This is a genomic window from Ruegeria sp. BE10 (assembly GCF_056538905.1).
In genome coordinates this window covers 56,526-111,034 of the sequence record NZ_JBQFTX010000011.1, presented here as the reverse complement: position 1 = coordinate 111,034, position 54,509 = coordinate 56,526, and the positions used below count along the sequence as shown (strand labels likewise).

Below are 54,509 nucleotides of genomic sequence, written 5' to 3'. Positions count from 1 at the left end.
CCGGCCAGCTGCGAAATTTCGGCAACCATTTGATCTGAGTCGGCAAAATTCAGGTTCGTTTCCAAATCCTCCGGTGCGATTGAATCGAACGGCACAGGCATCTGCGACATCTCTGGTTGTGCGGGCATGTCCGGTTCCTGATGAGATGCCACAGGCGACCGGGCCTCCAGAAACTCCTCCGCTTCAGATTGGGTCAACGCCGTAAGCGGTGCGCATTCGTTCAGGCGCACGGCGCGCATCCCGCCACATTGCCCCAAACGGCCAACGGCAGCGGGCGCGCGGTCGATCGTCAAGACCTGCGCCCGATCCAGCCGTGATCCCGTCAACGGCAGCACATCCCCAACGGCAAGGTCAGACAGCGACGCCAGCGGCAAGGTCATTCGGCAGATCACCGCGTTTAACTCTGCCCGCAAAACACCCGAAGCCTGTTCAAGGTTTGGACCTGTGTCCTCTTCCCTGACCTCCCCCTCCTGCTCTGCCGGATAATCGGGCAGAAAGACAGAAATTTGGCCCTGCCGCAGGCCACCGCCAAGTTCCACGGTAAGGTCAAACACCCGATACGTATCTTCAACCATCGCCAGCGACAATGTGCGCAAATCTGCCAAACGCGTGGAAAATTCATACCCCAACAAACTGGATTGATCCAAGGGCGCATCCACCAGTTCCACAGACCGTGCCAAGACCTGCTCGACCAACGGGGCAACCATCGCACCATCCGTGTGCGTGAAGGCACGTGGCGCAGGATCATCCGCCATTACCTCACCAATCGTTTGCACTTGAACGATGGCTGAAACAGCGCCCAGATCCATGCAGACAGCGGCAGAGATTCCTTCGCTGTTCATAAACTGCAGCATCAACCAATCTTCCCCAACCGGCCCCGCCAGCATGTCCGGCGTACGGTTGGATTGTTTGGCCCCTATGACAACAAGCGGGAGTTGCAAATTGTCCCCGGCCGAGCGGGCAAAAGCCAGCCGCAGCGCCCGCAAGATCGAGCGTGGCTTATCGCCCTGCTCTTCCCGTCCCGCTGAAAGCTTGCGCGCCAATGCTGCGCTGACCGTTTGCGACATTCTCGAATCCGCTGTGTTTTTCCGCGCCTGACACCCTGTCTAAACCCATGCTGGTTACGAATGTCTTTACAAGCACATCACTGCGCGGCCTGCCGATAGGCCAGTGGCAACCGAACTCGGAAGGCCGCCCCGCCCTGACCGGGCAGATAGGTGATTTCACCCCCCAGGCGCTGCATAATCTCGCGGCAGATCGCCAAACCCAACCCGGCACCCCCGGCCTTGTCGACGCCAACACGGGCGAATTTTTCGAACACCATCGAGCGCGCCTCGGGCGGGATGCCACTGCCGTTATCGGCAAAATCAATCACAACTTGCCCACCAACATCATGCGCCGAGATTGTCAGTTCGGGCTCGTCAGCATCACAATATTTCTGAGCATTGGAAATCAAATTGATGAACACCTGCCCCAGCCGATCCAGATCGGTTAACAGCGGGATACGCTCGGACGCTTTCGCGCGTTTGACGGTCAGTGTTTGCCCGGTTCCGGCCAATGCACTGGACACCGCCCGATCCAGAACCGAGCGAAGCGTATCCCCGCCCACGTTCAGGCTGACCTGTCCGCTTTCCAGCACGCTAAGATCAAGTAGGTCATCCAACAATCGCGTCAGGCGCAAAGCTTCGTCATGAATGATCGCGGCGTAACGCGTCTGTTCCTCGGGGCTCAGCCCGTCGGTATCGCGCATGATCTCGGAAAACGCGCGGATCGAGGTCATGGGTGTGCGCAACTCATGGCTGACCTGGCTAAGGAAACTATCCTTCTGTTCCGAGATTTGCGTGAGCTTGGTGTTTGCCTCGCGCAATTGCCGCGCGGTGCGGGACAGCTCGGCGGATTTGACCTCCAGTTGGCTGGAATATTCCAGCAACTGCGCGGATTCGTCGGCCACCGCCAACAGGTCTTCGACCGAAACGGATGATCCCCCGACGATCTGGCCAATCATCGCATGCGCTGTGGCCGCACCGACAGAGCCGCTGAGTTCCCGTTCCAGACGTTCCAGAAAGGCGGGCGTGGGTTCCGGCAGGCTAGAGCGACCACCCTGCTGTTCTGCCTCGGCATGAAAGAAGTCTTGCGCCGGGCCCGCCCCCAATATCCGCTGGGTCATGATCATCAAATCTTCGCTCTGGGCCACCGATCCCGTCCAGCCGCGCGGCGCGACCGAATGGTCGAAAACGTTAACGAATTGCGCCCCTTGCAGGCGTTCCAACGGGCTGGGAACGCTTAGCAACGATGCAACACAGAACGCCACCGTATTCAGGGACAGTGACCACATTACGGTGTGTACCATCGGGTCCATACCTTCGATCCCAAACAGGGCCTGCGGGCGCAGCCAACCCCACCCGAAGGGCCCGTTTTGAACGACCGTTTCGGGTATCAACGCCCCACTCATCCCCGGCAACAGCAGTGTGTATATCCAAAGCAGGAAACCTACTGTCAGCCCCACCAGCGCGCCGGTCCGCGTAGCACCGCGCCAGAACAGACCGCCGACTAGTGCGGGCAGGATCTGAGAAATCCCGGCAAAGGCCACCAATCCGATTGACGCCAAAGCCGCGCCGCCACCGGACAGGCGGTAGTAAAAGAAACCCAGCGCCATGATGACAGCGATCGACACCCGCCGTGCCATCAGAACGACATTCCGAACGTCACCCGAAACCGAGCCGGACCCTTCCTGCGTGCTAAGCCAGATCGGCATGACCAAGTGGTTTGACACCATGGTCGACAGCGCCATTGCGGTAACGATGACCATCGATGTGGCCGAAGAGAAGCCGCCGATAAAGGACAACATCGCCAACCAATCATTGCCCTGAGACAAGGGTACAGTCAGGACAAACAGATCGGGATTTGACCCTTCGGGCATCAGGTCCAGACCAACGACCGCGATCGGCACCACAAAAAGGCTCATCAACAGCAGATACAGCGGAAAGGCCCAGGCGGCGGTCCTCAGGTGCCCTTCATCCGCGTTTTCAACCACCATCACCTGAAACATACGCGGCAGGCAGATAAAAGCCGCGGCAGAGAGGAAAATAAACGTTGTCCAGCGCCCCGCATCCACATTCCACTGACCGATCTCAGAGGCGTCGATCCGATCCATCATCGGCCCCACGCCCCCCGCAACGCCCCAGACCACAAAGGCACCAACCGCCAAAAGCGCGAACAGCTTGACCACGGATTCCAATGCGATGGCCGTCACTACTCCGTGGTGCCGTTCATTGGCATCCAGGTTCCGGGTACCAAACAGGATCGCAAAGATGGCCAACCCTGCAGCAACCCAGAAAACGCTGGCACCTTCGCGATACAGCCCCGAGGGGTCAGCCTCGGCAAAGATAGAAAATGACAGGGTAATGGATTGCAGTTGCAACGCGATGTAGGGGGTTCCGCCTAGCACAGCCAGAATGGTCACACAGATCGCCAGTGTATTGGATTTGCCATAGCGTGAAGAAATCAGGTCAGCGATCGAGGTCACCCGCTGACTGCGCCCGACCCGCACCAGTTTGCGCAGTCCCCACCACCAACCGACCATCACCAGCGTTGGCCCCAGGTAAATGGTCACGAATTCTAACCCCGACCGCGCGGCGTTGCCCACGGCGCCATAAAACGTCCAAGCCGTACAATAGATCGACAGCGACAGTGTGTAGATCAGCGGAGATCGCAGCCAAGCCCCCCGCCCGGCCGCCGCCATCCGATCCGCGGCAAAAGCGACCCCGAACAGCAGAACAACATAGGCAAGGCAAACCAGAATAAGGACGTTCAGCGTGGCCATCAATCCGTCTCGGGCTCGGAATCGTCCGGAATGGCCATACGCCGGGCAGCAAAGCCAAACACTAGGCTGGCAACAATCAGGCCCGCCCAGCAGGCAAAGATGTAAAAGATCGCTGAGGACAGAGGCACCCCTTCCGGCGCGCCCGGCTCATCTGGCCACAGTAACGGAATGGCCAGCAGCGCCGCCCCTAAAAACGGCAACAGGCGCGCGGCGTCTGACAGCCTGCGCCGGCGATAACTCTGTCGCTCAAGAAAAAGCGAAGGCCGAACCCCCGAGGGCGGCCGGTCTTCGCCTGTGCTCATGACTGTGTCGCCTGCGCATGCAGGTCGCGCACTGCCGTCAGCATCTCGGTATTGGAAAACGGCTTGGTCATGAAGCGGCTGACACCGGCGTTTTCGGCCATTTCGCGATCTCGGGACTGGCCGCGGGCTGTCAGCATCAAAACCGGAAGGCCCTGCATATCCTCAAGCTCACGCAAGTCGCGTAGAATCTCCATCCCACTTTTGCCCGGCAACATCACGTCCAGAATGACCAGATCCGGGCTTGCCCCCTGAATGACCTGCAACGCGTCCGCGCCTTCGGCATGGGTTTCCACCTGCCAACCCTCACGCGTCAGCAGAAACCGAATGGCCTCGGCGATGTTGGGCTCATCCTCAATTAACAGAACCTTACGGCTCATTATCTGTCCTCCCCGTGACGGGCTACAAACTGGCAGACCCGTCTCCGACAGCTTACGCGCAGTGTCAGGAAACTGTCAAAAACCTTCGCTCAGAATTGACGGTTCGCGCCGCGACTTGCAGTCGCTGTGCGGGCAGACCCTGCAACTGGGCCCAACCCGGGCCACGGCCTGTTCGTCATGCGCCACGTCTTCGACCGAGCGTACCAGCATCACCGAGCGATAAACTGGCCCCTCGTCGTACCCGGAAACGGATTGCGGCCAGGCATAGGCATAACAGTCGAAGACAGCGGCCGTCCGACCAAGCTGTACAATGCGTTGCCGAATGGGCACCAAGGGCCTGTTCAGGGCCTGAAACAACGGCCACAGGGGGCAGGCTTCGCCAAAACGCGGCATAGCAAAGCCGGGGACGGATTTGTTGAACAGAATGCTGCCGGATGCGTCACACACCACCAGACCCGTCGGGCGGCCCAGATACCCGTCCGGCAGGGCCGCCAACCGACGCAGCACCGTCGCAAGATCCACCGAAAACCGGGACGCCAATTGCAGCGGGTTCAACGCAGATTCTGCCAAAGCCGCTTGCACATCCTCTAGCGGCATGGCCCGGGCATCTGCAGCATAGATGTCAAGAAAGTCTCGTGTCAGGGATTTGGCTGTCGCCGAATCCAGATCGCTCAGATCAATTTCAGCGCCGGGCCCACCCTGTTCGATCTGCGGGAAATGATGCCCGTTGGCGTCGAAAAACGCCTCGACATCCTCCAGCGGAACGCCCCGATGATCCCCGGCGGAATCGCTTTCATCAAGGTAAGCCACAAGCGATTTCGAGCTATCCGCCAAGCGTTCCGCATCCTGATGCAGGTTGCTGTGAAACCGGTCCCGCCATTCTGGTTCGATTTCCTGCGTGTCTGCCAGAATAGCCGCGGTTGAACGAATCGCAGCAGCGGTTGACAAGACCTCGTGCATGGACGCCGCCAGATGGGGATCATGAGTCAACCTGTCGGATAAGGTTTCGACTGTGCGCTCCAACGACACCACACGCCGATGCATCTGGGCCAGTACACCCGCCCATCCAGGGAACCGGCCCGCGAATTCTTCTAACCCGTCCAGTTCAGCCTGTTGACCAACGGCATCAGCCGCCGCCTCGCGTAGCGCGGCAATCAATGTGGCTTCGATCCCCTGTGTCAGCACCGAAGGTTCCACCGCCAGCACCGTCGCTATATTGACCAGCAACTTGCCACCGATCCGGCGGCGGTTGTGTTCGATAAGATTAAGGTAAGATGCCGATATCCCGACCCGCCGCGCCAGCTCAGCCTGGCGCATCCCGGCGATCTGACGCCTTTCCCGAATGCGACTGCCTGTCAGCGTATCGCGCATACCCTTACCCCTATCTTATACGAACTTATTAAGTCATTTCTTGAGGATGTTTTCAAAACTTGTTGTTCTTTTCTATTAGTTATGCGCAAATTTTCAAAACCACTTTACAAATTTAACACACCTGCACGCCGCATCGTTCACCAGCTATGATCAGAATCTGCGTACAGCCCCTTCTCATTTCACCCAATTCCCGGCACGATAGCTGGATGAGCGACCCCGCCTTTGAATATGCACCAATCGGATTAGTCGAATTAGAAAACCGGATTATCCGGCGCTGCAACCTGCAGTTCGCCCGCACCTTTGGCGGCGAGGTTGCGGATTATCGGAACATGCCTCTGTTGCATCTGTACCCCTCGGTCGCCGATTGGGAGCGCATAGGCGCACGCAGCCTGCAGGTGATGCGCGACACCGGGTATTACACGGATGAGCGGGTCATGCGGAGGCGCAACAGCGATCTGTTCTGGTGCCGTGCCCGCGGGCGCTCGTTAACACCGGACGATCCGTTCCGACATGGCATCTGGAGCTTTTCCGACATCTCGGAAGAACGTCCCCTGGTCGAACTGACTGTTCGCGAGCGTGAGGTTGCCATCATGTCTTGCCGTGGCCTGTCCGCAAAGGAAATCGGGGGTGAATTGGGCCTTAGTTATCGGACGATCGAAGCCTATCGCGCGCGCCTGCTTGAGAAATTCGGGGCACGCAAACTACCCGAATTGGTGGCGAAACTTTCAGGAATGCCACTGTAGCCCCTTTCCCCCCGGGGAAACTTGGGTAAAACCCTTATCTGTCAGGCCGAGACTGCGCTTTTCATGGCCGGGCGCTTGGCTTATAACGCTGCGTAATTAGACCAAAGCCCGCAGGAACAGACGGGCCAAAGGGGAACCGTCGAGGACACTCATGACAGACACCAAACACGAAGCGGATGTGGCATTCATCAAGGCACTGGCTGAATTGCTGCGCGAAAACGATCTGACCGAATTGCAGGTCAAACGCGAATATGGCGAAGAAGACAGCCTGAACGTGCGCGTCAGCCGCATGAACCAGGTCGCCGCTGCTCCGGTTCAGGTTGCCGTTCCTGCCGCAGCCCCGGCCGCGCCCGTTGCTGCCCCTGCCGCCGCGCCTGCAGCAGCCGAAGCCCCCGCCGCACAGGAAGATCCGGCCAGCCACCCCGGCGCCGTAACCTCGCCCATGGTCGGCACCGTGTATATGCAAGCTGAACCGGGCGCACCTGCGTTCATTTCGGTCGGCGCGTCGGTGTCCGAAGGCGACACGCTGCTGATCGTCGAAGCGATGAAAACCATGAACCATATCCACGCGCCCAAAGCAGGCACCATCAAGCGTATTCTGGTTGGTGATGGTGACGCTGTAGAATTCGGCACCCCTCTGGTCATCGTTGAGTAAGGCGGGCCCATGTTCGATAAAATCCTGATTGCCAACCGAGGCGAGATCGCCCTGCGCGTCATCCGCGCAGCGCGCGAGATGGGGATTAAGACGGTCGCCGTGCATTCAACCGCTGACAGCGACGCGATGCATGTGCGCATGGCGGACGAATCCGTATGTATCGGCCCTCCGCCCAGCCCGCAGAGCTATCTTTCGATGCCCGCGATCATCTCGGCCTGTGAAATCACCGGCGCACAGGCGATCCACCCCGGTTACGGCTTCCTGTCCGAGAATGCCGAGTTCGTGCAGATCGTCGAAGATCACGGCATCACCTTTATTGGCCCCACCGCGGAACATATCCGCATCATGGGCGACAAGATCACCGCCAAAGACACGATGAAACAACTGGGTGTGCCCTGCGTTCCCGGTTCGGATGGTGGTGTGCCTGACCTGGCAACCGCTAAAAAGATCGGCGAAGATTTCGGCTATCCCGTTATCATCAAAGCCACCGCAGGTGGCGGTGGGCGCGGCATGAAGGTCGCGATGAACGCCGATGAGATGGAAAGCGCATTCATGACCGCACGGGCCGAGGGCAAAGCCGCCTTTGGCAATGACGAGGTCTATATTGAGAAATACCTGACCACGCCGCGCCACATCGAAATTCAAGTGTTTGGCGATGGCAAAGGCAAAGCGGTTCATCTGGGCGAACGCGACTGTTCGCTGCAGCGTCGCCACCAGAAGGTGTTTGAAGAGGCCCCTGGCCCCTGCATCACGCCAGAGGAACGCGCCAAGATCGGCAAGGTCTGTGCCGACGCCGTGGCCAAAATCAACTATATCGGCGCGGGTACCATCGAGTTCCTGTACGAAAACGGTGAGTTCTATTTCATCGAGATGAACACCCGTCTTCAGGTTGAACACCCGGTAACCGAAGGGATCTTTGGCGTCGACCTGGTGCGGGAACAGATCCTCGTGGCTGCCGGTGAAGACATGTCGTTCGGTCAGGACGATCTGGAAATCAATGGCCACGCCATCGAAGTTCGGATCAATGCTGAAAAACTGCCCAACTTCTCACCCTGCCCGGGCAAGATCACGGCCTATCATGCGCCCGGCGGATTGGGCGTGCGGATGGATTCAGCGCTTTATGATGGTTACTCAATCCCGCCCTATTACGACTCGCTGATTGCCAAACTGATCGTACAGGGCCGCGATCGGGCCGAGGCACTGGCGCGTCTGGAACGCGCATTGGGCGAACTGATCGTGGACGGCATTGATACCACTGTGCCGCTGTTTCACGACCTCCTGCAGGAACCCGATATTCACAGCGGCACCTACAACATCCACTGGTTGGAACGCTGGCTTGCTGAGAATATGCTTGACTAACCCACTGGGGGCGAAGGGCTGCAATCCTTCGCCCTTCGAGCATTCCGCATGAGCCTTTCCCCGGAACTCTTACTACACGGCTATTCCATCGGAATTTTTCCGATGGCTGAAAACCGCGACGCACCAGAATTGTTCTGGGTTGATCCCAAGTTCCGCGGAGTCTTTCCCTTGGATGGATTTCACGTCTCGCGCAGTCTGGCACGCCGCATCCGAAATTGCGGGTTCTCTGTCACCATAGATCAGGAATTTACCGGGGTGGTCGACGGCTGCGCAGATCGCGCCGACACCTGGATCAATGCCGAACTTCGCGAGCTGTACATACAAGTTCATCAGTCAGGCTATGCGCATTCTCTGGAAGTTTGGGAAAAGGATCAATTGGTTGGCGGTGTTTACGGCGTTACATTGGGGGCTGCATTCTTTGGGGAAAGCATGTTCTCACGCCGAACAGATGCGTCAAAAATCGCGCTGGCCTATCTGGTGGACCGACTGCGCCAAACCGGGTTTCGGCTGTTTGATACGCAGTTTCTGACAACTCATCTGGCGTCCTTGGGTGCAATCGAAATTCCGCGCTCGCAATACCGTCAGGAATTGGACGAGGCATTGAACGCCAACGCAGATTTTACCACGCCTTTGGTTCAGTCGCCCGAGGGTGTAATACAGCGGATCACCCAGACGTCATAGCGTGCATGATCCAGCGCGTTCAGGGCTGGAGACGTTGCAATCATCCAGCCGTCAAACAATTGATCCGACTTACCTTTTTCCCAGATCGTCAAATAGGCAAACGCATCACCTGTCGGGTTATCGACAGGATAGCGGCAATCCCCCAATGCAACATCCAGACCGAATACCTCTCCGGTCTGACCGTTTTGCATTTCGACATCGACGGTTTGGCCGCTGACTTTGTCCAGGCCCCGCAGGATTGCTCCGGGGGCGGATTGAACCTTTTCCTGAGCTGATGCGCCAGAGGCGACCAGCAGTGCAGCGATCAGGGCGAAACGCCTCATTCGCCGCCATCCCCGGCCACGAATTTGACCAGTAGTGAGATCAGGCTCACCGCGCCTTGGGTATCTTCGACCTGATCGCCCGGCTCGAAATAGAATGGCGAACCACCGGGCATCACCTCAACGAAATTGCCGCCCAGCAGCCCTTCGGAAGAGATCACGATGGCGCTGTCATCAGGCACCAGAATACCGTCCCGGATCGTGAATGTCGTGTCGGCACGATAGGTGTCTGCGTTTAGTGTAACACCGGTTACCGTGCCGATCTTGACCCCGGCCAGACGTACATCCGTGCCGACACCGACACCTTCCAGCGACCGGAAGGAAGCCCCCAGTTGATACCCTTCACCGCCTTGCGACAGACCGGTGGATTGGCTTGCATAGACGCCGAAGGCAACGGCACAGGCCAATACGGCCCCGCCGACAAGAACTTCGGTCACATTATAAGTAGACATTGCTCGCCTCGTTTATTCCGGGCTCCAGGCCTCATAATCTTTGCGCTCGATCGGGTCTTGCCGACGCAGAGATCCCGCGGGTGCATAAGCCAGTGCGGTACCCGTCAGGTTTTCTTGATGGGGCTTTTCCCAGGATTTGTGCTGTAACGGTTTGTCGGTTGGCGGCTCGTCCCAGGTACGGTGCAGCCAACCGTGCCAATCCGGATCGATCCGGCTCGCCTCGGCTTCGCCGTTGAAAATCACCCAGCGCTTACTGTCATCGGCGTTTTGGTAGAACACGTTGCCTTCGTTGTCCTCACCGACCTTGACGCCCTTGCGCGCGGTATAAATCTGCGTGTTCAGAGTGGCCCCGTTCCACCAGGTTACGGCCCGCAATAGCGTGTTCAGGATTCCCATCGGCTGCCTCCGGTATTTCTGTCCCCGCAGATATGGACCAAAGGCACGCCAAGGTCCAGTGTCACAAAGGCTGCACTCACTATTCCGGCAAATAAGCCGTTACTTCGATTTCGATCCGGAATTTCGGATCAATCAAACCGCATTCGATCATGGATGTGGCCGGAGGGTTTTCTCCGAAATACTCTCGCAAAATCGGCCAGCAGGGTTCAAATTCGGCACGGTCCGGTAGCATGTATGTTACGCGAACAACATCAGCAAAGCTGGCCCCAGCCTCGCTCAGGGCTTTTTCGATTGTCACCAGTGCTGCACGACATTGTTGGGTCACATCATCGCCCTGCCCGACCGTCCCAGCCACATGAACCCAGCCACCGGCTACCACCGCACGGCAGTAGCCTATTTTGGCTTCGAATTCTCCGCCCGAGGAGATACGTTTGATCGTCATGATGCCTCCAAAAGAAAACGGCGCGGTCCATGCCGCGCCGTGTTTGCTAATTCGTTTTGAACTTAACCGGCCGAGGCCGATTCCGCCGCGTCCGCGTAGATAATCAGCGGCTGCTTGTCGGACGACACAGCCTCTTCGTTGACCACAACCTCAGTCACGTTTTTCATGCCGGGCAGTTCGAACATCGTGTCCAGTAGGATATCTTCGAGGATCGAGCGCAGACCCCGCGCACCGGTTTTCCGTTCGATGGCCTTCTTGGCAATCGATTTCAGCGCATCGTCGGTAAACGCCAGTTCGGCATCTTCCAGTTCGAACAGGCGCTGATATTGCTTCACCAGAGCGTTCTTGGGCTTGGTCAGAATGGTAACCAGCGCGTCCTCATCCAGATCTTCCAGCGTTGCCAAAACCGGCAGACGACCGACAAATTCCGGGATCAGACCGAATTTCAGCAGATCTTCGGGCTCCAGATCTTTGAAAATCTCGCCCACACCGCGTTCATCATTGTCACGTACGTCAGCACCAAAGCCCATGGCCGAGCCCTTGCCACGTTGCGCGATGATCTTGTCCAGGCCCGCAAACGCACCACCGCAAATGAACAGGATATTCGTCGTATCCACCTGCAGGAATTCCTGCTGCGGATGCTTACGACCACCTTGCGGCGGAACACTGGCCACGGTGCCTTCCATCAGTTTCAGCAGCGCCTGCTGAACGCCTTCGCCCGACACATCGCGCGTGATCGAGGGGTTTTCGGACTTGCGTGTGATCTTGTCGACTTCATCGATATATACGATGCCGCGCTGCGCGCGTTCGACATTGTATTCGCTGGCTTGCAGCAGTTTGAGAATGATATTCTCGACATCCTCACCCACGTAACCGGCTTCGGTCAGCGTGGTGGCATCTGCCATGGTGAACGGCACGTCCAGAATCCGAGCCAATGTCTGCGCCAGCAAGGTCTTACCGCAACCGGTTGGGCCGATCAGAAGGATGTTGGATTTCGCCAACTCAATATCGCCACCCGCCTTTTGGGCGTGGTTCAGACGCTTGTAGTGGTTGTGAACCGCAACCGACAGAACCCGTTTGGCCGTCGCCTGACCGATCACATAGTCGTCCAGAACCTCGCAGATATCTTTCGGTGTCGGAACCCCGTCCGAGGACTTCAGACCGCTGGCCTTGGTTTCCTCGCGGATGATGTCCATGCACAGTTCGACGCATTCATCGCAGATAAACACGGTCGGTCCGGCAATCAGCTTGCGCACCTCATGCTGGCTCTTGCCGCAGAAGCTACAGTAGAGCGTGTTCTTGCCGTCACCGCCTGAATTCGTCGCCATGTTCTACCTTTCGGGCTTCGTCCCTGCGGCCCATCCTGAACCGCGCTTGCCACCTGTTGGTGCAGCTTAGGCCAGCACCGAGACGGCTACAATCTCAAAATGCGCCCCCGCACCACCGGCCCGGGGGCTTAAACTCAGGCCTCGTCGCCGTCCATTTTGGCGCGATTTTCAACGATTTCGTCGATGTGACCCCAATCTTTCGCCTCTTCCGGGCTCATGAAATTGTCACGATCAAGTGCTTTTTCAACTGCCTTTTTGGTCTGGCCCGTATGACGCACGTATATGTCATAAAGGCGATCCTTCAGTTTCTGTGTCTCGGCTGCGTGAATCATGATGTCGCTGGCCTGACCCTGATACCCGCCGCTGGGCTGGTGGACCATGATGCGGCTGTTGGGTAGCGAGAACCGCATACCTTTTTCGCCCCCAGCCAGCAAAACCGACCCCATCGAGGCCGCCTGACCGATTACCAATGTCGAACATTTCGGCTTGATATACTGCATTGTGTCGTAAATCGACAAACCCGAGGTCACCACTCCACCTGGCGAGTTGATGTAGATCGAGATCTCTTTGCTGGGGTTTTCCGCCTCAAGATGCAGCAGCTGCGCCACGACAAGATGGCTCATCCCGTCATGGATCGGGCCGTTGATGAAGATGATCCGCTCTTTCAAAAGGCGCGAGAAAATATCGTAGGCCCGTTCGCCCCGGCTGGTCTGTTCGACCACCATTGGGACGAGCGTATTCATATAGGTATCAACTGGATCGAACATTCTGAACCTGCCTGCTTTGCTATGGATCGGGACATTACCCGAAGAAACGTTACCCGAGTCTTAGTGTCGCCATCGGGGGGCTGCAAGGGGGACCGGATACTTCACCCCCTATCGCCGTGTTTTAAGGCCCAATCCCGCTGTCGCCAAAGTTATCGCGGTGATGTCCATCAAATCTCATCGCTGTCACATCACATCATTTTGATCCGTGCATATGGAAATACATGATCATAATATGTAACCAAACATAACGCGTATCGGATCCGCTCAAAACAACACCCACCCCGCTTACGCGTAGAAAAGGAAACAAACGATGGCCCTTCCCCAGCTTTCGCAAAATATGCCTCCCGAGTCGTTCGACAAGATGGTTAACAACGCGACGCGCGCGTCGAATTTCCTGAAAGCCATCAGCCATGAGGGTCGCCTGATGATCCTGTGCCACCTGGTGTCTGGCGAAAAATCCGTGACCGAATTGGAAGAATTGTTATCGGCGCGTCAGGCTGCCGTGTCCCAGCAATTGTCGCGCCTGCGCCTTGAGGGGCTGGTGACGCCCCGCCGCGAGGGCAAGGCGATCTATTACCGTCTGGCGGATGACCGCCCGCGCCGCATGCTGGAACTTGTCTACGACATGTTCTGTGGCGAGGAAAAAGGCTGAACCTTCAGCCTTTTACGATCCGTTGGCACAGGCCTGATAACCGTCGACCAATGCGCGCAGCAAATCCGTATATTGATCTGCGCCAGGGTTAAGGGCCACGCCGATCGGATCCAGATGATAGATTGCGGCGCCCGTTCCCTCAATCGCAGTTTTCACCAAACGAGTGTCGTATTGCGGTTCCGCAAAGGCGCAGACGATCTGATCTTCGGTGACTTTTTCTTGCAGGGCGGCCAGACGAGCGGGTCCCGGCGCCGAGGCGTCGCCCAAGCTGACGGATCCAGAGGTTTCCAAGCCAAAGCGCTTTTCGAAATACTGATAGGCATCATGGAATGTGATGAAGCTGCGTGCCTGCATGCCGCTTAAGTCAGCAGCTATCTCATCCTGCAAGCCAGCCAGTTCGGCATCGGCGGTCTGTGCATTGTCTCGATACTGTTGCGCGTTTTCCGGATCAGCGGTCGCCAGAGATTCCGCGATTACCTGAATCCAAACCCGTGCATTTTCGGGGTCCAACCAGGCATGCGGATCAATTCCGTCATGGTCATGACCGTGATCGTCGTGGCCTGCGTGCCCTTCTTCGTGGTCGTCGTGGCCTTCATGTTTGTCTTCGGCATGATCGTCATGACCATCATGATCGTCGTGGTCGTCATGATCAGAATGGTCGTCATGCTTGGCGTGGTCATCGTGATCATCATGATGATCCTCTTCATGACCCTCTTCGGTAACATCGCGAAAATCGTACAGAACTGTTCCATCTGTATCCAGCAAAGTCACAAGCTGCGCATCCTCGGACAATGCACTCAGCGGCTTGGCCATCCAGGGAGTCAGCTCTTCGCCGACCCAGAACACCACATCCGCCGATTGCAATGCACGCGCCTGAGAAGGCCGCATCGCGTTGCTGTGCGGCGAAGCACCCGGCGGGATGATCAGATCTGGCGATCCTACCCCATCCATGACGCGTGCCACCAAGGAATGAACCGGAGCAATATCAGTGACGACCTTTGGGGCTTCGGCTGCAGCTTGACCTGCCAATCCGACACCAATTACATAAAGGGAAAAACGGATCATGCGCACTCCAAGATGATATGTTATCACATTCTTCAGGCACTTGATAAGCCTGGTGTTATAACATATCAAGCAGAAAATACCCGGAGCGCATAACCATGAGTACAGTTGGCTTCAGACAACATGACCACACGCATTGCGTTCACACAGCCCTGGCTCAGGCCGACGCAAAGTGCAAAGCGCAGCGCCTGCAATTCACACCGGTCAGGCGCCGCGTACTTGAGATTCTGCTGGAAAAACATCGGGCAATGGGTGCCTACGACATCCTCAGCGTCCTGTCCGCCGAGGGGATGGGTTCGCAACCGCCCGTGGCTTATCGCGCACTGGATTTTCTGGTGCAGAACGGGTTTGTCCACCGGATCGAACAACTGAACGCCTATACCGCCTGCGCCCACCCGACCCATGACCATATTCCGGCCTTCCTGATCTGCCGATCCTGCAAAGCTGTAGCCGAAACTGAAACCGAGCTGACGCAGGGGCGTTTAGGCGCTGCGGCCAGCACCTCGGGGTTTCGGATCGAGCGGGTTGTGGTCGAAGCCGAAGGTCTGTGCCCCGAATGCATTGGGGATCAACCGTGACAAAAACGCTGATCTCTCTGAAGGACATGTCCATTCGCGTGGATGGCCGAACCATTCTTGAACATGTGAACGCCTCGGTTTCCGAAGGCGAGATCGTCACGATTGTCGGACCAAACGGATCGGGTAAATCGACCCTTCTGCGCGCGATGATTGGTGCGGTCTCTCCTGCCCAAGGCACAGTGAAACGCGCGTCAGGCCTGCGTATCGGTTATGTGCCCCAGAAACTGGCGCTTGATGCGGCCCTGCCGATGACAGTCCAGCGGTTTCTAGGTCTTCCCAAGCGCATCTCGGCCCGCGACGCCGTCAATGCATTAGACATTGCCGGGGTCCCCGACCTTCGCAGCAGACAGATGACGAAACTGTCCGGCGGCCAGTTTCAACGCGTTCTTCTGGCGCGTGCTTTGCTGGAAAATCCGCAACTGCTGCTATTGGACGAGGCGACACAAGGGCTTGATCAACCCGGTGCGGCTGCGTTCTACCAACGGATTGAACAGGTTCGCCGCGATTTGGGCTGCGCGGTCGTGATGGTCAGCCACGACCTGCATGTGGTCATGGCGGCCTCGGACCGAGTGCTGTGTCTGAACGGACATATTTGCTGTGAAGGTTCGCCCAACACTGTCGCTGACGCACCTGAATACCGGGCATTGTTCGGCAGCGGCACCAAGGGCACCATGGCTTTGTATCAACATAAGCACAGCCATTCCCACCATCACGATCACCATCACGCACAGGACAATACCAACTGATGCTGGACGATTTTATGGTACGCGCCGCCCTTGCAGGGGTTGGCGTTGCAATTGCGGCGGCCCCTCTGGGTTGTTTCGTGGTTTGGCGTCGCATGGCTTATCTGGGCGAGGCGACCGCGCATGCCTCGGTTTTGGGGGTTGCGCTGGCGCTTGCGTTTTCGCTGCCATTCCTGCCTGCTATTGTCGCTGCCGCTTTGGCCATGGGTCTGACCGTGACGCTGCTGCGTGGTAAGGGTTTTGCCATGGACACGTTGCTGGGCGTCATCGCCCATACTGCACTGGCAGCCGGATTGGTCACCGTAGCCTTGTTGGCGGATGTCCGACTGGATCTGAACGCCTTTTTGTTCGGCGACATCCTAGCCGTCACAAAAACCGATTTGACGACAATCTGGGTTGGCGGCACATTGATCCTTGCCCTAATGATCTGGAGGTGGTCGGCCTTGTTGGTGGCCACGCTCAACCCGGACCTGGCCTACGCCTCAGATATCGACCCAAAGCGCGAAGAAATGTGGCTGACCGTTGCCATGGCTCTGGTCGTGGCCGTTGCAATCAAGGTGGTTGGCGTTCTTTTGATCGCAGCCTTGCTGGTAATCCCTGCAGCGGGTGCGCGGTCTTTGGTCAGAACACCCGAAGCCATGGCGTTCTACGCCGCGATCATGGGCTCAGTGGCCGCATTGGGCGGGCTGTGGGGCGCGTATCTGGCCGACACGCCAGCCGGGCCCAGCATCGTTTGTGCGGCGGCTTTGATCTTTGTTGCAACCGCGCTGTTTGGCCCGTTGATCCGCAAAGAATAATACGGGACCCAAAGCTCTGGTTTCGTTCGGGAAAAACTGCTACGCAACACATAACTGACACAAATGGAGAAACCGATGACCCGTGCAATTCTGATTGGCCTGGCCCTGTTCACCCTCACCGCTTGTGAAACCGCAAAGGGTGCTGGCAAAGACATCGAGAAAGCAGGCGACGCGATTCAAGGCGCGGCCACGGACGTGCAGGAAAACCTGTAAACCACTCCATTTATTGGTGGGTCGAGGCAGGAACCGCAACATATAGTTGATACCGGCCACGATCCACAGTAAACTGCGGATCACAGGTGCATAGACGCGGTATTGCATTTCTGACAACACGACGGGGTTCTTGTGTACACACAAGAACCCCGTTCCCTTTTTTAAAGGGGATAGAGTGGCAGTCTGTTTCAAGCCAATGTCCGGCAAAAGGAAAAGGCGTCAGGTGCGCAGACGCGGTCCATGCATGCATCCTTGCGGATGCTCCTGACGCCTTGCCGGGTCGACACGTCCGAGGAACGTCCCGAGCCAGTTGCCCCAGCCCCCTAAAGGGCCAAAGCCGCTGCGTCGTACCTGCTGGCACTACACAGCACGCGCCGACCTTCTGAGAGGGTAATCGCCTGATCCAAATTCGAAACCTAGATCAGCCATTTGCCCACCGGTAAATCATTGCAACGAAAAACAAATCCTAAAATCCGCTCTCATCGCTCTGACCCCCTGGCCTTTGCGCCCCGCTCAGGTTCCGAAGAACCGTTGCAGTAATCAGACTGTTACATTCAGGCCTGTCTCGAACAAGAAAATAGCACTGCAGCATGAAAATTAGACGGGGATAAGATGTTGATATGTGCCGGGAAACTTATGTGGATAACTCTGGAAACATCGAAGTGCCACTGGCTTGGCGGTGGAAAAACAAAATCATCCGACAATAACGCAATTTTGCAGTCTTTCTGCGAGCGCAAAGGCCATTAATCGGTCAAATTGGTTAAAACCGTGAGATTCTCTGATCCCCAGAGGCAAGTTTCCAAGAATCGATCCCACTTTTCGCAGCGGACATAATGTGAGTTTTGGGTCGAGCGCCATTGCCCACTTTCTGCAATACCGCGCTGAAGGATCGCGAAGCCCGGCTGGCCTGTACCGAGGAACGCCGCTATTGGGCATAGACCAATCCGAGCCCTGTCGCAGGTGGCACCATCACCGCCCGACCCGCCCCCTCACCGAGGGGATCATAGTTCCGCTTTTTGAGAAGCGCTCCGACCCGATCAGGATTACCTATTACGTGCTGCAACAAACCGCAGCCAGTACCCCCTACAGACCGATCGGGCCAGAAACGCTTCAGTTCACCTGACGTTCCAGAACGGTGCTGTAAGTCGTTCCGTTACGCAGGCTACGGAAATCCGCATAGATCTTTCCATCTTCGTACCGGGCGTCGATCAACGCGTTTGCGCCGATGATCATGGGCGAGGTTTCGATGATCCCGATACTTCCCGAACCGTCCAGGCTGATGGTGCCAGTGGCCTCATTTTCGGTCCACTCGGCATCGCCTTCGCGACGCCATTTGCTGGGACCCCAGAACACGTTGTCTTCCTGAATCTGGACATCCAGCATCCATTCAGCCTGATTGAACCTGGGCTCATCGCCGCGTTGATAATGGCTTGGTGAAACGGTTGTGTACGAGCCCAACCAGGTGCCGCGCAGATCCGGCGCGGTATCGGCCAGCGCGGCCGTTCCAAGGGTGAGGGTCGTGGCCAGAGCGGCTGCTCCGGCAGTCATGTATCTGGTCATTGGCTCTCTCCTTCTGTCGGGCCGATGCTGGCCTGCTCTACAGATTGGAAAGGCGCGATCCAGTTACAACTTACCTGAGGGAAACTTCATGATTGGTTCATGGACCCCTTAGACATCCACAGCGAACGGGGGGCACGTCAAACCCCGCACCCCTGTCGCAAGCCTTTGTGAAGATTAATCTATTCGATTGTGATACTACCTGTGATCGTATTCACGAACTTCTTGGTGTCAGGATCAGTCAGCGACGAAAAACTCCCGCTTCCGGTGGCGCTGGCCCAACTGCCCGAACCGCCCGAGACGGTCCAGTCGCCCGTCAAAGCCCCATCCGCACCAAGGTCCGTGGCCGTCCAGGTCATCACCGCCTTATCGCCCGAGGTGGTATCGAACACACAATTCCCGGTGCCCGAGACCGCAGCCCCGTTGACCAATAGTGCACCGAAGCACGAACCCGTTGCCCCCTCCAGCGGGTGCCCGGCGGTGACTTCGAAACTGTCATAGTCGGTCTGCGTTTTGACCACGGCGTTCCCGTCCGAGATGCCATAGACCTGGTTCGCATTCGTCCCCATGCCCTTGGCTGCGGCGTCATAGGTCTCGGCCTGGGCCAAACCTGCTGACAAGCCTAGGGTCAGAACTGTGGCTGCGGTCGTCGTTAAGAATTTGTGCATAATAACCTCTCATTTCTGAGGGTCATGCGTTGCAGGCACCCGAAGAATAAAGCCGCCCAAACGCGGTCCCCCGCGGACACAATAACAGATTGAGATGTGTGCGTCTAAAGCGGGGAACTATGCACCACGGATCAGCTTTCGAGCTTGCGGGCCACCAGATACGAAACCGGGAACGCCGCCACAAACCCCACGACAGCTGCGACCAGAATATGCGTCGCCGACGTGTAACCCATTGCCAAAACCGCAATTACAGCGGACCCGGCAAGGGTGGAACCAAGAAAGATGTGAAGGATCAGCATCAGGGTCAGCATAGGGTGCCTCGTTTTTCCAGTCTGTTTGCGCGCACCTTAAAACCAAGCTTGAGGGTGATCCTTGATCTGGGTCAGAATAAGTGGAAGTTCGAGGCGCGATCAGGCCCATGCCAAGGCCGTGCCGACCAGGACAAGGCCAATCCCGGCGACTTCGCGACCAGAGAAGTTTTCGCCGAACAGGAAGTAAGAGGCGATGGCGATCAGGATGACCTCGGCCCCCAGAATGCCGGTATAGATGATGCCCAGCCGCTCGTCGCGCAGCGCGGCAAGTTCCAGCGTCGCCCCGGCCAGCAGGGTTGCGACGATCAGCAGGCCAAGCCCCACGCCGGGGAGTTTCCACCAGAACTTCATCGCGATCATGGCCACGGAATAGAGTCCCGCCGACCCGAGGGCGATGATGGGGATCATGGATGTTGACATCTGCGCCTCCTGCCGAGGGTTCCGTTGGGTCAAGTGTAGCAGGAGGGCGCGGTTGGGGCTGTGAGGTGGGTCACAGTGGGATCATGGGGTGAACACCCACTTCACGGGCGATGCCCAATTGCACCGCCCGCTTTGTCAAACCAGATCGGTGACGTGGCGCTAGTTCAGTCCGAGCATGTCCTTGGCCTGAGCCAGTGTCGCGACCGACGCGTCATGGTCGCCTGCATCATGCAGCGCGGCACCTTCGTCGCGCCATGTTTCGACCTGCGTGATCTGTTCGGCGGACAGGTCGGGACCCGCGGCCAGAGCGGCATCAATGGCGGTAATATCGGCGGGGCATTGCCCGGCAAAGGCGGGCGCCGCGAGCAGGCAGAATGCAGCGACCAGAGACAGATGTTTCATAGGTTCATCCTCCCGTTTTTTGGGTGTGATGAGAATACCATGAAACGGGTCAGGCCCGGAGGGCGTTAGCGTCCGACCCGGCGGATCGGCAGGGGATGGCTGATAAAGGGGCTATCGAACGGGCGGAGCCCCGGGGCGCAAACGCGCCGCCCCATGGGGGCGGGTCGGCGCGGCCCGGCGGTGCCGCCGGGCGAGACAAACCCTTGTGAATTCCAGACACTTGTGAAGGTCGAAAGATTAAACTTAATACTACTGCTGTCTTGGTGAGCAAGAGCCCTCAATCGTCAAAACACGAGCCAATTTATGAAGAACTCATTTCCTAATAAAGGTACAGCAGTAGAACAACTCATTCGACGAGAGTTTGCATACGAATTGGGGCTCTACCTTCAAACGTGCGCGCACATTGAAATGATGGCCAGCGCCTTAATAGTTTGCTTGAGAGGACTGGAACCAGAATGCGAGGATTGGTTTCATGAGTACTGTAAAGTTAGGAAGCTCCGCACTGATCAATTCCTCAAACAGCTCGGTAAATGCAGTGAGGCGGCAAAAAATTTGGGTTCTCGGATGAGTTATCCAAGCTTTCTGACTGGATTAAACGATTTGTACAGAATCGGCATATGGCCGCACACGGCGCATTCTTTGACAGTCACCAAGGTTTCATGCGTGTCGACTATGTAACCAAAACCGGCACAAAAAATAAACCCAAGTTTCAACGCGAAAATACCGCTGTGACGCGGGAGCAAGTTGACGTCGTACTAAAGGATGCTGACAGGATCTATCTCACTGTTTTGAGCATGATTGCCCTTATTCACAAAGACCTTCCATCCAGAATACATCAAAGATGTTGTGCCGATAGTAGAGCACCCAATCTAAGAAAATCAAACTTCTTCATCAATCTAATCGTGTGCGCACGCAGTTGGCTGCGCCAACCGCTTTCGCCTACCCGCCGTAATAATGGACAGCCTTAGCTGTCCATTTTTAAGGCGCTAATAAACGCCTCTTGCGGGATATCGACTTTCCCAAACTGGCGCATCTTCTTCTTACCCGCCTTCTGCTTGTCCAGCAGTTTGCGTTTCCGCGTGGCGTCGCCTCCGTAGCATTTCGCGGTCACGTCCTTGCGCAGCGCCGAGAGGGTCTCGCGCGCGATGACCTTGCCGCCGATGGCCGCCTGGATCGGGATTTTGAACATGTGGCGCGGGATCAGGTCCTTGAGCTTTTCGCACATCGCCCGGCCCCGCATCTCGGCCCGGTCGCGGTGAACCATGGTCGACAGCGCGTCGACCGGTTCGTCATTCACCAGCACCGACATCTTGACCAGATTATCCTCGGTATAGCCCGTCATCTGGTAGTCAAACGAGGCATAGCCCTTGGTCACCGATTTCAGGCGGTCATAGAAGTCGAAGACGACCTCGTTCAGCGGCAGGTCATAGACGACCATGGCGCGGCTGCCCGCATAGGTCAGGTCCAGCTGGATGCCGCGGCGGTCCTGGCAGAGTTTCAGCACGTCGCCGAGGTATTCGTCGGGCACCAGGATGGTCGCCTTGATGCGCGGTTCCTCGATATGGTCGACCTTGGATGGGTCGGGCATGTCGGCGGGGTTGTGCAGCTCAATCATCTCGCCGTCTTTCATGTAGACGTGATAGATCACCGACGGCGCGGTGGTGATGAGCTCGATATCATATTCACGTTCGATGCGGTCGCGGATGACTTCGAGGTGCAGCAGGCCAAGGAAGCCGCAGCGAAAGCCAAAGCCAAGGGCGGCCGAGGTTTCCATTTCGAAGCTGAAGCTGGCGTCGTTCAGGGCCAGCTTGTCGATTGCATCGCGCAGGTCTTCGAACTCGGAACTGTCGACGGGGAAGAGGCCACAGAACACCACCGGCTGCGCAGGTTTGAAGCCGTCCAGCGCGATTTCAGTACCGTTGCGGTCATTGGTGATGGTGTCGCCGACGCGGGTGTCGCGAACCTGTTTGATCGAAGCGGTGAGAAAGCCGATCTCACCAGGGCCAAGCGAGTCCACCATCTCCATCTCGGGGCGGAAAACACCGACGCGGTCCACATGGTGCAGGGTGCCGTTCGACATGAACTTGACCCGCATGCCCTTTTTCAGCGTGCCGTCCATGATGCGGACCAGAACGATGACGCCCAGATAGGCGTCGTACCAGGAATCCACCAGCATCGCCTTGAGCGGTGCATCCAGATTGCCCTGCGGTGCGGGCAGTTGCTGCACGATGGCTTCCAGCGTCTCGTGGATGCCCTGCCCCGTCTTGGCGCTGACCTGAATGGCGTCGGTCGCGTCGATGCCGATGACGTCTTCGATCTGTTCGGCCACGCGGTCACAATCGGACGCGGGCAGATCGATCTTGTTCAGCACCGGCACGATCTCATGATCGGCGTCGATGGCCTGATAGACGTTCGCCAGCGTCTGCGCCTCGACCCCTTGAGTCGAGTCCACAACCAGTAGCGAGCCCTCGACTGCGCGCATGGACCGGCTGACCTCATAGGCGAAGTCCACGTGGCCGGGGGTGTCGATTAGGTTCAGCACGTATTGCTCGCCATTGTCGGCGGTATAGTCGATGCGGACCGTGTTGGCCTTGATGGTGATGCCACGCTCGCGTTCGATATCCATGCTGTCGAGCAGCTGTTCTTTCATGTCGCGATCCTTGACCGTTCCAGTCTCTTGGATGAGCCGGTCAGCAAGGGTGGATTTGCCATGGTCGATATGCGCGACGATGGAGAAATTGCGGATATGAGCGAGGTCTGTCATGGGTTGGGATATGTCCGGAGATTTGGATCTCGTCAAGCCGTGAAGCGTTGCAGCATAGGCGCGCAGTGGGTCTTTCTACCTAAATGCATTTACCCAGTATTTGCGAACGGATAGGATTATGCCGTTGATTGGCCCGAACACTAACAAGAAAGCAGTTTAAACGTTGGCCGACTATTCGATTTTCGTTCTTGGTGAAAGCCAACTGTCGATCACGGTGCCTCAGGGGTTGGACGGCATCACTCAGGGCACGGGCATACATTTGATCGGTCAGACGATCACGATTGACTCTCGCGCGGCGACCGAGGTCTTCATCACCGACGCGGGAAGCGACACCAATTTTGCCGACAACGATGGAAATCAGCGTTTGGATGGCGACCAGACGATAGACGGCACGCTATTCACCGACGGCACGCGAGTTGAGGCTGAGTACGGCATCACCTTAACAGATGGAGTGAACACTTGGCAGGCGGTTGCGTTCAACGTAACCAACTCTTCTCCGGCATACGCAACCGTTGAGGGGATTGCCTTTATCGGAGGGCCCGGTCAGTTTCCCCCCGCTGGCGTGCCCTTGACCGTTGTCAGCACGCAGGAAGGCCCGAGCTTTGATGAAAGCGAATATGTTACACCGATCTGCTATGATGCTGGAACTTTAATTGAAACGGAACAGGGTCACCTGCCAATCGAAGCTTTGAAGCCGGGTGACAGGGTTTGGACACAGGATGATGGGTTTGTTTCGGTGCAATGGACGGGTGTCCAGGATGTCATTGCTGCAGGCCGCTTCAAACTAGTGAAAATTCCCGTTGGCGTTCTATCCAACTTTGCCCCGCTCAAAGTCTCCCAGCAACATAGGATATTGATTTCACATCCATTGGCCGAGTTGTTGTTCGCAGAGAATGAAGTTTTTGTCCCCGCCATAAGCCTTGTGGATGCCGGTATCGCATATCTGGCTACAGATCGAACGGCCCGCTTTCATCACTTTTTACTGGAACGGCATAACGTCGTCCGGGCGAACGGCGCAGCCTCCGAAAGTCTGCTGACCGCATGTTTGGCGGATCAGCCAAATCCAGACAGGCTATTTTTTCCCGAACTCACGGGGCGTGTTATGGAAACAACAGACACGGCAAGACTGGCCTTAAAACGCCGTGAGGCCGCATTTTTGCTCCAATCGCTGTTGTCCATTGATCCGCAAACCCGATTGATTCATACTCCGCCGCAGACCGAGAGGGGCGTCAGATCACTCCGGGCAGGCAAAAACGAGGCAAGAGCATGAAAAAGTTCCTCCTAATCGCACTATGTGTCACATCTCTGACGGCGATAGCACCGGTAGAAGCTGCGCAGATCAAACGGGCGTGTCTGGCGTCTGATCGTACAGCCGCGACACGGGATCGATGCAACTGCATTCAACGCGTGGCCAATCAGGCATTGACCCGCAGCGATCAGAAAACCGTCGCGAAGTGGTTCACCGACCCCCACCAGGCGCAAGAGTTGAAGATGTCGCAAACTGCGCGCGATGATGCGCTGTGGGATCGGTATCAGAACTTTGGCCAGATGGCACAGGCGATCTGCAGCTAAGGCATTCTGAATCCTTGACCTGATCCGTCCTGCGCCCCAGAAAAGGCGCAGCGAAAGGTGTATCTAATGGTAATGAAAGGGCTGACCCTGCGTGGGCTCGAAGTGTTCGAAGCCTTGGCGCGGACGGGATCGGTGGCGCAGGCGGCCGAGATCACGGGGCTCAGCCAGCCTTCAGTGTCACAGCAATTGCGCAATCTGGAAAACGCTCTTGGCACCGAATTGGTGGATCACGGGCGACGCCCGATGCGGCTTACCCAGGCCGGGCACAGCTTTCTGGCACGAACCGAGTCAGTTCTGGCCGAGCTGCAAATAGCACAAAGTGAGTTGACCGTGATGGACCTGGGGCACCTCACCACTTTGTCCATCGGGCTGATCGACGACTTTGACAATGACCTGACGCCTCGATTGGCGACCCTATTGGCCGACAGCCTGACACGGTCGAATTTCAAGCTCATTACCCTGCCCAGCCTGGATCTGTTCGCCGAGTTGGAAGCGCAACGCCTGCACCTGATGGTCTCGGCCCATTCCGGCGAAGTGCTTGAAGGTGTGGTCGAATATCCCTTGGTCCGCGACCCATTTATTCTGGTGACACCCAAGGGGGTCGACAATGCCACGCAGGACCTGCCCTTTCTGCGCTATGCCCGTGAACAGCTGATCAGCCGCCAGATCGAGTCGCATCTGGCGCGGCAGCAACAGAAATATGAGGAACGGTTCGAGATCGGTTCGCATCTTGCTTTAATGGCCATGGTCGCACGCGGGTTGGGTTGGGCGATCACAACGCCGCTGGGCTATATGCGGGCAGCGCGTTTCCACGACGCGCTGGCGGTCCATCCCGTTCCATTCGGAGAGTTTTCGCGGACAATTTCCCTGTTCACGCGCACCGATTGGTCCGATCAGGTTCCACAAGAGGTCGCGGGCATGATGCGTCGCCTTATGCGCAATCAGATCGTCGACCCGGCGTTGGTGCAACTGCCATGGCTGACGGACAAACTGAAAGTAATGGGCTAGGCCCGCAGATGCGCTTGAAGCCCTTCAACGGCAGCTTCGATTAGGTCCAGCGCCCCGTCGAAATCACGGGTGTAATACGGATCGGGTACATGATCGGCACCCGTTTCGGGTGCGAAATCGGTGAGCAACTGTACAGGGGTAGTGCTCCCAGCGGGGCGCAACGCCTCGATATTTGCAATGTTTTCGGCGTCCATACCGATGATCAAATCGAACCGTTCGAAATCCTCGGCTACAAACAGCCGGGCTCGCAGGTCGCTAAGGTCAATTTCGCGGGCCTGTGCCGCTGCCTGCATCGGCCCATAAGGCGGATTACCAATATGCCAACCCGAGGTTCCGGCGCTATCGGTGGTGTGATGCGGCGCGCGGGCGCGAAACACGCCTTCGGCAGCAGGAGAACGGCAGATATTGCCGAGACAGACAAAGAGGATACGGTGGGTCATGAGCCAAGATGTAACGCGAAGGGCAATGATGGAAAAGATCGTGATACTGACAGGGGCCGGTATTTCTGCCGAAAGCGGGTTGGGCACCTTCCGCGATGAAGGCGGGTTATGGGTACAACACCGGATTGAGGACGTCGCCACTCCCGAAGGTTTCGCCCGCGATCCCGCTCTGGTTCACCGGTTCTACAACGCCCGGCGCGTGCAGGCCGCCAAGGCCAAACCTAACGCTGCGCATGCCGCGCTGGCACGGCTGCAAATGGACTTTCCCGGCGAGGTGGTGATCGTCACTCAGAACGTCGACAGCCTGCACGAATCTGGCGGCGCCGAGCATGTGATCCACATGCATGGCACGTTGGCCGGAGCGTTTTGCCCGGCATGCAGCCACCGCTGGGCATCACCACCCGAGATGGCCGTGGGCGAACCCTGCCCTGCCTGCGGTGCCGCCACCGCGCGACCGGATGTGGTCTGGTTTGGCGAGATGCCCTATCACATGGACGCAATCTACGACCATCTGGCCGAAGCGACCCTGTTTGCTGCCATCGGCACCTCGGGTCAGGTCTATCCAGCCGCCGCCTTCGTTCATGAAGCCTTGCAATCCGGCGCCCGCACGGTCGAACTGAACCTCGAACCTTCAACCGGAGCCTCCAGTTTTGATGAGGTCATTCTCGGCCCCGCAACGGAAACAGTCCCATCTTGGGTAGATGGCTTGCTCAGCCCCAGATGACAGCAGACACCGGCAGAATTTTCCGTTTATAGTGAAGGCCTAACCAGCTGGGAGAGCATCATGTCAGACCCTCAATCCCCGCACGAGGAAATCCTCGAGGATGGCACTTTGGACGGCCGCGACGCTTTGGGCGATCAACTCGCGGGACTGTGGTGGACGTTCCTGTTGCGCGGCATCTTCGCTGGGGCACTGGGCATCGCTGCGCTGTTCTGGCCGACAGGCAGCATTTCACTGCTGTTGCGTCTGGTCGGTCTGCTTCTGATCGTGGATGGCGGCCTGACCTTGCTGGGCTTTGGTCGGCGTGGATTGATAGGGGGCGTAGGGGTCGGGGCCCTGTTGATCGGTCTGGTACTTCTCCTGTGGCCCGAAGGCGTGGCGCGGCTGACCTTCTTCTTGTTGGGAGCGTGGGCCCTGATCATCGGCGTTGGCTCGCTGATGGCATGGCGGCAAATGTCGGATCAACACCCCGATGCGCCCTCAGTGCGCAATTCCGGGGTCATAGCGCTGCTGATCGGGTTGGTGCTGATCTTCTGGCCCGGCAGCGGAATGGTGGCGCTGGGATGGGCCATTGCCTTCGGGGCCCTGGCCTTCTCGGCGGTGATGTTCTGGCTGACCGCCCGGTTCAAACGCGCCCATGACCGGGTCGCCATGCGCGTGGTCAATCGCTAACCACCTCCGGAAACGGCAACAGGCCGGGCAAAGCCCGACCTGACGCATGGATGAGGGCCGCAGCGCGGCCTGAAGACAGGCGTAGCCTCAGTTCGAATGTGTCCCGTGGCCGCCGGCGTCCTGACGTTCCAGATCAACCGGCACCTCGATCTCGATCTCTCCGGCCTTCTCAAAAATCAGCGTCACCGGTACGGTCGCGCCTTGCTCGAATGGGGCAGTCAGCCCCATGAACATCACATGATCGCCACCGCGCTTCAGCATGTGGGTTTCACCGGCTGGAATGACAAAACCTTCTTCGACGTGCATCATCTTAGCTACGCCGTTGTCATCAATCTTGTGGGTATGCAGCTCAACACGTGCAGACGCATCGGATTCCACGCCAATCAACCGGTCGTCAGCCTCGCCCGTGTTTTTGATCATCATAAAGGCAGCACCGGCCTTGGCTGCTTTGCCTGCGGAGCGCGCATAGGCGTCATCAACGGCAATCGTATCCTGAGCAAAAGCAGATGTTGCCAGCGTTGCAGCGACCAGAGTGATCAGAAGTTTGGATTTGAGGGACATTGCACCTCTCCTTGTATAAGTGTCTGAAAGAAAATGTGTCTTCAGATCACAACCGGAGGCGCGCGCGCCGGTCTGTAGGGAACCGGCAGGGCAACCAGATTACCCGCCTTGCGCAAAGGCGCGGGCTGAACCTGTTCTGGCGCAACGGGCATGGCGGCTGCCGGGACAACGACCGCCCCCAAGAGGGTCAGCGCGTATTCAGGGCAGAAATGAGGGGGCTGAGTCGGCTGGCCTTCGGCGTCCATATAGACCACCACCGGGCCTGTACCAGTGCAAAGCACCATCTGCCCCACCGCCCTGTCCATTCCGCGCGATGCAGCCACCCCCTGCCCTGTCAGAATGACAAGCAGCGAAAGCGCCAAAGGCAGAAATCTGTTCAGAACGAGTTTCATCCTGCGCCTGATATAGGCCGGACTCTAAGCGGGCTTCAAGCGCAATCGAATACGCCTGAAACCCGCAACCACTGGGTTCGTGTCAGCTGTCCACGCCAGGACGTTTGACGGACCCTTTGGTCAGGCTCGTATGCAACCTGTTCACCTGTCGTTGCATCCGAAAGCATGTCCCAAACGTCTTGCCAAAAAAGGCAGCCAACAGGGAGAGGAAATCAGACAATTTAAAAGACATGTGGGTAAACTCCGCCAGATGAATATGACTAAACATAAAACAGTCTTGGCGCAGGGTATGTGAACAATATCACCGTGGTTGAAAAATTAATTCCAGTTCAGGAGCAGGCCGCGCAAGAAAAAACCCTGCACCTTGCGGTACAGGGTTGAATTCTTTGAAGGGAAAAGGATTTACGCCGTGGCTTGTGCCTTGGCAATTTCCTTTTTCACTTTCAGCGCGTTTGCCGACAGTTCGTCATCTTTGGCTTTGGCCAGGAACGCATCCAGACCACCACGGTGGTCGACCGAGCGCAGTGCAGCCGCCGAGATACGCAGCTTGACGCCACGGCCAAGGGTTTCGGACTGCAGGGTAACGTCGTTCAGGTTCGGTAGAAAACGACGACGAGTTCTGTTTTTGGCGTGGCTGACATTGTTGCCAGTCATCGGGCCTTTTCCGGTCAGTTCGCAGCGGCGCGACATGGTTTCTTCCTTTGTTTCTGGAGGCCGGGCATGATGCCAGCGGCCAAATCACAAGGGGCGCAACCCGAAGTCGCGCCCGAAAACTGGTTGGATGCGTGTAGTGGGAATCGCCAGAAGGGTCAAGACAGATCGCGCGAAATCTTTGCTCAGGCATCACCGGGCGGTTGGATACACGCCTGCAAAAGCGGTTTTTTGTTCTTGCGATGGCGTTCCAGCAGATGCGCCTGCTGCCGTCGGTGCGGAATATAGCGAGCGGGCCGCGGTGTCAGCTTCTTTTCGAACAGCTCGGGAAATATCTCAAATATTTCTCGGCGGGCCTCTGAACTCAGCGTTTTGAGCGCTTCGGGCCCTGTAAACAGGCTTTCTGTCGGCGCGCCTTCGGCAAAGATGACCTGATGTTGATCGAAAAGCAGATGGTAGTACTCAACCGATGTGACGTCTTCGTCCACGAAAATACCGGGCAAGGCTGTTAGCTTGATGGCGGGAATCAGCACTTCGCGTTCGTCGAACATGCGTTGGGCAATGGGGGACTGGACCAGCATCCGATGCTGTCGCGAAACCAATAAGTCCCGACTTGGAAAACCGCCGCCCAGCGCCCCTGCCAGAATTCGAATGGGATAAAGTTTGGGATTCCTCTTCAATCCGTCCAGATCAAAGCGTCGCCTCCCGATCCAGCGAATCTGTTGCAACCCCTTACCCAGTGTCTCGATCATGTCACCGGTGCAGAGATCTTGGATAGGCACCGGGCCGGATCGTGTCAAAATCTCAGTGTCGCGTGTGAAGCATGGAACCCCTGTTCCGTTCTCGAATGCCTGATAAGAGACGGACGGCCCAGACGGTAGGTTCGACGGCAGGATAAAAGTGCCGCTTGAGACCGAGTAGGAAACACCTTCGGCAACGGTGAAAGTTCCAAACGTATCGTCGGTGACGACCGTGCCAACGGGCAGGTTCAAGCTGTCCGTTCCACCGCCACCGCGAACGTCGCCTGTAACGTTTGTGCTGTTGATGTTCAGGGTGTCGTTGCCCTGCCCCAACCGAACATCACCAACGGTAGATCCCTGAAGGTTGACCGTATCATCATCAATTCCGGCATTAACTTGCCCGACCACAGTACTGCCGGTGATAACGATATCGTCGTCTCCGCGATTGCCCCGTACGGAGCCGGAAATCGTACTGTTGGTAACGGTGACGTCGTCATCGCCCTGTCGGGCACGTATATTGTCAATCGGTCCTGGTACCGTTGTCCCGTTTAAAGAACCGGTATTGTCGGTGACTTCAATGTCGTCGTCGTTATTCGTCCCGTTGATATCGGGCATGTTCGACGGTTCCTGTCGCCTGAGCCAATCGCACAACTCAAAATTGCATTCGCGTCGATCTTACACGACAAATGATGAACGCGCCACTCTGCCCGGCCGGTTAGCCTGCCGCCAATTCAGTCAGCATTTGTTTGGCCGCGATCGATGGGCTAAGGACACCTTCACCTACCTGAGTGCTGAAACGATCCATCATTGCACGCGCCTGTGGTGTTTCGAGCCGGGCCAACAGGGCATGCCGGACCTCTTGATCGAACCAATATCGCGCTTGATTGGTTCGATTGGCCTCCCAATGGCCAGCTTCGCGCCGCCAATCAGTCAGCGATTGCATTTCGGACCACGCGTCTTCCAAGCCGTGTTCCTCCACCGCCGACACTGTCATAGCCTTGGGAAAGGTCTCGGGGTCCTGCGGGCGCTTTCGCAACAGGCGCAGCGCTCCGGCATAGTCGGCGCAGGTGCGGATGGCTGTAGGCTTCAGATCTCCGTCTGCCTTGTTAATCAGAATCATGTCGGCCATTTCCATGATGCCGCGCTTGACGCCTTGCAATTCGTCTCCGCCCGCTGGGGCCAGCAGCAACAGGAACAGGTCGGACATTTCGGACACAACGGTTTCTGACTGACCCACACCCACGGTTTCGATCAGCACCACATCGAAAGCGGCGGCCTCGCACAGCGCAATCGCCTCGCGCGTCCGTCGGGCCACACCACCCAGATGCGACTGGCTGGGGGATGGGCGAATAAAGGCGTTTCTCTCGCGACTCAGACGCTCCATCCGGGTCTTGTCGCCCAGAATCGAGCCTCCGGAGCGGGACGAGCTAGGGTCAACCGCCAGCACCGCCACCCGCAGCCCCTGGGCGATCAGCATCATGCCAAAGCTTTCGATAAAGGTGGATTTGCCAACCCCTGGCGTCCCCGACAGGCCGATACGCAGCGATTGCCGTTTGGATTTAGCCAGATGTGCCAGCAATTCGGTCGCCTGCGCCCGGTGATCCTCACGGCCGCTTTCGACCAGAGTGATGGCGCGGGCAAGTGCGCGCCGCTCACCGTTCAAAATTCTGTCGCTCAGGCTGTCTATGTCCATTTCATCCTCGATATTTTGCGGCACGACTACTTGCCGCCCCGACAAACCGTTTGTCCAGACTGGACCGCTGAGGAAATACGCCGCACACCAATTATTCGCACCCATGTGTTGCCGTTCTTCCGCTGTTAGCGGTCGTGCTACTCCGGTTCGCACTGCGCGCATGGCGGAACTGGACCTTACCGAGCCGTTGGCGGATAAAGCCCGCATGACACGACTGCCCATCGATGACGCCATCCCAGACCTGCTTGCGGCCCTCCAGGATTCAGGCCGCGCTGTTCTTCAGGCCCCTCCGGGGGCAGGTAAAACAACACGAGTTCCCCTGGCGATACTCGAGGCGGGCTTGTGCGACGGCAAGATCGTGATGTTGGAGCCGCGCAGATTGGCCGCGCGCGCTGCTGCCGAAAGGATGGCCGACACTTTGGGCCAACGCGCGGGTGAGACCGTAGGTTATCGGGTGCGGGGCGAAGCCAAGGTTTCAAAATCAACCCGGATCGAGGTCGTGACCGAAGGCATTCTGACCCGGATGTTGCAATCCAATCCCGACTTACCGGGTGTGGACGCCGTGATTTTCGACGAATTCCACGAACGATCCCTGAACGCCGATCTGGGATTGGCCCTTTGTTTGGAAGTCACCGGCGCTCTGCGGGATGACCTGATGCTACTGGCCATGTCGGCAACGTTGGATGCCGAGCCGGTTGGACGGTTGATGGGCGCGCCGTTGGTCACCTCCGAAGGGCGCAGTTTTCCGGTCGAAACACACTGGCTGGACCGCCCCATGGGGGCGCAGGCACGGCGGCTGGACGCTCTGGTCGATCTGGTTGTTCAGGCTGAAAGGGACACGCGCAAAACCGGCGGCGGGGTGTTGGTGTTCTTGCCAGGTGAGGGTGAAATTCGCCGGGCCGAGGCCGCCTTGTCCGCGCGCCTGCCGGAGAACTGCGTGCTGCGCCCCCTGTTCGGGGCCATGCCTTTTGCCGCCCAGCGCGCTGCGATTGCGCCGATGGATCAAGGGCGCAAAGTGGTGTTGGCCACGTCGATTGCCGAAACCTCACTGACCATTCCCGACATTCGGGTCGTGGTTGATATGGGGCAAGCGCGACGGGCGCGGTTCGATCCCGGTTCGGGCATGTCCCGTTTGGTAACCGAGCGTGTAACCCGCGCCGAAGCCACCCAGCGCGCCGGTCGCGCAGGCCGCGTGGCCGAGGGCAAGTGCTATCGGTTGTGGTCCAAGGGTGAAGAAGGTGCGTTGTCTGCTTATCCTCCGGCCGAGATCGAGGCCGCGGACCTGACAGGTTTGGCATTGGAACTGGCGCTGTGGGGTGCGGAACCGGGCGATCTGGCCTTTCTGACACCGCCGCCCGAAGGCACGATGGTCGAGTCAAAGGCTCTGCTGACGATGCTGGGGGCGCTGGATGCCAAGGGGCGGATTACGGACCACGGGCGCGCCCTGGCTGCCCTGCCCCTGCATCCGCGTCTGGGTCATATGTTGGTGTCTGCCGGTTCCAGTGCCGCCACTTTGGCCGCATTGATGGCCGAACGCGATCCGCTAAAGGGCGCGCCGTCAGACCTTTTGCTGCGACTAGAGGCCCTGCGCGACATCCGCGCGTTTCAACGCAACCGCGTCTGGCAAGTGAATGCAGGCGCAGTGGATCGAATCAAAGCCGAAACCAAACGTCTGCGTACCAAGGGCCAGGCCAGTGATCTGAGCCCCGCCGTCATGGCCGCGCTGGCCTATCCCGACCGTATCGGACAGCGCCGCAAGGGTGACGTTCCCCGCTATGTTCTGTCAGGCGGCAAAGGTGTGGTGCTGGATAGCGGCGATACGCTGGCCGCGGCACCTTATCTGGTGGTCACGGACACCGACGGTAATCCGCGCGAAGCAAGGGTGCGCATGGCCGCCCAGATCAGCGAAGGCGAAATCCGCGATCTGTTTTCCGGGCAAATCAGCTGGGTCGACAGCTGCGCCTGGTCAAAACGCGACCGCCGGGTGGTGGCGCGCAAACAGGAAAGGTTCGGCGCGATCACGCTAAGCGACCGTCTGTGGAAGGACGTGCCGGACGATGCCGTGGCGCAGGCCATGCTGGATGGCGTGCGCGATCTTGGATTGCGTCTGGACGGAGCGGCGGCGCGGTTGGCGGCGCGAGTTGAATTGGTGCGGGCCGAAGGGGCTGATCTGCCTGAATTTACCATCGAAGGGCTGACCGAGTCGCTTGAGGACTGGCTGCTGCCCATGCTCTCGGGCGTACGCAACGCCGAAGAGTGGAAGCGGTTTGACCTGCTGCCCGCTCTGCGCGCCCGGCTAGACTGGACCCAGACGCAAGAACTGGATCGCCGCGCGCCCGGATCGTTCGAAACACCGCTGGGCCGAAAGGTGCCGATTGATTATGGCGGCGCGGTGCCTGAGATTTCCGTGCGCCTGCAAGAGTTGTTTGGCGTAACGCAGCATCCGGTTGTGGGGGGCGAGGCGTTGAAAATTACCCTGCTTTCTCCTGCGCAACGACCGATCCAGATCACCCGTGATCTACCGGGATTCTGGGCGGGCTCTTACGCCGATGTTCGCAAGGATATGCGCGCGCAATACCCCAAGCATCCCTGGCCCGAAGACCCAACACAGGCCGACCCAACCCTGCGCGCCAAACGGCGGAAATAACCGCGACCCCGACATTTGTGATAGAGTTGGCTCAGGCAATTGTTTGTATCAGCCCTATTTCACTGTTATGTGCCGGCGTTTCAGGCAAGAAAAGCACAGGATCGATCGACCAATGACGAAATGGCTGCGAAAAATCTGGGACGAGGTCGCCCGACCTATTTTCCTGCGCCCGCAACGGGTGCAGTTTGCAGCCCTTTGCACCCGTGAAACCCCAAGCGGACCAGAGGTTCTATTGATCACAAGTCGCGACACCGGGCGCTGGATCATTCCCAAAGGTTGGCCGGTTGATGGCATGGACGGTGCCGAAACTGCACTGCAGGAGGCGTGGGAGGAGGCAGGCGTGCGGGCGCCGAACCCCTCCAAGGAACCGATCGGGCACTATACTTACGATAAAATCCTGAACGATGGCACGGCCTATCCCGTTCTGACCAGTGTCTACCGGGTTGATGTTCAGGATCTGGAAGATGACTTTCCCGAAGCTGGCAAACGCGAGCGGGTCTGGGTTTCGCCCTCAACTGCGGCTGATCGTGTTAACGAGCCGGAATTGCGCGATTTGCTGCTGCAAGTGTGATAATTTCGCAAAAAATTGATAACATAACTGTTGTCCCGAGGGGGGAAACCGTCTAGCCGCGTGCCGAAATGCACTGGCTGCTTGAAAAAAGATCATGTCGAATTTGACCTCGAAATCCCGCTGGCAGGCTCTGGACAGCGACCTTCACCGTATCTCGCGCGTTGAGAATGCCAACGCCCATGTGGCGCGCCCGCTGTTGGCCCCTGGTATTTCACTGGCCTTTATTGCGCTGGCCGGGTTGTCGGCGGCGATAGTGTTCGGGCTGGCGGATGGCGGCCTGATCGTCGCTGCGGCAGCCGCCTTTGGGGCCTATATGGCGATCAATATCGGTGCCAATGACGTGGCCAACAACATGGGGCCCGCGGTTGGTGCCAACGCACTGACCATGGGTGGTGCTATCGTCATCGCCGCCATTGCCGAAAGCGCCGGTGCCCTGTTGGCAGGCGGAGATGTCGTTTCGACCATCTCTAAGGGGATCATCGATCCGGCCTCGGTTCAAACCAGCAATGTATTCATCTGGGCAATGATGGCTGCGCTGATTTCGTCGGCCTTATGGGTTAACCTGGCCACATGGGTCGGGGCACCGGTGTCAACGACGCACTCGGTTGTCGGCGGCGTGATGGGGGCCGGCATCGCCGCAGCGGGCCTGAGCGCTGTCAACTGGAGCACAATGAGCGCGATTGCCGCAAGCTGGGTAATCTCGCCAGTATTGGGTGGCTTGATCGCGGCTGGGTTTCTGGCGCTGATCAAAGCCAAGATTCAATATCAGGACGATAAAATAGCGGCAGCACGGCGCTGGCTTCCGATCCTTGTGGCGGTGATGGCCGCGGCGTTTGCCACCTATCTGGCCGTTAAGGGTCTTAAGCGGATCGTGAAGATTGAGCTTGAGGTGGCGCTGCTGATCGGCCTTGCAACGGGGTTCCTGGTCTGGTCGGTCACGGTGCCTTGGGTACGGCACAAATCCGAGGGGATGGAAAACCGCACCAAATCACTGAAAACTCTGTTTGGCCTGCCGCTGGTCATCTCGGCCACATTCCTCAGCTTTGCGCATGGCGCCAATGACGTGGCCAACGCGGTCGGCCCCCTGGCCGCTATCGTACACGCAGCGGAATTCGGCGACTTTGCCGCAAAAGTTGCGATCCCCAACTGGGTCATGGTGATCGGAGCCTTTGGAATTTCGTTCGGCCTGTTTCTATTCGGGCCCAAATTGATCCGCATGGTCGGTAGTCAGATCACCAAACTTAACCCAATGCGGGCCTTCTGCGTGGCGCTGTCCGCAGCCATTACCGTTATCGTGGCCAGCTGGCTTGGCCTGCCGGTCAGCTCAACTCATATTGCTGTAGGCGGCGTTTTTGGGGTTGGTTTCTATCGCGAATGGCATTCAGATCGCCGGTGGAAACACTCCAACCGCCAGCGTCCGGTCGAACAGCGGCTGGCCCGGGAAGAGCATCAGCGCCGCAAGCTGGTGCGGCGTTCACATTTCATGACCATCGTGGCGGCCTGGGTGATCACGGTCCCCGCAGCCGCGGCGATGTCAGCGACAATATTTCTAATCCTGACGGCCTTCGCCTAATCCGGCCTAAGACGCAATTTGATCCACAGAAATCGCGGTTTCAGGCGCGTCCTCGATCAAATCTCGTATCTTGGCGCAGATCGGGGTTTCGACGCCAATTTGCGCGCCCAGGCGAATGACCTCACCCTGAAGACTGTCGATTTCGGTCGGGCGACCTGCCATCAGATCATAGGCCATCGAGGTGCGCGCGCTGGGGTCAATGGTCAGCATTCGCGCAGCGATCCTGGAAAAGATCGGCGTTGGCAGGCGCAGGATATGCGGCGTCATCCATGCAGGCAGCGGAGTAGTCGAAGCGACCGGATGGTTCGCGGCGTTCAACACCATCAGAGCCTCGGCCATCTGATCGGCCATCAGGCGTCGCCAGTTCCGGTCCAGCAGTTGATCTTTCAACGTCATCCCCGACAGCGCATTCAGCGCGTTGTTGAGGTTGATTACCAGCTTACCCCATTGGACCGCTTCGATGTCATCGCTTTCCACAACCGGCATGTCAGCACTACTCAGCCTCTGACCCAGCGCACCGGGACCGCTTTGGATGACGATCTCACCAGAGGTGGCGCGATGAAAGCTGGCCGGTTCAGTCGGCACCACATTGAACGGCACCATTCCGGCGCGCACGTCGTGCTCTGACAGAACCATGCGCAAAGTACGAGCGTTTTCCATACCGTTTTGCCACGATATCACCGGAATTGAGATGGGCGTGTATTCCGCGATCTGCGCAGCCATTTCCGCTGTGGCACCTGATTTAACGGTCACGATGACGACTTGGGCACCGGCCAGGCAGGTTGCATCTTCGGTCAGGGTCAAATCTTGCGCGGCCACATGCCGGGTCAGGCCCGAAAAATCCGAAATCGTCAGTCCTTGTTCTTGGATCGGATCTAATATGCGTGGACGGCCCAAAAGGGTAACGTCATGCCCTGAATGCGCCAACAATGCCCCGCAATAGCATCCGATACTGCCTGCACCCGCGATCACGATTTTCATGGCATCCCTCCCGGCGCAAAGGATCGCCGGGAACGAGGGCACGGGCAAGACCCCCTGACGTCTGGTCAGCGTGCGCGCCTTGGCCGTGTCCGTTCCAGTTCATCCGAGATCGGTATGAACTCTTGATCATCACCCGGCGGCAGGTGGAACGCACCTTTCGCCCAATCGGCGGTTTTCCATTCACGCGTGGCGGCCTCGATCTTTTCCTTCGAAGATGACACAAAATTCCACCAGATATAGCGCTCTTGGTTCAATGTCGCTCCGCCCAGCAGCATTAACCGCGCGCCTTGCGGTCCGGCCTTGACTGAAAGGGGATCGCCGGGGCGGAACACCATCATACGGCCCTGTGTGAACGTATCGCCTGCGATCTCGACGGAACCTTGGGTGACATATACACCCCGGTCTTCATGGTCATCCGGCAAAGGAAACGACGCGCCGGGATCAAGTCGCACGTCCAGATAGAAGGTCTCGGACAGCATCGTAACCGGGCTGGTTTCACCATAAGCTGACCCCAGGATTAAACGGGCGCTGACACCTTGGTCCTGAAAATGTGGCAGCGCACCTTGCTTGTGATGCTCGAAATCCGGGGCCATATCCTCATGCGCTTCGGGCAATGCAATCCAGGTCTGGATGCCGAACAGGCGGTGTTTCTTGTCGCGTGTCTTCTGACTGGTCCTTTCGGAATGAGTCACCCCGCGCCCGGCAACCATCCAGTTGACCTCGCCGGGGTAAATCATTTGATGCGTGCCAAGACTGTCTCGATGCTCGAACTCTCCTTGATAGAGATACGTCACCGTCCCAAGACCGATATGCGGGTGTGGTCGGACGTCGATGCCGTCACCAGTCAGGAATTCGGCTGGACCTACTTGGTCAAAAAAGATGAATGGCCCAACCAGCTGCCGTTTACTCGAGGGCAGCGCCCTACGTACTTCGAACCCGCCCAGATCACGAGCGCGCGGAATGATCAATGTGTCCAGCGCCGTGTTGTGTGACAGAGATTCGGGACTTTGGGTCGGGTTCCAACTCATTGCTGCGCTCCTGCGATCAGGTAGTTACGTTCACCATCGCAGAATACACGGTATTTTCAGCTTGAGTATTCGCCATTTCGCACAGATTAAGTGCAATTTCGATGTTATGCTATATCATCCATTGCTCAAAGTGCCTCTCTTGGCCAAAGCCGGGGGAAAAACGGCCCGTCGATGCGGTCGCCTTCGCTGTAACCGGCGGCCTCGAACTGCGCACGTTCGTCCTTCGCCCAATCTCCGCGATATCGGATGATCCCGTCCGGCGCTGTCATCCGCAGGCTAAACCGACGCACTGTTTCCGTCGGCGTGACCGAGGACAGGCCCCCATGCAGGGTTCGCATATCGAAATAGATGCAATCCCCCAGCTCCATATCCCACTGCAACAAATCGTAAGCGTCAGGATCGGCGTTGATATCCGGGGGCTGGTGATACGTCCGGCCTGCGACCTCAGTGGCCCCGAGACTGGGATGACCATCCGCAAACCGAACCCGCATGAACAGCTTGTCCCATAGGTGAGAGCCTTTGACAAAGGCGATCCCGTTCTCTTTGTTCACCGGCTCAAGTGGCAACCACAGGACGCACATGGTGCCTTCGAAATCAAAATAGGACAGGTCCTGATGAAAGGGTGGGCGCGAGGTCGATCCGGCCTCACGCAGGAACCAGTTATCCATCACAAGGTTGATCGACGGGGCATCCAGTAAACCCGCAGCCAGCGGGGCGCACGGCGAGTGATGCACGAAATCCCTAAATTGCGGAATCTTGTTCCACGCCCAGAAATCCTCGAAATAAGCAGGGGCGTCTGGGTCCTTGGTGTGACGAGTGAAATTGTCGGTCGGGTTGGCAAGGTCCGCACTGATACCTTCGCGCAACAAGTCCAACCAATGTTCCGAGAATTTCGAGCGCAGCACAACGGCACCGTCCCGCTTGAAGGCCGCAATTTCATCGGGCGAAACCGATTGTGTCTTGTCCATTTTTCAGCCTTTCGCATCGGTATACCGACGATGGCACTGCAACCCGCACAGGGTCAAAGAAATTCGCCGGGGCTTGGGGTGATCACAGAGTGGTGAAGATCGCCTCGGAATTGATCTGAACCGTGCTATCTTTGCGCTGTGGCGCGCTCAGGTTGCTATGGATGTTACCTTGCAGGAGGTCCCGACATGACGAATTCACACTTGTCTCGTAGATCCGTAATGGCGCTAGGCGGGGCTGTTCTGGTCGCTGGTGGCTCGGGCTTAGTGCTTCCCGCGCGCGCTGCTGGGCTAGCACCGACACCGTCTATGCGCGGCGGGTCGAACAACTACCGCCCCGGCGCAGCCATCGTCGACCGGATCGGCGGCGGTGGGTTCTGGATGACCGGCACTGTGCGGCGGGCTGGGGACGGTGCCCCTCTGCCCGGCCAACGTATCCAAATCTGGGCTCACACAACCGAAGGGCATGAGCGGGATCCGCAAAGCCATGGTGCTACACTGACCGACGCCAATGGTGAGTTCCGGTTGGAGATGCCGCAGATCGTGCCCGCCTTTGGCCAGCCGCACGGGCATCTGGCCTATGACAGCGGCGAGTTTGAGACGGTATTCCTGCGCCCGATCATGGCAAGTTCAAAAGACCGGACCCTTGCCGCGCATTTCGTCCTGCAACCCGCCTGATTTACGTGATCCGCAGCCTTTTGATCTGGGCGGCTGTGATCGCCGCCATAGCTGTGCCGCTGATTGCGGCGGCGCATAGCCCTTTATTGGCGTGGCGCGACCCAGTCTACATCGTGGCCGGGTTTGCCGGAGTGCTGAGTATGGGGCTGTTGTTGCTGCAACCCTTGCTGGCCGCGCGCGACTTGCCTGGATTACTGCCTTTGGCCAGCCGGCGCTGGCATCGACGGGTTGGCATCACTCTGATCATCGCCCTTGTGGTGCATGTGGGCGGCTTGTGGATCACCAGCCCCCCGGATGTTATGGATGCATTGCTGCTCGTCTCACCCACCCCGTTTTCAGTCTGGGGCGTCGTTGCGATGTGGGCCGCCTTCGCTGCCGCCTGTTTGGGCATCTTTCGGCAGCGTCTGGCCCTGCGGTACCGTATCTGGAGGCTGGGTCACACAGGGTTAGCCGCCATAACCATTGTCGGCAGTGTCGTGCATGCGATGCTGATTGAAGGGACGATGGAGATCATGACCAAAACCGCCCTCTGCGTTCTGGTTCTGTTGGCGAGCGTCCGAACGCTCGCCAGATTGCGTGTGTGGGATATCCGGCGGCGCAGTTAAACGCCCAGACACCAGCGCATGACCGCCTTTTGGGCATGCAGACGGTTTTCAGCTTCGTCAAAGATTACCGAGTTCGGTCCGTCCATGACCTCGGATGTCGCCTCTTCCTCGCGGTGCGCAGGCAGGCAATGCATGAACAGCGCATCCGGCTTGGCATGAGACATCAACTCGGTATTCACCTGATAGGGGCGCAGCAGGTTGTGACGACGCTCTTTGGCCGATTGGGAATCGTGCATCGAGACCCAAGTATCGGCCACGATCAGATCGGCATCTTCCACGGCTTTGTAAGGGTCACGCTCGACCACGATTTTCGAACCCTTCTGACGGGCGAACCCCATGAATTCTTCCTCGGGGTCGAACTGAGCGGGACCGGTGAAGGTCAGATCGAATCCGAACTGGCCCGCCGCATGCAGGAACGAGGCGCAGACGTTGTTGCCGTCTCCGGTCCAGACTACTTTTTTTCCTTTGATCGGCCCGCGATGTTCTTCAAAAGTCAGCACGTCAGCCATGATCTGGCAGGGATGCGTACGATCGGTCAGGCCGTTGATCACCGGCACGTCGGAATATTCAGCCATCTCGGTCAGGATGGTTTCATCGAACGTCCGGATCATGATCATGTCGACATAACGCGAAAGGACACGGGCCGTGTCAGCGATGGTTTCGCCGTGGCCCAGTTGCATGTCCTTACCCGACAACACCATGGTCTGCCCGCCCATCTGCCGTACGCCCACATCGAAGGACACGCGCGTTCGGGTCGAGGGTTTCTCAAAGATCAGTGCGACCATGCGGTCCTTGAGCGGCTTATCATCATCCTGCGCGGCTTTGGGGCGACCCAGACGGGCCTGTTTCATTTCGCCGGCCTGATCGATCATCGTCCGCAGATCGCCTGCATCGGTTTTGTGGATATCGAGGAAATGGTTCATATCGTTTCGCTTTTGGCTGTCGGTTGCCGGGGGCGCTGCCCCGGCCCCCCGGAGTACTTAGAAAAAGATGAGGATTACGCGGATTCGAGGCTGGCTTCGACTTGTACAGCAGCCTTGTCGAGGCGGATCAAGGCCTGAGCAATGTCATCCTCGGTCAGTGTCAGGGGCGGCAACAGGCGGATGACATTGTCGGCGGCGGGAACGGTGATAACCTCATTGCCATAGCCCGCGTTAACCACATCGGTATTGGTCGCCTTGCATTTCAAGCCCAGCATCAGGCCCGTACCGCGCACCTCTTCGAACACGTCGGGGTGATCGGCGATCAGGCCTTCGAGCTTCTGGCGCAGCATTCCCGCCTTGCGGTTCACGCCTTCAAGGAAAGCAGGCGTTGCCACCTGATCGATTACCGCGCAACCGACGGCGCAGCCCAGCGGGTTGCCCCCATAAGTCGAGCCATGGGTACCCGCGGTCATACCGCTGGCCGCGTCTTCGGTGGCCAGCACAGCGCCCAAGGGGAAGCCGCCGCCGATGCCTTTGGCAACCATCATAATATCGGGGGTAATACCTGCCCATTCGTGGGCAAACAGCTTGCCGGTGCGGCCAACGCCGCATTGCACCTCATCCAAAATCAACAACAGGCCATTGTCGTCGCATATCTGACGCAGGGTTTTGAGTTCCGCGTCGGGCACCGGACGGATACCGCCCTCACCCTGGATCGGTTCGATCAGAATCGCGGCTGTTTTGTCAGTAATCGCGTTGGTGACGCCGTCCAGGTCACCGAACGTGACATGTACAAAACCGGGAAGCAGCGGGCCAAAGCCCTTGGTCATTTTCTCGGACCCAGCAGCCGCGATGCCAGCCGACGACCGGCCATGGAATGAACCGTCAAAGGTGATGATCTCGACCCGTTCGGGTTGGTCTTTGTCATAGAAATACTTGCGAGCCATTTTCACGGCCAGTTCGCAGGATTCCGTGCCAGAGTTCGTAAAGAATACCGTATCGGCAAAGGTGTGCTCGACCAGCTTGTCCGCCAGCGCCTGTTGCTGAGGAATGTTGTACAGGTTCGAAACATGCCACAGCGCGTGCGCCTGTTCAGTCAGCGCATTGACCAGCGCCGGATGCGCGTGGCCCAGTGCGTTCACCGCAATCCCGGCACCAAGGTCAAGGAAACGTCGGCCATCCGCCTCGGTCAGCCAGGCGCCTTCGCCCTTTACGAAAGTCAGGGGCGCGCGATTGTAGGTCGGCAGAACGGACGGGATCATCGGATCATCCTTTTCGTTAGGTTAAGCCCCGTGAGTGATACACGAAGGCCGGATTCGTCAACAGATTTGGTGGGATTTGCGCGGATTTACAGCGCGCAATGGATCAAACAGGCCGGTTACGCAGTAATGCGTCGGCGTCGGAGTCGCAGGATATGTGCGTGTTTGATCATGCGGGGCCGTATAGCCGTGTGTTTGACTTCTGAAAACCCCGAATTTCCAAAATCAGAAACTTCACTTTGAAAATCAGCTTTTATCGCTTGCCATTTAGGGCGCAGTGACGCACCGCTGGGTCATGACACCCGCGCGCCAGAACCCTGCCCTTGCGGCTTTGCTGATCGTCACCGCCAGCGCCTTTCTGGCCGCCACCACACTTCTGGCCAAAGCGTTGGGTACGAATACCTTAGGCCCGGCGTTGCATCCGTTGCAGATCAGCCACGGGCGGTTCCTGTTCGCGTTTCTGGTGATCGTCAGCGCGGTGGGCGTGTTGCGCCCACGGTTAAGCCGCCCGCATTGGGGGTTGCATATTGGGCGGACGAGCTTTGGCTGGGTGGGGATTACGCTGATGTTCGCCTCGGTCGCGTTCATCCCGATCTCGGATGCCACTGCGATTTCCTTTTTGAACCCCGTCTTTGGCATGGTCCTGGCCATCCCGCTGTTGAAAGAGGGCGTTGGGCCGTGGCGCTGGCTGGCCGCTGCTGTTGCTCTGACCGGTGCATTGATCCTGCTGCGTCCGACACCGGCCAGCTTCCAACCTGCGGCGTTGCTTGCCCTGACGGCGGCGGCTGTGATCGGGATGGAGCTGATCTTTATCAAAAAGCTTTCGGGCCGTGAAATTCCCATCCAGATTCTGTTGATCAACAACGCGATGGGGCTGACCATCGCCTCGCTCGCCGTCAGCTTTGTGTTCCAGATGCCAACGCCCGAACAATGGATCGCGCTGGTGGCAATCGGGGTGCTGATGGCCTGTGCCCAAGCCTGTTTCGTCAACGGGATGGCGCGCGCGGATGCATCCTTTGTGGCTCCAATCAGCTATGCAACGCTGATCTTTGCCGCCTTCTATGACTTTGCGGTTTTCGGCGTTATCCCGGATGTGGTCAGCCAAATCGGTTCTGCAATCATTCTGACGGGCGGACTAATCCTTGTCTGGCGCGAGGCACGCGTCAGAATCGCCTAGCCCGGCGTTTTTTTGGGATTTCGGGATCCAAAACCTGCACCGTCATGCTTTCAGCCTGTATCCCTTTCGCAGCATCTGCCAGGTAATGGCGCAGACAATCAACGTTGCGCCACTGCAAACCGCGAAACCCAGTGCGGGTGAGCTGTCAGACACCCCGATCATGCCATTTCGCAACCCATCAATCAGGTAGAATACCGGGTTCACGTGGCTGAGGCGGTTGAGAACAGGTGGCAATGCCTCGACCGAATAGAATGTACCCGACAGGAAGGCCAGCGGCGTGACGATGAAATTGGTAATCGCCGCCATTTGATCGAACTTGTTGGCAAAAATTCCCGCAAACAGGCCCAACGCCCCCATGAAAGCACCGCCGAGAACAACAAACAGCAGCGCAATCAACGGGTTCCGCGGCACCAGCCCCAGCACCAGCGCCAGCGCAACGGCAACCACACAGGCGATAAGAACACCACGCACGATGCCTCCCGCCAGATAGCCCAACAGAATTTCCAACGGAGACAGTGGTGGCATCAACGTATCAACAATGTTGCCCTGTACCTTGGCAATCACCATCGAAGACGAGGTGTTGGCAAAAGCATTCTGAATCACGGTCATCATCATGATACCCGGCGCTAAAAAGGTCAGGAACGGCACCCCCATCACGTCGGGTCGGCTGGGGCCAATAGCGATGTTGAAGATCAGCAGAAACAGACCCGCGGTCACCAGCGGCGCCAACAGGGTCTGGGTCCAGACCGCCAGAAAGCGCAGGGTCTCGCGTTGGGCCAGTGTATAGAGACCCATCCAGTTGACCGCTCCGAAACGGTGTTCATTCGGCTCAAGGGGTATCCGCATCATCTGACCTCAACCTGATTCGAAGACTGCTTGTAACTCGGGGCGCAGTGATTAGAATAGGGGGCTGAGACGATTTCCCAAGGCGGCCCGAATCCGGGGCCGCTTTCCGCTTTTGAAAGGCAAATGATGTCCTGGACTGACGAGCGTGTAGAGCTGCTGAAGAAAATGTGGGGCGAAGGCCAGTCGGCCAGCCAGATCGCCAAGGAACTGGGTGGGGTGACCCGCAACGCCGTAATCGGCAAGGTGCACCGTCTGGGCCTGTCGAACCGTGCCACCGGTGCATCCCCGGCCAAGGCCGAGCCCAAGGAAAAACCGACCCCCGCGCCCAAGGCCGAGGCCAAGCCGAAACCGACACCCAAAACCGAACCGGCCCGCCCGGCCCCCGCACCTGCGGCCGAGGCCAAGCCCGCCGTGCCTGCCCGCCGCCAGATCATTCCGGCCGGTCAGCCGCTGCCACCGCAGCCTTCGGCCAATGAAATCAGCCCCGAGGCCCTGGCCAAGGTCAATGAGATCGAGAAGAAGGCCAAGAAACTGACGTTGATGGAACTGACCGAGAAGACCTGCAAATGGCCCGTCGGCGACCCCGCGACCGAGGATTTCTGGTTCTGCGGCCTGCCTGTGGAAGCCGGCAAACCTTATTGTGAGGCGCATGTGGGCGTGGCCTTCCAACCCATGAGCTCGCGCCGCGACCGTCGGCGGTAAGGAAGATGCGCCAGGATCCGACTGTACTGGAGGATGCCTGGCTGAAACGGGCAAAACGCTTGTTGGCGCTGGCCGAAACCGGCCAGCATTTCACCAAAGACCCATTTGATCGCGAACGCTATGACGAGATCGCAGCCATGGCCCGCGCCATGCTGGCCGATTTGGGCCGGGTGCCCCTATCGCGGATCGAGGGGCTGATCTCGAATCATGCCGGTGGTTATGCCACGCCCAGCATCGACATTCGCGGCGCTGTAATCCGTGATGGCAGCATTCTGCTGGTCCGCGAACGACTAGACGGGCTGTGGGCCATGCCGGGTGGTTTTGCAGACATTGGCAGCTCTCCAGCGGAAAATATGGAACGTGAAATCTGGGAAGAGGCTGGGCTGCAGGTCCGTGCCAGACACCTCTATGCTCTGCGCCACAAGGCACGGCATCCCTACCCGCCGGATTCCCGAGATTTTTATAAACTTTTCTTCCTGTGCGATGAGGATGGCACGGACGCCCCGCAGCCGGGTGCCGAGACCAGCGACGCGGCCTTCTTTCCCCCGGACAAAATACCTGCACTATCTTTGGCCCGAAATATTCACGCGGATGTCACAGCAGCGTTCCGCGCCCATTCAACAGACCAATCCCAAACTCTGTTCGATTGACCTATTGCGCCGGGTGCGAGGACGAATCCGGCATCGGTACCCAACCCGGCAGTTCATCGGGGGCGACCGAGACATGCAGTTGCTCGGACTGGTCCATCCCGACTTTGCGATGCTTGCGCAGCAGGAAAACCTTGCCCCACCCCCGCCAGGTCCCGACCGAAGTTGCAGTAGTTGAAGTTGGGAACCGGTCGCGCCAGCCTTCGGGCAGCGGCAATCCATGCTGCTCGGCCTTGTCCAGCATCCAGATCAGGGAAATATTGCTGAGGGGACGCGCCTCTTCAAACCCGTTCAATTGCCCGCCCACGTCGCCATGTGTGCCACGGAACCAGACCTGTTCAACGTGGCCCTTAAACTCGGGCGTACATTTCCACAGAACCGGCTCGTACACCTCGCGCGTCTCGTCCAGCGCCATAGCGTGATAGCCATGCCGGGTGGCGGGGCCAAGTTCATGGTTGTGAAACGCGTGCTTATCTTCGGCCCAGCGCCACAGCAGCGGAAGACGCAGGCCCAACGCCTTGACGGTGTCCCAGACACCGATCATTTCAATTGCGAGCTCGTCATGACAGAATTTTTGGCGGAACTCACAGGCTGCCTCGCCGCTAGGCGTACATTCATAGTGGCGATAGGCCTGCTTGATGTTGCGCTCGGTTGCGTGTTCGGCCTTGAGCAGACCGATCATGTCGATCACGCCCGCAAGGCTGCGCACGCCGTAAGCGCCGCGCGAATAGCCGATGAAAAATATCTTATCACCAGGTTTGTAGCGTGACGCCAGATAGCCATAGGCCCGCCGGATTTGCCGATTGATGCCGCGCCCCATCATCACGTCCAGAGAGGTTTTCCAGCTTTCCCACTGCACACCGGATTCGTAAAAGACCGAGACCTTGCCGCCCATCTCGCGGCACAGATGGTAGGTCTGACCCGCATGAGTTTCAAACCCCGGCTCCAACGTCGACATGGTGCCGTCAAGGATAATGACATGACTAATAGGTTCACGGTGCAGCGCCTCGGCCGAATGTTCGGACCGCAAAGGCCGTCCGAGCCATCCAAGTATCTTTTTACTTAGCCGTGACAGAACCATGCGTCAGCAATTCCCAAACTCTTAGGGGTGTGAATGGCATATCCGCCTGCCGTACCCCATGTTCCCAAAGCGCGTCCTGCACCGCGTTCGCCACAGCGGCCAGCGCGCCCACGGTGCCGGCCTCTCCGCATCCCTTCATACCCATTGGGTTCGAAGTTGACGGAACCGGCGCCGAGGTAAACTTTATCATGGGTATCTCAGACGCACGGGGCAAGGCGTAGTCCATCAACGAAGCCGTGAGCAGTTGCCCCTGCGCATCATGCTCAACACGCTCGGAAAGGGCTTGACCAATGCCCTGCGCCACGCCGCCATGCACCTGCCCCTCGGCCAACATCGGGTTAATAAGATTGCCGAAATCGTCAACTACGGTGTAGCGGTCGACCCATGTTTCGCCGGTGAAACAATCAATAACGATTTCGGCAACATGTGCGCCATTCGGATAACTGCGTGCGTCCAGCGTAATGCGCGCCTCATGTTGCAGAAGATCGGTTCGGCCATCGGCGCGGGCCATCTCGGCCGCTTCGATCAATGTAGGCGTCAGGTTTGACCCTGGCGCGCGGAATGTTTCGTGATCAAAATTCACGTCAGCCTCCTCGACGCCCATCTTATCGGCCAGATAAGGCGCGAATGCGGCGATCATGACGTCGATTGTGGCCAGGGTGGCCGTGTTTTGGACTGTAACGGACCGCGATCCTCCTGTCCCTCCTCCGGCAGGTAACTGATCGCTGTCCCCCTGGATGACATTGATCTGATCCAACGGAACTCCGATCTGATCCGACAAAAACTGGGTATAGGCCGTCTCATGGCCCTGGCCGTTTGATTGCGTCCCCACATAGAGGTTCACGGTGCCATCTTCGCAGAATGCGATCTTTGCGTTCTCGGAAGGGTCGCCCAAAATACTTTCGATATAGTAACAGATGCCCTGCCCCCGGATCAGGCCGCGTTCGGCATCAGCCGCCTTACGGGCAGCAAAACCTAATGTCTGTTCACTCGCGCGGCTCAGGACCATGTCGAAATCGCCGACGTCATAGACCTCACCAGTCGTCGTTTTGTAAGGAAAAGCTTCAGGCCGGATGAAGTTTTTGCGCCTCAACTCCCACGGATCGACGCCCAATTCACGCGCGGCGCGGTCCATAGCCCGTTCAAGCACATAGATAGCCTCAGGCCGACCAGCGCCGCGATAAGCGTCCACCTGCGTTGTGTTGGTAAAGAACCCTTCGACCCGCAGATAAGAGGTCTGCACATCATAGGCCCCCATCAGAACTTTGCTGAACAGATTTGTCTGGATTGCCTGACCGAAATGACTGTTATAGGCCCCAAGATTGACCTTGCTATGCACGCGGTAAGCGGTAATTCGGTGGTCTTCATCAAAAGCCAGCTCAGCCAGCGAAGTCAGGTCGCGCCCATGGTGATCAGACAGCATCGCCTCAGATCGGTCCGACATCCAGTGAACGGGTTGGCCCAGTTTCATCGCGGCGACAGCGACACAGAAATACTCGGGATACGGCATCACCTTCATGCCAAACCCACCGCCCACGTCGGGCGTGGTGACCCTAATGAATTCAGGTTCCAGCTTCAGCTTCTGCGCCAATTGCCCGCGCATCGCCCAGACGCCCTGCCCGCTATAGGCAAAGTGCAGCCGCCCGTCGGACCAAGCAGCCTGACAGCCGCGCGGCTCAATCGATGTAACGATCACCCGGTTATCCGCAACGTTCAGTTGCACTCTGTGCGCGGCGTCCTGAAAGGCCGCCTCGGTCGCTGCCTCATCCCCCATGCCCCAGTCAAAGGCACGGTTGTCAGGAGCTTCGATGTGCAGCGGCTCGCCGCCCATCTCCAGGTCAAGCTTGGCGGGCAGATCCTCGGTTTCCATCCAGATCAACTCGGCCGCATCACGGGCCTGTATCTGCGTTTCGGCGATGACCACCGCGACCGGCTCACCGACAAAACGCACGCGGTCCTTGGCCAGCATGTGGCGATCCGGCGCCGCCGCTTTCGAGCCGTCCCGGTTCGACACAAGCGCCGCGTTTAAAACCGTGTCGATCCCGGCCTCAGTCAGTTCGTCCAGCGCCATGACCTGCCGCACGCCATTCGCCTCACGCGCGGCATCCAGATCCAGCGCGGTGATCCGCCCATGCGCAACCTGGCTGCGAAAAAACGCCGCAAACAGGGCGTCGCCGGGCACAGCATCGTCGATGTATAGCCCCTTCCCGGTTAGAAACCGCTGATCCTCGGTCCGTTTGACCGGCTGACTTTTTCCGAACTTGTCCATTGGATGCTCCTGCCTCGGCCTGTAGGGGCGACTTTAGGCTGCACCGGTTCGTTGTCCAGAGTACCCGCAGACCCTTCCCCTTCCCCTGCGCATTCGTTATTGCAGGCGCTGACCCAAGATTGATGACGCAGGACGCACCCCATGGTGATGGAAAAGACATTCAACGCGGCCGAGGCTGAGGCCCGCATTTACGAGACCTGGGAACAGGCCGGAGCCTTCAAGGCAGGCGCAAACAAATCGCGCGACGAAAGCTTTACCATCATGATCCCGCCGCCCAACGTGACGGGCGCGCTACACGTGGGCCACGCCTTCAACAACACGCTGCAGGACATTCTGATCCGCTGGCACCGTATGCGTGGCTTCGACACGCTGTGGCAACCGGGTCAGGACCACGCCGGTATCGCCACCCAGATGCAGGTGGAAAAGATGCTGGCTGCGACCCAACAGCCCGGACGGCGCGAGTTGGGCCGTGAGAAGTTCCTTGAGAAAGTCTGGGAATGGAAAGGCGAATACGGCGGCACGATCATCGAGCAGTTGAAGCGTCTGGGCTCATCCTGCGACTGGTCGCGCAATGCCTTCACTATGGCCGGTGCGGCGGGCGATCCACGCACGGGGCACGAGAACTCCGCCAATTTCCATGACGCAGTCATCAAGGTCTTCGTCGACATGTACGAAAAGGGCCTGATCTATCGCGGCAAGCGACTGGTCAACTGGGACCCGCATTTCGAGACCGCGATCTCGGACCTTGAAGTCGAGAATATCGAGGTCGCGGGTCATATGTGGCACTTCAAATACCCCTTGGCGGGCGGTGAAACATATGAGTATTTGGAAAAAGATGAAGATGGAAATGTGACTTTCCGCGAGGAGCGCGACTATATCTCGATCGCCACCACGCGGCCCGAAACCATGCTGGGCGACGGCGCGGTTGCTGTTCATCCGTCGGATGAACGTTACGCGCCAATCGTCGGTAAACTATGTGAAATCCCGGTTGGTCCGAAAGAACACCGCCGTCAGATCCCGATCATCACCGACGACTACCCTGATCCTGATTTCGGCTCGGGCGCGGTGAAGATCACCGGTGCGCATGACTTCAACGACAACATGGTTGCCAAGCGCGGCGGCATTCCGATGTACCGTCTGATGGACACCAAAGGCGCGATGCGGGCCGATGGCGCCCCTTACGCAGACGAAGCAGGGAAAGCGCAGGAATACGCGCGAGGGCGCAAATTTACCGAGAACGAAATTGACGCAATCAACCTTGTCCCTGATCACCTGCGTGGCCTCGACCGGTTCGAGGCGCGCGCGAAAGTGGTCGAAGAAATCACCGCCGATGGACTGGCCGTCATGTGCCGCGCCGATGACGCACGTCTGGGTTCGACCGCGCTGAAGCCCGAGCATGAAGGTGCCGACAGGCTGGTCCCGCTGGTCGAGAGCAAACCAATCATGCAGCCCTTCGGCGACCGCTCGAAAGTTGTCATCGAACCGATGTTCACCGACCAGTGGTTCGTCGACGCCGAAAAGGTTGTCGGCCCCGCGCTGGACGCGGTCAAAGACGGCACGGTCAAGATCATCCCCGAGTCAGGCGAGAAGACTTATTACCACTGGTTGGAAAACATCGAGCCTTGGTGCATCTCGCGTCAGCTGTGGTGGGGGCACCAGATTCCGGTTTGGTATGGGATCGACCTGTCCGCAGAAGGGTTCAAAGACGACGAGAACGACGGCGATCTTGATCTGGTCGAGTTGGGTCGTTTGCTGAACGAAGGCGGCATGCTGCACCGTGGCAATGTCATGGAATGCGCGGCGAGCCTTGAGGATGTCACGGAAAAATTCCTCGACGACAATGCCAACATCCCCAGCCCGTTGAGCCACGCGACCGTTATCGAAGTCGAAGACAAACAGGAAGCGATCCATCAGTTCGCTGAAAGCCTTGCTCAATACGCTGTCGACCAAGACCCGACCAAGCTTGTCTATCCGGTGTGGCGCGACCCCGACGTCCTCGACACCTGGTTCTCTTCCGGCCTATGGCCCATCGGCACCCTGGGCTGGCCCGAGCAGACCGAGGAACTGGAGCGCTACTTCCCCACAGATGTGCTGATCACCGGCTTCGATATCTTGTTCTTCTGGGTCGCCCGGATGATGATGATGCAGCTGGCCGTGGTCGATCAGATCCCGTTCCACACCGTCTACCTGCACCAGCTCGTCCGCGACGAGAAGGGCAAGAAGATGTCCAAAACCACCGGCAACGTCATCGACCCGTTGGAGATCGTCGACGAATTCGGCGCTGACGCGCTGCGTTTCACCAACGCCTCGATGGCGGCGATTGGCGGCGTGCTGAAACTGTCCCGCGAGCGCATCACCGGTTATCGCAACTTTGGCACCAAACTGTGGAACGCCGTCCGCTTTGCCGAGATGAACGAGGTCTTCACCGACGCCGTGCCGCAACTGGACGTAGCCGACTTGAAACCCAAAGCCGCCGTCAACCGCTGGATCATCGGCGAAACCGCCCGTGTGCGGGCCGAGGTCGACGCGGCGCTGGAAAGCTACCGATTCAACGACGCGGCCAATGGGCTCTATGCCTTTGTTTGGGGCAAGGTCTGCGACTGGTATGTGGAACTCTCTAAGCCTTTGTTGCAAGGCGATGACGCCGAGGCGCAAGCCGAAACCCGCGCCACAATGCGCTGGGTTCTGGATCAGTGCATGGTCCTGCTGCACCCGATTATGCCTTTCATCACCGAAGAACTGTGGGGTCTAACCGGCAACCGCGCCAAGATGGTCGTCCACGCCGACTGGCCGACTTACGCCGCCGCCGACCTGATCGACGCCGATGCGGATCGTGAGATGAACTGGGTAATTTCGGTGATTGAAAATACTCGCTCGGCCCGTGCGCAGATGCGGGTTCCCGCAGGGCTCTATGTGCCGATGTTGGTGACCGAGATCGACGCCCACGGACAGGCAGCGTGGGACCGCAACGAGGCGCTGATCAAGCGTCTCGCACGGATCGACAGCCTGACCAAGGTCGACGACCTACCCAAAGGAACGATTTCCATTGCCGCACCGGGCGCCACTTTCGGCCTGCCACTGGCGGATATCATCGACATCGGTGCTGAAAAGGAACGGCTGGAAAAAGCCAAGGGCAAGTTGGCTAAAGAACTGGGCGGTCTGCGTGGACGTCTGAACAACCCGAAATTCGTGGCCTCGGCCCCGGAGGAGGTTGTTGCCGAAGCCAAGGCCAATCTCGCCGCCCGCGAAGAGGAAGAAGAAAAGCTGAACGAGGCGCTGGCCCGCCTGGCCGAAATCGCCTAATATTCATCTTTTCAAAAATACTCAAATCCCAAACCCCGCCGCGTATGCCACGGTGGGGTTTACTTTTGCACACACAGCCCTTGCCCCCACTCGCAAGCCCTTGCTAGCAAAGGCGGATATAACCCCGAGGTCTCAGATGGCACGCGCATTCCCTCCGATCCAAACCATCTCAACCGGGCTGGTGGTCGCCATTGTCGGGTTCTTCAGCTCTTTCCCTATCGTGTTGCAGGGACTGGCGGCCATGGGGGCCTCGGCGCAGGAATCCGCGTCGGGCCTGATGATGGCGGCCATTGCCATGGGAGTGACGGCCATCGGTCTCAGCTTGTGGTACCGGCAACCCATCAGCGTTGCGTGGTCCACTCCGGGCGTTGCGTTGTTGGCCGTGTCCGCGATGCCTGCAGCAGGGTTTTCTGACGCGGTCGGCGCGTTCCTGTGTGCAGGCGCGCTAACCGTGCTTGCAGGACTCTGGCGACCTTTGGGACGGCTGGCGTCGGCCATCCCGACAACGCTGGCCCAAGCAATGCTTGGCGGCGTTCTGCTGCCCCTGTGTATCCAGCCTTTCAAGGCCGCGGTCGAGCTCCCGTGGCAAGCTTTGCCGGTAATCCTGACCTGGTTCATCGCCGGGCGGATCAACCGGTTGTTTGCGGTTCCGGCGGCGGTCGTCGCAGCGGCGATTGTTGTGATTCTGAACGCGGGCGACACGTCGGTCACCCCAACCCATCTGGTGGCCGCACCGGTCTGGACAATCCCGAGTTTCTCACTGGCCTCGGCCATCGGTATTGGATTGCCTCTGTTTATCGTCACCATGGCCACACAGAACATCCCCGGCATCGCGGTGATGCGCAGCTTTGGCTACACACCCGCCCCCGGCAGGTTGTTCTCTTCAGTCGGCGCAGCCAGCATCCTGTCGGCCCCGTTCGGGGCGCCTGCCACCTGCCTGGCCGCGATCACAGCCGCCATGTGTTCGAATGAGGACAGTCACCCAGACCCGGCCCAACGGTATTGGTCGGCGGTGATGGCAGGCGTATTCTATTGCCTGTTTGGTGTATTTGCGGTGGCCATCACCGGGTTTGCCGTACATGCTGATCCGCTGCTGATGGGCACCCTGACAGGGATTGCGTTGATCGGAGTGCTTGCCAACGCCACCCACGCAGCGCTTGATGTTTCAGCGGAGAGGGAAGCCGCTATTTTGACATTTGCCATCACCGCTTCAGGTATCTCGGTCTTTGGTCTGGGCTCGGCAGTCTGGGGTTTGCTGGCTGGTGGCATTGCGTATCTGGTCACGAAGCGAATTCGCTAGCGGTGCTCACTCGGCTTGGGATATAGTTTGACCATGCTCGGATCGCTTGGAAAACTGATCGAACGCCAGATCAAAAAGGCACAGGCCGAGGGCCAGTTGCAGGGGCTCGAGGGTGAAGGCAAACCTTTGCCGGATCGGTCGGGTGAGGCGCAGAGTGATCCGGCCATCGCCGCTGGGCACCGGATCATGGCGCAGGCCGGTGTGCTGCCGGAAGAGTTCGAGATCAGGAAAAAGCTTGATGCCGCCCGAAAGGATTACGCCGAGTTGACCGATGCAGATGCACGTAAAGCTGCCATGGCGCGCATCGCCGATTTGGAGATG

At 58.3% G+C, this 54,509-nt stretch carries 57 protein-coding genes (2 of these 57 cut by a window edge); 25 read left to right on the top strand and 32 right to left on the bottom strand.

Annotated elements, in window-relative coordinates:
• The 5 genes from ACR0M2_RS19775 to ACR0M2_RS19755 form a co-directional block, all read right to left on the bottom strand.
• A protein-coding gene (locus ACR0M2_RS19775; RefSeq protein ID WP_480706752.1) for a FliM/FliN family flagellar motor C-terminal domain-containing protein crosses the window boundary here: on the bottom strand, nucleotides 1-1,067 show its 5' portion. Its footprint begins 40 nt before the window's first position; only the first 1,067 of its 1,107 coding nucleotides appear in the window; its start codon is at nucleotides 1,065-1,067; its stop codon lies off the left edge, out of view.
• A 77-nt stretch (nucleotides 1,068-1,144) separates the two neighbouring features.
• Nucleotides 1,145-3,823 (bottom strand): sensor histidine kinase, encoded by a 2,679-nt coding sequence (locus ACR0M2_RS19770; protein ID WP_170553944.1) that lies wholly within the window; start codon nucleotides 3,821-3,823, stop codon nucleotides 1,145-1,147.
• Nucleotides 3,823-4,125 (bottom strand): hypothetical protein, encoded by a 303-nt coding sequence (locus ACR0M2_RS19765; protein WP_170351332.1) that lies wholly within the window; start codon nucleotides 4,123-4,125, stop codon nucleotides 3,823-3,825. The genes ACR0M2_RS19770 and ACR0M2_RS19765 overlap by 1 nt, the downstream gene beginning before the upstream one ends.
• Nucleotides 4,122-4,502 carry a response regulator transcription factor gene (locus ACR0M2_RS19760; RefSeq protein ID WP_170379195.1) on the bottom strand — a complete coding sequence of 127 codons (381 nt, stop codon included), beginning with the start codon at nucleotides 4,500-4,502 and terminating at the stop codon, nucleotides 4,122-4,124. The genes ACR0M2_RS19765 and ACR0M2_RS19760 overlap by 4 nt, the downstream gene beginning before the upstream one ends.
• A 75-nt stretch (nucleotides 4,503-4,577) precedes the next feature.
• Nucleotides 4,578-5,873 carry a helix-turn-helix transcriptional regulator gene (locus ACR0M2_RS19755; RefSeq protein ID WP_170379193.1) on the bottom strand — a complete coding sequence of 432 codons (1,296 nt, stop codon included), beginning with the start codon at nucleotides 5,871-5,873 and terminating at the stop codon, nucleotides 4,578-4,580.
• 206 nt (nucleotides 5,874-6,079) lie between these two features.
• Between ACR0M2_RS19755 and ACR0M2_RS19750 the strand changes: the two genes are divergently transcribed.
• The 4 genes from ACR0M2_RS19750 to aat all read left to right on the top strand — a co-directional run bounded on the left by ACR0M2_RS19750 (nucleotide 6,080) and on the right by aat (nucleotide 9,311).
• Nucleotides 6,080-6,616, top strand: a complete 537-nt coding sequence (locus ACR0M2_RS19750) for a LuxR C-terminal-related transcriptional regulator (RefSeq protein ID WP_170379191.1) — start codon at nucleotides 6,080-6,082, stop codon at nucleotides 6,614-6,616.
• Nucleotides 6,617-6,767: 151 nt separating this feature from the next.
• Entirely contained in the window at nucleotides 6,768-7,271 is a 504-nt protein-coding gene (gene accB / locus ACR0M2_RS19745; RefSeq protein WP_170351336.1) for an acetyl-CoA carboxylase biotin carboxyl carrier protein, read from the top strand.
• 9 nt (nucleotides 7,272-7,280) lie between these two features.
• Nucleotides 7,281-8,630, top strand: a complete 1,350-nt coding sequence (gene accC / locus ACR0M2_RS19740; protein ID WP_480706750.1) for an acetyl-CoA carboxylase biotin carboxylase subunit — start codon at nucleotides 7,281-7,283, stop codon at nucleotides 8,628-8,630.
• Nucleotides 8,631-8,678: 48 nt separating this feature from the next.
• Entirely contained in the window at nucleotides 8,679-9,311 is a 633-nt protein-coding gene (aat, locus tag ACR0M2_RS19735) for a leucyl/phenylalanyl-tRNA--protein transferase (RefSeq protein WP_170379189.1), read from the top strand.
• On the opposite strand, the gene ACR0M2_RS19730 is transcribed toward aat, so the two are convergent.
• The 6 genes from ACR0M2_RS19730 to ACR0M2_RS19705 form a co-directional block, all read right to left on the bottom strand.
• Entirely contained in the window at nucleotides 9,266-9,634 is a 369-nt protein-coding gene (locus tag ACR0M2_RS19730; protein ID WP_480649098.1) for a DUF2155 domain-containing protein, read from the bottom strand. The genes aat and ACR0M2_RS19730 overlap by 46 nt on opposite strands.
• A complete protein-coding gene (mlaD, locus tag ACR0M2_RS19725) occupies nucleotides 9,631-10,083 on the bottom strand; it encodes an outer membrane lipid asymmetry maintenance protein MlaD (RefSeq protein ID WP_170516969.1) in 453 nt (150 codons plus the stop codon). The genes ACR0M2_RS19730 and mlaD overlap by 4 nt, the downstream gene beginning before the upstream one ends.
• Nucleotides 10,084-10,095: 12 nt before the next feature.
• Nucleotides 10,096-10,479 (bottom strand): NADH:ubiquinone oxidoreductase subunit NDUFA12, encoded by a 384-nt coding sequence (locus ACR0M2_RS19720; protein ID WP_170362565.1) that lies wholly within the window; start codon nucleotides 10,477-10,479, stop codon nucleotides 10,096-10,098.
• Between the two features lie 79 nt (nucleotides 10,480-10,558).
• Nucleotides 10,559-10,921, bottom strand: a complete 363-nt coding sequence (locus ACR0M2_RS19715) for a RidA family protein (RefSeq protein ID WP_170362564.1) — start codon at nucleotides 10,919-10,921, stop codon at nucleotides 10,559-10,561.
• Between the two features lie 62 nt (nucleotides 10,922-10,983).
• The gene (gene clpX, locus ACR0M2_RS19710; protein ID WP_170507477.1) at nucleotides 10,984-12,249 is read right to left on the bottom strand and encodes an ATP-dependent Clp protease ATP-binding subunit ClpX; all 1,266 of its coding nucleotides are present in this window, start codon (nucleotides 12,247-12,249) and stop codon (nucleotides 10,984-10,986) included.
• Nucleotides 12,250-12,383: 134 nt separating this feature from the next.
• Nucleotides 12,384-13,016, bottom strand: a complete 633-nt coding sequence (locus tag ACR0M2_RS19705; RefSeq protein WP_058282412.1) for an ATP-dependent Clp protease proteolytic subunit — start codon at nucleotides 13,014-13,016, stop codon at nucleotides 12,384-12,386.
• A gap of 310 nt (nucleotides 13,017-13,326) precedes the next feature.
• Here ACR0M2_RS19705 and ACR0M2_RS19700 point away from each other — a divergent pair, with 310 nt between their 5' ends.
• A complete protein-coding gene (locus ACR0M2_RS19700; protein WP_170351344.1) occupies nucleotides 13,327-13,668 on the top strand; it encodes an ArsR/SmtB family transcription factor in 342 nt (113 codons plus the stop codon).
• A 12-nt stretch (nucleotides 13,669-13,680) separates the two neighbouring features.
• Here ACR0M2_RS19700 and ACR0M2_RS19695 read toward each other — a convergent pair whose 3' ends face one another.
• Complete coding sequence (locus ACR0M2_RS19695) at nucleotides 13,681-14,733, bottom strand: zinc ABC transporter substrate-binding protein (protein WP_480706747.1); 1,053 nt, start codon at nucleotides 14,731-14,733, stop codon at nucleotides 13,681-13,683.
• 95 nt (nucleotides 14,734-14,828) lie between these two features.
• On the opposite strand from ACR0M2_RS19695, the gene ACR0M2_RS19690 reads away from it, so the two are divergent.
• The 4 genes from ACR0M2_RS19690 (at nucleotide 14,829) to ACR0M2_RS19675 (ending at nucleotide 17,061) form a co-directional block, all read left to right on the top strand.
• Nucleotides 14,829-15,308, top strand: coding sequence for a Fur family transcriptional regulator (locus ACR0M2_RS19690; protein ID WP_170362560.1), 480 nt, complete (start codon nucleotides 14,829-14,831; stop codon nucleotides 15,306-15,308).
• 26 nt (nucleotides 15,309-15,334) lie between these two features.
• Entirely contained in the window at nucleotides 15,335-16,054 is a 720-nt protein-coding gene (locus ACR0M2_RS19685) for an ATP-binding cassette domain-containing protein (protein WP_480706767.1), read from the top strand.
• Nucleotides 16,054-16,848 (top strand): metal ABC transporter permease, encoded by a 795-nt coding sequence (locus ACR0M2_RS19680; RefSeq protein WP_480706746.1) that lies wholly within the window; start codon nucleotides 16,054-16,056, stop codon nucleotides 16,846-16,848. Before ACR0M2_RS19685 ends, ACR0M2_RS19680 begins: the two co-directional genes overlap by 1 nt.
• 75 nt (nucleotides 16,849-16,923) lie before the next feature.
• Nucleotides 16,924-17,061 (top strand): entericidin A/B family lipoprotein, encoded by a 138-nt coding sequence (locus ACR0M2_RS19675; RefSeq protein WP_082643663.1) that lies wholly within the window; start codon nucleotides 16,924-16,926, stop codon nucleotides 17,059-17,061.
• A gap of 1,110 nt (nucleotides 17,062-18,171) precedes the next feature.
• Here ACR0M2_RS19675 and ACR0M2_RS19670 read toward each other — a convergent pair.
• The 6 genes from ACR0M2_RS19670 to lepA form a co-directional block, all read right to left on the bottom strand.
• Complete coding sequence (locus tag ACR0M2_RS19670; protein ID WP_170414398.1) at nucleotides 18,172-18,621, bottom strand: hypothetical protein; 450 nt, start codon at nucleotides 18,619-18,621, stop codon at nucleotides 18,172-18,174.
• Between the two features lie 179 nt (nucleotides 18,622-18,800).
• A complete protein-coding gene (locus ACR0M2_RS19665) occupies nucleotides 18,801-19,286 on the bottom strand; it encodes a hypothetical protein (RefSeq protein WP_480706745.1) in 486 nt (161 codons plus the stop codon).
• Nucleotides 19,287-19,417: 131 nt separating this feature from the next.
• Nucleotides 19,418-19,597: a CTP synthetase gene (locus tag ACR0M2_RS19660; protein WP_170362555.1), complete on the bottom strand. Its 180-nt coding sequence runs from the start codon at nucleotides 19,595-19,597 to the stop codon at nucleotides 19,418-19,420.
• A 99-nt stretch (nucleotides 19,598-19,696) separates the two neighbouring features.
• Nucleotides 19,697-20,017, bottom strand: a complete 321-nt coding sequence (locus ACR0M2_RS19655; RefSeq protein WP_170379173.1) for a hypothetical protein — start codon at nucleotides 20,015-20,017, stop codon at nucleotides 19,697-19,699.
• 159 nt (nucleotides 20,018-20,176) lie between these two features.
• A complete protein-coding gene (locus tag ACR0M2_RS19650) occupies nucleotides 20,177-20,419 on the bottom strand; it encodes a hypothetical protein (RefSeq protein ID WP_480706743.1) in 243 nt (80 codons plus the stop codon).
• A gap of 964 nt (nucleotides 20,420-21,383) precedes the next feature.
• Entirely contained in the window at nucleotides 21,384-23,183 is a 1,800-nt protein-coding gene (gene lepA / locus ACR0M2_RS19645; RefSeq protein WP_170578356.1) for a translation elongation factor 4, read from the bottom strand.
• 163 nt (nucleotides 23,184-23,346) lie between these two features.
• Between lepA and ACR0M2_RS19640 the strand changes: the two genes are divergently transcribed.
• The 3 genes from ACR0M2_RS19640 (at nucleotide 23,347) to ACR0M2_RS19630 (ending at nucleotide 25,763) form a co-directional block, all read left to right on the top strand.
• Nucleotides 23,347-24,453, top strand: coding sequence for a Hint domain-containing protein (locus tag ACR0M2_RS19640; RefSeq protein WP_480706740.1), 1,107 nt, complete (start codon nucleotides 23,347-23,349; stop codon nucleotides 24,451-24,453).
• Nucleotides 24,450-24,755: a hypothetical protein gene (locus ACR0M2_RS19635; RefSeq protein ID WP_170553907.1), complete on the top strand. Its 306-nt coding sequence runs from the start codon at nucleotides 24,450-24,452 to the stop codon at nucleotides 24,753-24,755. The genes ACR0M2_RS19640 and ACR0M2_RS19635 overlap by 4 nt, the downstream gene beginning before the upstream one ends.
• Nucleotides 24,756-24,821: 66 nt before the next feature.
• Nucleotides 24,822-25,763 (top strand): LysR family transcriptional regulator, encoded by a 942-nt coding sequence (locus ACR0M2_RS19630; protein WP_170414383.1) that lies wholly within the window; start codon nucleotides 24,822-24,824, stop codon nucleotides 25,761-25,763.
• Here the strand turns inward: ACR0M2_RS19630 and ACR0M2_RS19625 are convergent.
• Nucleotides 25,760-26,203: a low molecular weight protein-tyrosine-phosphatase gene (locus ACR0M2_RS19625; protein WP_170398974.1), complete on the bottom strand. Its 444-nt coding sequence runs from the start codon at nucleotides 26,201-26,203 to the stop codon at nucleotides 25,760-25,762. The two genes, ACR0M2_RS19630 and ACR0M2_RS19625, sit on opposite strands and share 4 nt — an antisense overlap.
• A gap of 28 nt (nucleotides 26,204-26,231) precedes the next feature.
• Here ACR0M2_RS19625 and ACR0M2_RS19620 point away from each other — a divergent pair, with 28 nt between their 5' ends.
• On the top strand, nucleotides 26,232-26,927 hold the full coding sequence (locus ACR0M2_RS19620; protein ID WP_480706765.1) for an NAD-dependent deacylase: 696 nt from the start codon (nucleotides 26,232-26,234) through the stop codon (nucleotides 26,925-26,927).
• Nucleotides 26,928-26,987: 60 nt separating this feature from the next.
• Complete coding sequence (locus ACR0M2_RS19615; protein ID WP_170351359.1) at nucleotides 26,988-27,596, top strand: HdeD family acid-resistance protein; 609 nt, start codon at nucleotides 26,988-26,990, stop codon at nucleotides 27,594-27,596.
• An 87-nt stretch (nucleotides 27,597-27,683) separates the two neighbouring features.
• On the opposite strand, the gene ACR0M2_RS19610 is transcribed toward ACR0M2_RS19615, so the two are convergent.
• From ACR0M2_RS19610 to meaB, 5 genes are all read right to left on the bottom strand, one after another.
• Entirely contained in the window at nucleotides 27,684-28,157 is a 474-nt protein-coding gene (locus tag ACR0M2_RS19610; protein WP_170362548.1) for a copper chaperone PCu(A)C, read from the bottom strand.
• A 41-nt stretch (nucleotides 28,158-28,198) separates the two neighbouring features.
• Nucleotides 28,199-28,549 carry a hypothetical protein gene (locus ACR0M2_RS19605; protein ID WP_480706737.1) on the bottom strand — a complete coding sequence of 117 codons (351 nt, stop codon included), beginning with the start codon at nucleotides 28,547-28,549 and terminating at the stop codon, nucleotides 28,199-28,201.
• A 402-nt stretch (nucleotides 28,550-28,951) separates the two neighbouring features.
• A complete protein-coding gene (rpmB, locus tag ACR0M2_RS19600) occupies nucleotides 28,952-29,239 on the bottom strand; it encodes a 50S ribosomal protein L28 (RefSeq protein ID WP_170362546.1) in 288 nt (95 codons plus the stop codon).
• Nucleotides 29,240-29,385: 146 nt separating this feature from the next.
• The gene (locus tag ACR0M2_RS19595) at nucleotides 29,386-30,555 is read right to left on the bottom strand and encodes a Hint domain-containing protein (protein WP_480706736.1); all 1,170 of its coding nucleotides are present in this window, start codon (nucleotides 30,553-30,555) and stop codon (nucleotides 29,386-29,388) included.
• Between the two features lie 100 nt (nucleotides 30,556-30,655).
• A complete protein-coding gene (gene meaB / locus ACR0M2_RS19590; RefSeq protein WP_480706764.1) occupies nucleotides 30,656-31,633 on the bottom strand; it encodes a methylmalonyl Co-A mutase-associated GTPase MeaB in 978 nt (325 codons plus the stop codon).
• Nucleotides 31,634-31,838: 205 nt separating this feature from the next.
• On the opposite strand from meaB, the gene hrpB reads away from it, so the two are divergent.
• From hrpB to ACR0M2_RS19575, 3 genes are all read left to right on the top strand, one after another.
• Nucleotides 31,839-34,280, top strand: a complete 2,442-nt coding sequence (hrpB, locus tag ACR0M2_RS19585) for an ATP-dependent helicase HrpB (protein ID WP_480706762.1) — start codon at nucleotides 31,839-31,841, stop codon at nucleotides 34,278-34,280.
• A gap of 112 nt (nucleotides 34,281-34,392) precedes the next feature.
• Nucleotides 34,393-34,851, top strand: a complete 459-nt coding sequence (locus ACR0M2_RS19580; RefSeq protein WP_170351364.1) for an NUDIX hydrolase — start codon at nucleotides 34,393-34,395, stop codon at nucleotides 34,849-34,851.
• 94 nt (nucleotides 34,852-34,945) lie between these two features.
• Complete coding sequence (locus ACR0M2_RS19575; protein ID WP_170351365.1) at nucleotides 34,946-36,424, top strand: inorganic phosphate transporter; 1,479 nt, start codon at nucleotides 34,946-34,948, stop codon at nucleotides 36,422-36,424.
• 6 nt (nucleotides 36,425-36,430) lie between these two features.
• Here ACR0M2_RS19575 and ACR0M2_RS19570 read toward each other — a convergent pair whose 3' ends face one another.
• The 3 genes from ACR0M2_RS19570 to ACR0M2_RS19560 all read right to left on the bottom strand — a co-directional run bounded on the left by ACR0M2_RS19570 (nucleotide 36,431) and on the right by ACR0M2_RS19560 (nucleotide 39,401).
• Complete coding sequence (locus tag ACR0M2_RS19570) at nucleotides 36,431-37,405, bottom strand: 2-dehydropantoate 2-reductase (RefSeq protein WP_480706734.1); 975 nt, start codon at nucleotides 37,403-37,405, stop codon at nucleotides 36,431-36,433.
• Nucleotides 37,406-37,470: 65 nt separating this feature from the next.
• A complete protein-coding gene (locus ACR0M2_RS19565; protein WP_480706732.1) occupies nucleotides 37,471-38,433 on the bottom strand; it encodes a pirin family protein in 963 nt (320 codons plus the stop codon).
• A gap of 125 nt (nucleotides 38,434-38,558) precedes the next feature.
• The gene (locus ACR0M2_RS19560) at nucleotides 38,559-39,401 is read right to left on the bottom strand and encodes a phytanoyl-CoA dioxygenase family protein (RefSeq protein WP_480706731.1); all 843 of its coding nucleotides are present in this window, start codon (nucleotides 39,399-39,401) and stop codon (nucleotides 38,559-38,561) included.
• 186 nt (nucleotides 39,402-39,587) lie between these two features.
• On the opposite strand from ACR0M2_RS19560, the gene ACR0M2_RS19555 reads away from it, so the two are divergent.
• Nucleotides 39,588-40,076 (top strand): twin-arginine translocation pathway signal, encoded by a 489-nt coding sequence (locus tag ACR0M2_RS19555; protein WP_480706729.1) that lies wholly within the window; start codon nucleotides 39,588-39,590, stop codon nucleotides 40,074-40,076.
• A gap of 8 nt (nucleotides 40,077-40,084) precedes the next feature.
• Complete coding sequence (locus ACR0M2_RS19550; protein ID WP_480706760.1) at nucleotides 40,085-40,681, top strand: ferric reductase-like transmembrane domain-containing protein; 597 nt, start codon at nucleotides 40,085-40,087, stop codon at nucleotides 40,679-40,681.
• Here the strand turns inward: ACR0M2_RS19550 and argF are convergent.
• Complete coding sequence (argF, locus tag ACR0M2_RS19545; protein WP_170414353.1) at nucleotides 40,678-41,604, bottom strand: ornithine carbamoyltransferase; 927 nt, start codon at nucleotides 41,602-41,604, stop codon at nucleotides 40,678-40,680. The two genes, ACR0M2_RS19550 and argF, sit on opposite strands and share 4 nt — an antisense overlap.
• 74 nt (nucleotides 41,605-41,678) lie before the next feature.
• Nucleotides 41,679-42,866 carry an acetylornithine transaminase gene (locus ACR0M2_RS19540; RefSeq protein ID WP_480706727.1) on the bottom strand — a complete coding sequence of 396 codons (1,188 nt, stop codon included), beginning with the start codon at nucleotides 42,864-42,866 and terminating at the stop codon, nucleotides 41,679-41,681.
• Between the two features lie 292 nt (nucleotides 42,867-43,158).
• On the opposite strand from ACR0M2_RS19540, the gene ACR0M2_RS19535 reads away from it, so the two are divergent.
• A complete protein-coding gene (locus ACR0M2_RS19535) occupies nucleotides 43,159-44,040 on the top strand; it encodes a DMT family transporter (RefSeq protein WP_480706725.1) in 882 nt (293 codons plus the stop codon).
• A 42-nt stretch (nucleotides 44,041-44,082) separates the two neighbouring features.
• Here the strand turns inward: ACR0M2_RS19535 and ACR0M2_RS19530 are convergent, their stop codons facing one another.
• The gene (locus tag ACR0M2_RS19530; protein ID WP_480706723.1) at nucleotides 44,083-44,889 is read right to left on the bottom strand and encodes an ABC transporter permease; all 807 of its coding nucleotides are present in this window, start codon (nucleotides 44,887-44,889) and stop codon (nucleotides 44,083-44,085) included.
• Between the two features lie 123 nt (nucleotides 44,890-45,012).
• Here ACR0M2_RS19530 and ACR0M2_RS19525 point away from each other — a divergent pair, with 123 nt between their 5' ends.
• Both ACR0M2_RS19525 and ACR0M2_RS19520 read left to right on the top strand, forming a co-directional pair.
• A complete protein-coding gene (locus ACR0M2_RS19525) occupies nucleotides 45,013-45,588 on the top strand; it encodes a GcrA family cell cycle regulator (protein ID WP_170414445.1) in 576 nt (191 codons plus the stop codon).
• A gap of 5 nt (nucleotides 45,589-45,593) precedes the next feature.
• Nucleotides 45,594-46,238: an NUDIX hydrolase gene (locus ACR0M2_RS19520; protein ID WP_480706721.1), complete on the top strand. Its 645-nt coding sequence runs from the start codon at nucleotides 45,594-45,596 to the stop codon at nucleotides 46,236-46,238.
• 1 nt (nucleotide 46,239) lies between these two features.
• Here the strand turns inward: ACR0M2_RS19520 and ACR0M2_RS19515 are convergent, their stop codons facing one another.
• Both ACR0M2_RS19515 and ACR0M2_RS19510 read right to left on the bottom strand, forming a co-directional pair.
• Nucleotides 46,240-47,316, bottom strand: coding sequence for a DUF2235 domain-containing protein (locus ACR0M2_RS19515; protein WP_170362536.1), 1,077 nt, complete (start codon nucleotides 47,314-47,316; stop codon nucleotides 46,240-46,242).
• Nucleotides 47,294-49,585 (bottom strand): xanthine dehydrogenase family protein molybdopterin-binding subunit, encoded by a 2,292-nt coding sequence (locus ACR0M2_RS19510; RefSeq protein ID WP_480706720.1) that lies wholly within the window; start codon nucleotides 49,583-49,585, stop codon nucleotides 47,294-47,296. The genes ACR0M2_RS19515 and ACR0M2_RS19510 overlap by 23 nt, the downstream gene beginning before the upstream one ends.
• Nucleotides 49,586-49,726: 141 nt before the next feature.
• Between ACR0M2_RS19510 and ACR0M2_RS19505 the strand changes: the two genes are divergently transcribed.
• From ACR0M2_RS19505 to ACR0M2_RS19495, 3 genes are all read left to right on the top strand, one after another.
• Nucleotides 49,727-52,888, top strand: coding sequence for a valine--tRNA ligase (locus ACR0M2_RS19505; RefSeq protein ID WP_480706718.1), 3,162 nt, complete (start codon nucleotides 49,727-49,729; stop codon nucleotides 52,886-52,888).
• 136 nt (nucleotides 52,889-53,024) lie between these two features.
• Entirely contained in the window at nucleotides 53,025-54,188 is a 1,164-nt protein-coding gene (locus tag ACR0M2_RS19500) for a benzoate/H(+) symporter BenE family transporter (RefSeq protein ID WP_480706716.1), read from the top strand.
• 33 nt (nucleotides 54,189-54,221) lie between these two features.
• Nucleotides 54,222-54,509, top strand: the 5' portion of a protein-coding gene (locus tag ACR0M2_RS19495) for a DnaJ family domain-containing protein (RefSeq protein WP_170351377.1). The gene runs 45 nt beyond the window's last position; 288 of the gene's 333 nt are visible here — the first part of the coding sequence; its start codon is at nucleotides 54,222-54,224; the stop codon falls past the right edge of the window.

Bases quoted from the DNA above. Each gene is read 5' to 3' on its own strand.
- ACR0M2_RS19770 (WP_170553944.1), bottom strand. From the start codon at position 3,823: ATGGCCACGCTGAACGTCCTTATTCTGGTTTGCCTTGCCTATGTTGTT.
- ACR0M2_RS19765 (WP_170351332.1), bottom strand. From the start codon at position 4,125: ATGAGCACAGGCGAAGACCGGCCGCCCTCGGGGGTTCGGCCTTCGCTT.
- ACR0M2_RS19760 (WP_170379195.1), bottom strand. From the start codon at position 4,502: ATGAGCCGTAAGGTTCTGTTAATTGAGGATGAGCCCAACATCGCCGAG.
- ACR0M2_RS19755 (WP_170379193.1), bottom strand. From the start codon at position 5,873: ATGCGCGATACGCTGACAGGCAGTCGCATTCGGGAAAGGCGTCAGATC.
- ACR0M2_RS19750 (WP_170379191.1), top strand. From the start codon at position 6,080: ATGAGCGACCCCGCCTTTGAATATGCACCAATCGGATTAGTCGAATTA.
- accB (WP_170351336.1), top strand. From the start codon at position 6,768: ATGACAGACACCAAACACGAAGCGGATGTGGCATTCATCAAGGCACTG.
- accC (WP_480706750.1), top strand. From the start codon at position 7,281: ATGTTCGATAAAATCCTGATTGCCAACCGAGGCGAGATCGCCCTGCGC.
- aat (WP_170379189.1), top strand. From the start codon at position 8,679: ATGAGCCTTTCCCCGGAACTCTTACTACACGGCTATTCCATCGGAATT.
- ACR0M2_RS19730 (WP_480649098.1), bottom strand. From the start codon at position 9,634: ATGAGGCGTTTCGCCCTGATCGCTGCACTGCTGGTCGCCTCTGGCGCA.
- mlaD (WP_170516969.1), bottom strand. From the start codon at position 10,083: ATGTCTACTTATAATGTGACCGAAGTTCTTGTCGGCGGGGCCGTATTG.
- ACR0M2_RS19720 (WP_170362565.1), bottom strand. From the start codon at position 10,479: ATGGGAATCCTGAACACGCTATTGCGGGCCGTAACCTGGTGGAACGGG.
- ACR0M2_RS19715 (WP_170362564.1), bottom strand. From the start codon at position 10,921: ATGACGATCAAACGTATCTCCTCGGGCGGAGAATTCGAAGCCAAAATA.
- clpX (WP_170507477.1), bottom strand. From the start codon at position 12,249: ATGGCGACGAATTCAGGCGGTGACGGCAAGAACACGCTCTACTGTAGC.
- ACR0M2_RS19705 (WP_058282412.1), bottom strand. From the start codon at position 13,016: ATGTTCGATCCAGTTGATACCTATATGAATACGCTCGTCCCAATGGTG.
- ACR0M2_RS19700 (WP_170351344.1), top strand. From the start codon at position 13,327: ATGGCCCTTCCCCAGCTTTCGCAAAATATGCCTCCCGAGTCGTTCGAC.
- ACR0M2_RS19695 (WP_480706747.1), bottom strand. From the start codon at position 14,733: ATGATCCGTTTTTCCCTTTATGTAATTGGTGTCGGATTGGCAGGTCAA.
- ACR0M2_RS19690 (WP_170362560.1), top strand. From the start codon at position 14,829: ATGAGTACAGTTGGCTTCAGACAACATGACCACACGCATTGCGTTCAC.
- ACR0M2_RS19685 (WP_480706767.1), top strand. From the start codon at position 15,335: ATGTCCATTCGCGTGGATGGCCGAACCATTCTTGAACATGTGAACGCC.
- ACR0M2_RS19680 (WP_480706746.1), top strand. From the start codon at position 16,054: ATGCTGGACGATTTTATGGTACGCGCCGCCCTTGCAGGGGTTGGCGTT.
- ACR0M2_RS19675 (WP_082643663.1), top strand. From the start codon at position 16,924: ATGACCCGTGCAATTCTGATTGGCCTGGCCCTGTTCACCCTCACCGCT.
- ACR0M2_RS19670 (WP_170414398.1), bottom strand. From the start codon at position 18,621: ATGACCAGATACATGACTGCCGGAGCAGCCGCTCTGGCCACGACCCTC.
- ACR0M2_RS19665 (WP_480706745.1), bottom strand. From the start codon at position 19,286: ATGCACAAATTCTTAACGACGACCGCAGCCACAGTTCTGACCCTAGGC.
- ACR0M2_RS19660 (WP_170362555.1), bottom strand. From the start codon at position 19,597: ATGCTGACCCTGATGCTGATCCTTCACATCTTTCTTGGTTCCACCCTT.
- ACR0M2_RS19655 (WP_170379173.1), bottom strand. From the start codon at position 20,017: ATGTCAACATCCATGATCCCCATCATCGCCCTCGGGTCGGCGGGACTC.
- ACR0M2_RS19650 (WP_480706743.1), bottom strand. From the start codon at position 20,419: ATGAAACATCTGTCTCTGGTCGCTGCATTCTGCCTGCTCGCGGCGCCC.
- lepA (WP_170578356.1), bottom strand. From the start codon at position 23,183: ATGACAGACCTCGCTCATATCCGCAATTTCTCCATCGTCGCGCATATC.
- ACR0M2_RS19635 (WP_170553907.1), top strand. From the start codon at position 24,450: ATGAAAAAGTTCCTCCTAATCGCACTATGTGTCACATCTCTGACGGCG.
- ACR0M2_RS19630 (WP_170414383.1), top strand. From the start codon at position 24,822: ATGGTAATGAAAGGGCTGACCCTGCGTGGGCTCGAAGTGTTCGAAGCC.
- ACR0M2_RS19625 (WP_170398974.1), bottom strand. From the start codon at position 26,203: ATGACCCACCGTATCCTCTTTGTCTGTCTCGGCAATATCTGCCGTTCT.
- ACR0M2_RS19620 (WP_480706765.1), top strand. From the start codon at position 26,232: ATGGAAAAGATCGTGATACTGACAGGGGCCGGTATTTCTGCCGAAAGC.
- ACR0M2_RS19615 (WP_170351359.1), top strand. From the start codon at position 26,988: ATGTCAGACCCTCAATCCCCGCACGAGGAAATCCTCGAGGATGGCACT.
- ACR0M2_RS19610 (WP_170362548.1), bottom strand. From the start codon at position 28,157: ATGTCCCTCAAATCCAAACTTCTGATCACTCTGGTCGCTGCAACGCTG.
- ACR0M2_RS19605 (WP_480706737.1), bottom strand. From the start codon at position 28,549: ATGAAACTCGTTCTGAACAGATTTCTGCCTTTGGCGCTTTCGCTGCTT.
- rpmB (WP_170362546.1), bottom strand. From the start codon at position 29,239: ATGTCGCGCCGCTGCGAACTGACCGGAAAAGGCCCGATGACTGGCAAC.
- ACR0M2_RS19595 (WP_480706736.1), bottom strand. From the start codon at position 30,555: ATGCCCGATATCAACGGGACGAATAACGACGACGACATTGAAGTCACC.
- meaB (WP_480706764.1), bottom strand. From the start codon at position 31,633: ATGGACATAGACAGCCTGAGCGACAGAATTTTGAACGGTGAGCGGCGC.
- hrpB (WP_480706762.1), top strand. From the start codon at position 31,839: ATGACACGACTGCCCATCGATGACGCCATCCCAGACCTGCTTGCGGCC.
- ACR0M2_RS19580 (WP_170351364.1), top strand. From the start codon at position 34,393: ATGACGAAATGGCTGCGAAAAATCTGGGACGAGGTCGCCCGACCTATT.
- ACR0M2_RS19575 (WP_170351365.1), top strand. From the start codon at position 34,946: ATGTCGAATTTGACCTCGAAATCCCGCTGGCAGGCTCTGGACAGCGAC.
- ACR0M2_RS19570 (WP_480706734.1), bottom strand. From the start codon at position 37,405: ATGAAAATCGTGATCGCGGGTGCAGGCAGTATCGGATGCTATTGCGGG.
- ACR0M2_RS19565 (WP_480706732.1), bottom strand. From the start codon at position 38,433: ATGAGTTGGAACCCGACCCAAAGTCCCGAATCTCTGTCACACAACACG.
- ACR0M2_RS19560 (WP_480706731.1), bottom strand. From the start codon at position 39,401: ATGGACAAGACACAATCGGTTTCGCCCGATGAAATTGCGGCCTTCAAG.
- ACR0M2_RS19555 (WP_480706729.1), top strand. From the start codon at position 39,588: ATGACGAATTCACACTTGTCTCGTAGATCCGTAATGGCGCTAGGCGGG.
- argF (WP_170414353.1), bottom strand. From the start codon at position 41,604: ATGAACCATTTCCTCGATATCCACAAAACCGATGCAGGCGATCTGCGG.
- ACR0M2_RS19540 (WP_480706727.1), bottom strand. From the start codon at position 42,866: ATGATCCCGTCCGTTCTGCCGACCTACAATCGCGCGCCCCTGACTTTC.
- ACR0M2_RS19535 (WP_480706725.1), top strand. From the start codon at position 43,159: ATGACACCCGCGCGCCAGAACCCTGCCCTTGCGGCTTTGCTGATCGTC.
- ACR0M2_RS19530 (WP_480706723.1), bottom strand. From the start codon at position 44,889: ATGATGCGGATACCCCTTGAGCCGAATGAACACCGTTTCGGAGCGGTC.
- ACR0M2_RS19525 (WP_170414445.1), top strand. From the start codon at position 45,013: ATGTCCTGGACTGACGAGCGTGTAGAGCTGCTGAAGAAAATGTGGGGC.
- ACR0M2_RS19520 (WP_480706721.1), top strand. From the start codon at position 45,594: ATGCGCCAGGATCCGACTGTACTGGAGGATGCCTGGCTGAAACGGGCA.
- ACR0M2_RS19515 (WP_170362536.1), bottom strand. From the start codon at position 47,316: ATGGTTCTGTCACGGCTAAGTAAAAAGATACTTGGATGGCTCGGACGG.
- ACR0M2_RS19510 (WP_480706720.1), bottom strand. From the start codon at position 49,585: ATGGACAAGTTCGGAAAAAGTCAGCCGGTCAAACGGACCGAGGATCAG.
- ACR0M2_RS19505 (WP_480706718.1), top strand. From the start codon at position 49,727: ATGGTGATGGAAAAGACATTCAACGCGGCCGAGGCTGAGGCCCGCATT.
- ACR0M2_RS19500 (WP_480706716.1), top strand. From the start codon at position 53,025: ATGGCACGCGCATTCCCTCCGATCCAAACCATCTCAACCGGGCTGGTG.